A 57,671-nucleotide genomic window follows, 5' to 3' on the forward strand; every position below is an offset into this window, starting at 1 on the left:
CGAGATGACGGGCAACACGGCGAACTACGGCACCTCGACGCTCGAGGGGCTGAAGCTCGCGATCAAAGAGGCGAACGATGCCGGCGGCGTAAACGGCAAGAAGATTGTCCTCGTCGAGGCGGACAACAAATCCGAGGCGGCAGAGTCCGTGAACGCGGCGACGAAGCTGATCTCCGACGATCATGTCCGCGCGATCATCGGGCCCGCGACGACGGCAAACGTCATCGCCGAGTCGCAGGTCGCCTCGGACAACAAGGTTCCTGTCATCGCACCGGATGCAACGGCGGTTGACGTTACGGTCGAGAACGGCGCCGTCAAGCCGTGGATCTTCCGCAGCTGCTTCATCGACCCGCAGCAGGGCGACGTTATGGCAAAGTTCGCGCTCGACACGCTGAAGGCCAAGACGGCCGTCATCTATCTCGACAACTCCACGGACTACTCCAAGAGCCTCGCCGCGGTCTTTGAGAAGGTCTTTACCGCGGGCGGCGGCAAGGTTCTCATGACTGAGGCCTTCCTCTCGAAGGATCAGGACTTTAAGGCGACGCTGACGCGTCTGCGCGCGGCGAATGCGGACGTCATCTTCGTCCCCGCCTACTATGAGGAGGTCGGCAAGATCGTCAAGCAGGCGCGCGAGATCGGCATCACAGCGCCCATCATCGGCACGGACGGCTGGGATGATCCGAAGGTCGCCGAACTCGCTGGCGCAGCAGCGCTCAACAACACGTATTTCAGTACACACTACTCGGACAAGGACGCGTCGGTTCGTCCCTTCATCGACGCTTTCCAGAAGGAATACAACCATGCACCGAACGTCTTTGCCGCCCTCGGCTATGATGCGGGCAAGCTCCTCGTCGACGCTTTGAAGCGCGCGGGCTCGGATGATCCCGAGGCGCTGCGCAAGGCGATCGAGGAGACGAAGGATCTCGTTGTCGGCACGGGCACGATCACGATGGACGCCCAGCACAACCCGATCAAGCAGGCGGTCATTCTTGAGAATAAGGACGGCGATCGCGTCGTCGTCGCAAAGATTATGCCGAGCATGTAATTATTCGGCTGACAATGCATAAGAGCCGCAGATCTGCGGCTCTTTTTCATAGGAATTACCGCTACATTGATTCCATCATTCCCAAAGGGAGGTTCATCTATGGAGTTTATGCAAGAGATTCTGCAGCAGCTCATCAACGGGATCTCGCTCGGCAGCATCTACGCATTGATCGCTCTGGGCTACACGATGATCTACGGCATCATCAAGCTCATCAACTTCGCACACGGCGACATCTACATGGTCGGTGCCTATCTCGGGTTCTACGCGATCACGCTCGGCATCCCCGTCCTGCCGGCGATCCTCATATCCATGGCGGTTACATCGCTGCTCGGCGTTCTCGTCGAGCGGTTCGCCTATCGGCCGCTGCGCCACGCGCCGCGCATCTCGGTGCTCATCACGGCGATCGGCATGTCGTTCCTGCTCGAATATGTCACGATGGCCATCGTCTCGCCGACACCGCGCACCTTCCCCGCAACGATCAGCGACATCTCCTTTGATGTGGCGGGACTTATCATCAGCGGGCAGCAGCTGCTCATCATGGGCGTGACGCTCGTACTCATGCTGATTCTGACCTATATTGTGCGCTCGACGAAGATCGGCAAGGCGATGCGCGCGGCATCCTACGACACGGAGGCTGCGCAGCTCATGGGCATCAACGCGGACCGCATCATCTCGATCACGTTCGCCATCGGCTCGGCCCTCGCCGCAGTCGCCGGCGTCCTCATCGGCATCTACTACAACGCGATCGACCCGCTGATGGGACTCATGCCGGGGATCAAGGCGTTTGTTGCGGCGGTCTTCGGCGGCATCGGCATCCTGCCGGGGGCCGTCGTCGGCGGTCTTGTCCTCGGCATTGTTGAGGCGTTTATCTCCGGCTTCGGCTTCTCGATGTTCCGCGACGCGGCGGCATTCGCCATCCTGATTCTCGTGCTGCTCGTGCGGCCTGCGGGCATCTTCGGCAAGAATGTCAAGGAAAAGGTCTGAGGAGGGGTGCTCATGAACATATTGCAGAAAAATGACCTCAAGATGCTCATTGTCGCCCTCGTCATCTATGCCGTCATCATGGGATTGACCGAGGCGGGGATGCTCAGCGCCTTTTGGCAGCTGAACCTCATCTTTGCGGGTCTCAACATCATCCTCGCGGCGAGCCTCAACCTCATCAACGGGTATACGGGGCAGTTCTCGCTCGGGCATGCGGGCTTTATGGCAGTCGGCGCCTACGTCGGCGTCGTGCTCACGACGAATTTCCAAATGCCGTTCCCCGTCGCACTTCTCGCGGGCGGCGTATCGGCAGGGCTTCTCGGCGCGCTCATCGGTCTGCCGACCCTGCGGCTGCGCGGCGACTATCTCGCGATCGCAACGCTGGGTCTCGGCGAGATCGTCCGCATCGTCATCATCAACGTTCCCTACGTCGGCGGTGCAGCGGGATTCAAGGGCATCCAGCATCTGACGAATTTCACCTGGGTGTTCTTCATCATGCTCGCGGCGCTCTTCATCATCAAAAATTTCGTGAATTCGCGCCACGGCCGCGCCTGTCTCGCCATCCGCGAGAACGAGATCGCGGCGGAGTCGATGGGCATCTACACGACGAAGTACAAGGTGCTCGCCTTCACCATCGGCGCGTTCTTTGCCGGCGTCGCAGGTACGCTCTTCGGGCACAACATGTACATCCTCAGCCCCGCCTCGTTCACATTCATGCAGTCATTCAACATCCTCATCATGGTCGTCATGGGCGGCCTCGGCTCGATGACCGGTTCGATTGCAGGCGCACTCGTCGTCACCTTCCTCTCGGCTGCGCTCGCGAGCTTCCCGAACGCGCGCATGATCATCTATGCACTTGCGCTCATCCTGCTCATGTTCTACCGCCCGCAGGGTCTCTTCGGCTATGTTGAGGTCACGTCGATGCGTCCGCTGAACCGTTTCTTCCGGAAAGGAGGCGCAGCGTAATGGCAAAGGATCTTTTGACGGCGACGGATGTCTCGATGGTCTTCGGCGGCCTTAAGGCGGTTGTGGATTTCAACGTGCACATCAAATACGGCGAGCTGCTCGGGCTCATCGGTCCGAACGGCGCGGGCAAGACGACCGCGTTCAACCTCTTTACGGGCGTCTACCAGCCGACGACGGGCGAGATTCTCTTTAAGGACAAGAGCATCGTCGGCCTCGCCCCCTATCAGATCACGGAGCGCGGCATCGCGCGCACATTCCAGAACATCCGCCTCTTCGGCGAGCTCACGGTGCTCGACAACGTCAAGATTGCGTACCACTGCCACATGAACTACGGTTTCATCGAGGCGGTGCTGCGCGTCGGCCGCTACTGGGAGGAGGAACGAAAACTCGAGGAGGAGGCATATCGTCTGCTCGAGATCTTCCACCTCGCGGATGCGGCACAGGAGAAGGCAAAGAACCTCCCCTACGGCGCACAGCGGCGCCTCGAGATTGCACGTGCGCTCGCGGCGCAGCCGAGCCTCCTGCTCCTCGACGAGCCGGCAGCGGGCATGAACCCGCAGGAGACACTCGAGCTCATGGAGATGATCCGCTGGGTGAAAAAGGAATTCGGCATCACGATTCTCCTCATTGAGCACGATATGTCCCTCGTCATGGGCATCTGCGAGCGCATCTATGTGCTTGAATACGGTGCGATCATTGCGAACGGCAGCCCGGAAGACATTCGGACGAATCCCGAGGTCATCCGCGCGTATCTGGGTGCGGAGGAATAACTATGGCAGATGAAATGAATACGAACGCAGCCGCCGCGAACGCGCCCATGCTCCGCATCGCGGATCTGCACGTCTATTACGGCGCGATTCACGCGCTCAAGGGGCTCTCTCTCGAAGTCAAGGAGGGCGAAATCGTCACCCTCATTGGGGCGAACGGTGCAGGGAAATCCACGACGCTCCGCACGATCTCGGGGCTGATTGCCCCGAAGAGCGGCACGGTCGCGTTCGAGGGCAGGAACATCGCCGGTACGAGAGCGCATGAGATTGTGCGCCTGGGGCTCTCACAGGTGCCCGAGGGGCGGCGCATCTTTGCCGAGATGACCGTGCTCGAGAATCTCGAACTCGGCGCGTTCATCCGCAGTGACAAGGACGGCATCGCAGACGATATGGAGATGGTCTTCGAGCGCTTCCCGCGCCTCAAGGAGCGCCGCACACAGCAGGCGGGCACGCTCTCGGGCGGCGAGCAGCAGATGCTCGCCATGGGGCGCGCCCTCATGAGCCGCCCGCGGCTGCTGCTCCTCGACGAGCCGTCGATGGGCCTTGCGCCGCTCCTGATCAAAGAGATTTTCTCCATTATCGTGGACATCAACCGGGCAGGCACAACCATCCTGCTCGTCGAGCAGAACGCAAACATGGCGCTCTCGATCGCAAACCGCGCCTACGTCCTTGAGACCGGCCGCATTACCCTGTCCGGAGATGCAAAAGAGCTGGCGGCGAGCGAGGATGTGCGGAAAGCGTATTTAGGGGGATAAGAAAGCGCATCATGGTCCCGCTCCCCCGTTGCTGACCGCCGCGGGGGAGCGGGGCCATGATGCGCCGCCGTTCTCCTAGAAAAAGAAGGAAAGCGCACCCGAAAGCGCGAATATAGAAAAAGGTATCTTTACGTTGCCATTGGCAAGGAGGGGCACTTATGTTTGTTGCCGATTGTATGACCAAGAATCCTGTCACCACTTCGCCGGACACAGGCATTGACGAGGCGGCAAAGCTCATGGACAAGGGGCATTTCCGCCGTCTGCCCGTCATGGATCACGGAAAGCTCGTCGGGTTCTTCACGAACCGCGATCTCCTGCGCGCATCGCCCTCGGCGGCAACTACGCTCGACCGCTATGAGATGCGCACCCTGCTCTCGAGGATCAAGGTTGCCGATGTCATGCAGAAGGACGTCATCACCGTCACGGATACAATGACGATTGAGGAAGCCGCGCTCATCATGACGCGCGAGAAGATCGGCGCCCTGCCTGTCCTCTCCGAGCTCGGCAAGCTCGTCGGCATTATCTCCTCCACGGACATCTTCCGCGCCTTCATCGCCGTCATGGGCCTCGACAGCGGAAAGACGCGCCTCACAATCGACGTTGCCGACCGCAAGGGGGTTCTGCGCGACATCTCGACCATCCTCGCCGATCTCGACATCAACATCGACAGCATGGTGACCATCCCGCAGCCGAGCGGCGCCTATCAGATCATCATCCGCGCCGACATCGCGGATGTGGACACCGTCAAGGACCGCCTCATGGCAAAGGGCTTCACCGTCAGCCACGTCACACATCTCGGCTGAGCGCCTTCATCTACAAAAAAACTCTGCCGCAGCCAAAGCGGCAGAGTTTTTTGTATGAAACACCTTATTCTCCGATCGGCTTCCCATCCGTCCCGATCAGAACGACGAGCGCGGCGGGGAAATCTGCAAGAAGGGCTCTGCCCTTCTCCGGTCCGAGCACAAAGATCGCCGTCGAGAGCATGTCAGAGAGCATCCCCATATGCCCTTTCCACGTCGGCAGTGTTTCATTGTCCTCAAGCGGAAGCGTAACCGTTACGGAGGAAAGCCCCGTATCGGCAGGATAGCCCGTATGTGGGTCAATGAGATGATGATAGCGCCGTCCCTCGGAGATAAAGAAGTGCTCATCGTCTCCTGACGAAGAGAGCACCTCATCCGACAGCGGCAGCACCATCAAGAGATCGGTGCGGTCCTCGCCGCGCGGATTGCGGATGCCGATCTGCCACGGGTCCCCTGCCTCATTCACGCCCACGGCAAGAATCGAACTGGTGCCGAGATCCGCCAATGCATTTTTGATCCCGGTATCCTGCCAGCTGTGCGCGATGCCGTCCAGCGCAAGCCCCTTGATGAGCGCGCCGCGGTCAATCTTCATACCCGCCTTCCGCAGACGCGCTTCATATATTGTGCGACCATTCTCCTCCGCCGTGCGCAGCTCGAGCTGCGCATAGCCGACACGGTCGCGTGCCGCTGCGATCTCTTCGGGAGGCGGCGGCTGTTTCTCTGTCCGCGCACGCTCCCACAACTCTGTCAGCGCGCCCGCCGTCACGTCGAACGCGCCGTCCGAGCGGCGCGCGATCTCCTGCGCGAGCGTCAGCGTCTCATAGAGCGCGGGTGAAATCTCCCGCCACTCTCCCGTCCCTGCCGCAGCTTCAACGGCGGCGAGCGCAGCTCCGTCCGCATCGCGCTCCGTCTGTGCGAGCACCGCCATTCCGTCGCGCAGGCCCGCCTGTGCCGTGATCTCATCCGCGCGCACGGTCAGCCGCGCCAGGGTTCCCATGGCGATCTTCGTGTCCTCTGCAGTCACGGCAGAGTTTCGTCCGCAGCCGCCGAGGATCAGAACCGCAGCCAAAAGGAAGATGGCAGGAATTTCGCGTGCTGCGAAGAATTTTAACAACATATATGCTCCTTTCGATGATCTATGATACTGCGAGGTACATCCATGCCGCGTTCCAGACTCTATGAAATCGCGCGCTTCGTCCTGGTCGGCGGCGCTTGCTTCGTCCTCGACTACGGGCTGCTCTACGTCCTCACCGAGTACGTCGGGCTCTACTATCTTCTCTCGGCGGGCATCTCGTTCTCCGTCTCCGTCTTCGTCAACTACTGGCTCTGCCTCGCCTGCGTCTTTCGCGGGGCGGATGCTCAGACGCGCCGTGCGAAAATGCTCTTCTTCGGCTCGAGCATCGCGGGGCTCGGGCTCAATCAGCTGCTCATGTGGCTGCTCGTCGACTTCGCCCACATCTACTACATGATTGCAAAACTCATCGCCGCCGGCATCGTCATGATCTGGAACTATGTTCTCAAACGACGCGCCGTGCTCGGTCATTGAGACTATTCTATCATCCCCGGCACCTCTGTGCAAACAGAGACAAAGGTCTTTCCCCGCAGCACATGAGCCGATCCGCATCCGATTTCCCATGCTGCGGCGAGATTTCCCGTTTCGCAGAGCGATCGCCTTCCCCTGCAAATGCCCCAATTTCACACGTGTAAAGACGCAGTCATACAATCTTTTCAATTCGATCACCATATAATCGTATGCCAAAAAGGATGAATGGCCGCGATTGTCTATTATAATAGAATATAGAGAATGAACTCTCTCCTATAAATTTAATTCAATAGATAAAATTGTCTTGCTATTTTATCTATTTTGCGTTACACTGAAAAAAAGGATGAACGGCTCATTGACAGCAGATATGTGAGCGTTATTTTATTCTTATCTGCGCAAAGGGAGTGAATATCATGTTTCTGGAGGAGCGCCAAGAGCTCATTGTCCGCATGGTAGAGCGTGACGGCAAGGTAAAGGTCAAAGAGCTCAGCGCAAAGTTCAAGGTAACCGAGGATTGTATCCGCAAGGACCTGGGGTCGCTGGAGCGCCAGGGGCGTCTCAAACGCACCTATGGCGGCGCTGTGAAACTGACACAGAGCATTCACATGATCGAGGTCAGCCGCCATCGTCACATGGATGTCGAGGCAAAGCGCCGCATCGCCCAGGCCGCCGTCTCACTCATCCGTGACAAGGACATGGTCTTCCTCGACGTCTCGACGAGCAACCTCGCCATTGCGGAGCTGCTGATGAAGAGCGACCGCGATCTGACAGTTGTGACGAATATGGTCGACGTACTCGGCGTGCTTGCGCGCAATCCCCGCATCGAACTGATCTTTGCGGGCGGGCAGATCAACCGCGGACGCGACGGATTCTGGGGCGGCATGACGCAGGAGTTTATCCGCAGGCTGAAGCCCGACATCGCCTTCGTCGGCGCAGTCGGCGTCGATGTTAAGGCGAACAGTGTCTCCACGTATGACATCGACGACGGCATCAACAAGGCGACGATCATTGCGCGCAGCAAGCGCTCCTATGTGTTGGCCGAGGCGCGCAAGCTCTCGACAGACGGCAACTACGACTACGCGCCGCTGAATGCGCTCGCAGGATTCGTGACGGATACGGAGCCGCCTTCCGATATCCGTGCGGCAGCAGCGGAGCTCGGTGTGGACATCGTTCTTCCGTAAACGCCATCGCATATCCGATTGTTCGGAACGTGAAGCCGAGACGGTCTTGCCGTCTCGGCTTTCTTGTGCGAAAATGGAGGCGGATGCGGGGGAAGCAGGCTGTCGTCTCCCAAAGCGCCCCTGCCGAAGAGGAACCGCGTAAGCGGCAGCGGGGGCTTCCATGCGAAAATCCAATAAAAAGGAGGGATATGTTTGGAGGATCTGCTCGATCGCTGCACGCTCTGCCCGCGGCGCTGCGGCGCAAACCGCAGCGCAGGACAACGCGGCTTCTGCGGTGCCGGACAAACGGTCCGCATCGCGCGCACAATGCTGCACCGCTGGGAGGAACCGTGCCTTGTCGGCGCGCACGGCGCGGGCGCCGTGTTCTTTTCGCACTGCACGCTGCGCTGCATCTACTGTCAGAATGCGGCGATCAGCCACGAGGGCGACGGCAGCGACGTGACCGAAGAGGAGCTTGCCCGGCTCTTCCTCAGCCTTGCACGGCAGGGCGCGGCAACACTCGATCTGGTGACGCCGACGCATTATACACCGCAGATTCTCCGCGCGCTCTCCCTGGCACGAAAAAACGGCCTCACGCTGCCCGTCGTCTGGAACACGAGCGGCTATGAAACCGTGGAAAACGTCAGGCGGATCGCAGGGGCTGCAGACATCTTCCTGCCCGATCTGAAATATGCCGCAGAGGAAAGCGGCCGTCTTTATTCCGCTGCGCCGGATTATGCTGCAGCGGCGCAGGCAGCCGTCACGGCGATGGTAAAGCAGCTCGGGCCCGTACAGTTCTCCGCGGACGGACAGCTGCTGCGCGGGGTGCTCGTGCGCCACCTCGTTCTGCCGGGACACCGCCGCGAGAGTATTGCACTCGTACGCTGGCTGTGGGAGAATTTCGGCGATCGGGTTCAGCTCAGCCTGATGCGGCAGTATACGCCGCTCTTCCGCGCGGCAGAGTTCCCGCCCCTGCATCGGCAGCTGACGACCTTTGAATACGAATCCGTTGTCGACGCGGCACGCGCGCTCGGAATGACGCGGGTCTACGTGCAGGGAGCAGAGGCCGTCGGCGCGCAGTACGTTCCGGATTTCAGGTAAGCCGCCGTTCATCGCCCTCACGCCCGCAGGCGCATAAGCCCCATCCAGAGCGCCTTCCGCAGAAGATCGACGGGGATCATGGTCGCCGCGAGGAGGAATACCAGACCCCATCCCGCGGCATGGATTGGGGTGCAGCTGAACATCCCGCCGATCCATAGGCCGACAGAGTGCGGGATATAGGCGGCGTTGATGATCGCCGCCATGATGAGGACAATGCCCGCCCATACCTTGAGGAAGCCGATATTCTGCCCAAGCCCGCGGAATATCCCGAACCCGACGGAGCGCACGTTGAAGCCGTTCATCAGCGCGGCGAGGACAAAGAACAGGAAGTACGCCGTGCCGTGTTCTGCCCGTCCCTCAAAGAATGCGGCGATGCGCGGGTCTGTCAGGAAGACGAAGCTGAGGATGACGAGCCACGTCCCCATCCAAACGATCTGCGCGTTCATCTCCGGCGTGATGAGCCCCGCATCGCGCCGGCGCGGCTTCTCGCGCATATAGCTCTCATGCGCTGGCTCGTTGCCGAGCATGATGGCGCCGAGGCTGTCCATGACGAGATTGATGAAGAGGAGATGCGTCACGCGCAGCGGCTCGATGATGCCAAAGAACGGAGCGACGGCGCTGACGACGACCGCTGCGATGTTGATGACGAGCTGAAAGCGGCAGAATTTCAAAATATTGTTGTAGATCGTGCGTCCGTAGAGGATCGCGTCCTTGATCGAGCGGAAATTATCGTCGAGGATGACGATGTCCCCCGCGTCGCGCGCAGCCTCCGTGCCGCTGCCCATCGCAAAGCCGACATCTGCGCGCCGGAGCGCCGGAGAGTCGTTGACCCCGTCCCCCGTCATGCCGACGACGAGGTTCATCGTCTGCGAGAGGCGCACGATGCGCGACTTGTCCGTCGGAAGCGCACGCGCGATAACACGCAGCTGGGGCAGAACGCGCTGCACCTCGGCATCGTTCATCTGAGCGAGGTCGCTGCTCGTCAGCACGAGATCGCTGTCCGCGCGCAGGAGCCCCGCCTCGCGCGCAATGGCAACGGCGGTCTCGCGGCGATCACCCGTCACCATGACAACCTGAACGCCCGCTTCCTGCACCTCCGTGATCGCTTCGCGCGCCTCGGGGCGCACGTCATCGCGGATGGCCGCAAAGCCGATGAGGACGACATCCTCGTTGATCTCGCTCTTTTGAAAGGGCTGCGCCGAATACCCGAACGCCAGCACGCGCATCGCACGCGTTGCATAGGCGTTTATTTTTTCGTTGAGCGCATCCGCATCGAAAGCCGCAAGCTCTCCCTCCGGGCGGAACGCATATTTTGCGCGCGCAAGGAGCGCTTCGGGCGCGCCCTTGTAGACCACAACACCACGCGCGGGCAGCTCCGCCTGGCTGAATTTATTCGTCGAGTTAAAGGTCTGACGCTTCCCTGCGCGGCAGTTTTCATCCGCCTGCATTGCGCGATAGGTCTCCGCTCCCAGAAAGCGCATGACCGCCTGATCGGTCGGGTTGCCTCCGACAACGCTGCCCGTCTCGTCATACATGGCGGCACAGTTCGTGCCGATCGCCGTCTTCAGCTTCCCATACAGGAGCGGGTGCCGTTCCAGCTCCTCCGCAGAAAGCACGATCCCGTCCGCCGTGAAGAAGTCGACGACCTCGAGCTGCCCGCCCGTGATCGTCCCCGTCTTGTCGCTGAAGAGGATGTTCAGCGAGCCCGCCGTCTCGATGCCGACGGCACGGCGCACGAGCACGCCGCGCGCGAGCATGCGGCTCGTATTCTGCATGAGCACGAGGGAAATCATGAGCGGCAGCCCCTCGGGCACAGCGCAGACAATGATGAGGATGGCAAGGGATACCGCCTGAATGAGATCGACGAAGATCTGACTCCAGCCGAGCATGACATACGCCTCGAGCCCACCCGCACGCAGCGCAAAAAACATCATGTAGAGCGAGATGATGCCGACGCTCGAGATGTAGCCGAACGCCGCGATCTGATCAGCGAGCTTCGCGAGTTTCACCTGCAGAGGGGAGTCGGGCTCGCGCGCCTGCATCTCCGAGGCCATGCGGCCCATCATGGTCTCGGTCCCGACGCGCCGCACCTCCATCACGCCCTCGCCGTCAAAGACGACAGCGCCGCGAAAGAGTGTCGCATCGTCGACAAAGGCATCGCCCGTAATCTCCTCCGGGAATGCGTAGGAGCTGTCCGCCGGTGCCTTCGGGCATTCCTCCGTCTCGCCGTTCAGTGCCGTGTTGTTGACGCGGAGCTCCCCTGCGATGAGCATGCCGTCCGCGGGGATCTTGTTGCCGCCCTGCAGGATCACGTGATCGCCCACAACGATGTCGTCCACGGGAAGGACGATCAGCCCGCCGTCGCGGCAGACCTTCGCCGTGTCCTTTGCCGATCGCACACGCAGGGCACGGTACTCCGTATCGCTCGCGACATTCGTCCGTGCCGTCACCGTTGCCACGATGATAACGGTCACGATTGTGCCGACCGGTTCGTAGATCTCCGCGTGTCCCGCGAAATACATGGCAATCATGAGCGCGGCCATCACGAGCAGGATGCGGATCATCGGGTCGCGGAACGTCGCGCGGAACGCCTGCCCGAATGTCGTCCATGCAGGCTCCGGGATGGCATTCGTGCCGTATTTCGCGCGCGACGCCTCCGCCTCAGCCGTCGTAAGTCCCGTGAATTTCATAAAACGCCTTTTCTAAGCGCCGTCCGAACGCACGATCAGGCGCGCACGGCGCGGATGAAATAGAAGACCAGATAGGCACTGACAGCAAGGGCAAGCCCCTCTCCGGCGCTGCCGTACAGGGGCGCAATGAATACAACCATGCTCAGGACCGCAACGCGCACGGGTTCCTCCCACGTCTCAGTCGTCCTCTCCCGCGCAGCGGCTTCGGCGGCCGCAGAGACGATATTCCGCCAGCGCGTCAGCCAGAGCACGATCCCCGTAACGATCATCGCCGCCGTCATGAGGATGAGGAGTCCCCAGAAAATCTTTTCGGCAGGCACGTCATGATTGTGAATATGAATATTCAGGAAGAACGGCGCCATTGTCAGCCACGGAGACACGGGCACAAAGAGCGGCTCTCCGCCGCCCGCCGGAAGGTATGCATGCTCGCCGAGCGCAAAATCCGTCGCGCGCACACCGGGATCGGCAATCTGGAAGATGTAGTACCCATCCGCACCCGCAGGCAGCCGCATGGAGATGACATCCTTGTGCGGATAGCTCGCCTGTACCTGCGCCAGCGCATCCGCGGACGGGATCATCTCCGCGCGCTGCTCCTGCGCTGCGAAATGCTCCACGGCGATGCTGTGCGCCGTGCGGTGATAGTCGCGCATCCCGACGGAATAGAGCACGATAAAAATACCGCTCACGCACATGACAACCGCCCACGTGCCGGCAAAGACAGAGGTCAGCTTATGCCAGTCCGACCAGAACAGGCGGCTGCTCTTTCGCCTGCGCGCGCCGAATGCGAGGTTCTTCATCATCGGCAGGTAGAGATAGATGCCGGTCACAATGGAGACAACCGAGAGTGCGCACATCAGCGCAAGGAAATCGCGCCCGCCCTCGCCCATCCCCATGCGGACATGCAGGACATGCATCGTATGCATGAACTCCTGCACAGCCGCGAAGCGGTAAACGCGGTCCCTGCGGTTAAAGACGCTGCCTGTGCGCACATCATACATGATCTGTTCGCCGCCCATGCGCATATGGGAGCGCGCCGCCTTTCCGCCGCGGTCCTTGACGAGGAAGTAGAGCGTCCCGTCTGACGCGTCCGGCGTTACGCCGAGGATTTCCTTGTCCGGGAATGCGCGCGCAACCGCCGCAGTTCCCTCCGGCAGCCCCTGCCAGATCTCCTCCATCGGCATAGGGCCCCCGCTCTCGGGCATATTCAGCGTGTTCCACGCATTGATCTCGCCGCGAAAGAGCAGCGGCAGTCCCGTCAGCGCCAGAAGCAGCAGGAACAGCGCACAGACGAGGCTCACCCACTTGTGAACGGCATAGATTTTTTGCATCCGTCTCCCCCGATTCCACACAGATTTTTTCATTACGTTCTATTATACCACAAAATGAGAGAAAAAGGAGCGCAAAAAAAGACGGCTGCACGCATCGGCACAGCCGCCCCCATCTGCAGATCAGCCTTCCTCGACCTCGATCGAGGCGTATTTCCCGTCATGACGCCCGTAGACTACGTTGACCTCCCCCGTCTCCGCATTGCGGAAGACGAAGAAGTGGTGGTTCAGCAAATTCATCTGCATGATGGCCTCCTGTGCATCCATCGGCTGCAGGGCAAATCGTTTCGTCTTGACGATTGGATAGATATCGTCCTCCTCCGGCACGGCCTGGGCAAAGGTCTCGACCGCCTCGGCCTTGAATCCGCCGTGACGGAAGCGGCGCTCGAGCTTCGTCTTCTGCTTGCGGATCTGGCGCTCGAGCTTCTCGATCACGAGATCAATGGAACTGTACATATCCTCGGAGTGCTCTTCGCCACGCAGCAGGACGCCGCGGACAATGGGCGCAGTCACCTCTACCTTGTGGTGCTTGCCCTCCACTGAGAGCAGGACCGATATCTCTCCGATGTTTTCGAAATACTTCGTGATCTTGCCGACGCGCTTCTCCACGTAGTCGCGCAGCGCCGGCGTCACCTCGACATTCTTACCCCGAATCGTGAATGCAGCCATGAAACACAGCCCCTTTCTATCCACGGGAGCGCCGTTCTCTATATCGCTCCCCTTTTATCTATGTATTTCGACGCAAACGGGAAAACCCCTTCCAGATTCCCTAAATTCTGATTTTTCTTCATACGCGCATACGTTTTTCTGCAAATGAAAAAGCCCGCTGTGTAAGCCGGGCTTTTCAAACCTGAGTTGCTACTCTTTTTTGATGACGTTGTCCGCCTGCGGACCGCGCGCGCCTTCGACGATATCGAACTCCACTTCCTGTCCTTCGCTGAGGGTCTTGTAGCCCTCGCCCTGGATCGAGGAAAAGTGTACGAACACGTCGTCGCCGTCCTCGCGGGAGATGAACCCATATCCCTTATCCGCGCTGAACCATTTTACCTTGCCCGTCATTGTCGGCTCTCCTTTCACTCAGAGAGAAATCCTGCTGCTGTCAGTGTTTCTCCGGACTCGCACGTATGCTTCCCTTTATTATAAGAGCCCTATGTATTACTGTCAATGGTCTATCACGAAACGCGGCAAAGAACGAGTATTCATACTCTTTGACCGTTGTCTCAGTCCGCTGTATTCACTCATGATAGAGATGAAAGGCGCCGTCGCAAAGCATAGGCCGAGGAAAATACGGATAAACAATCGTTTGGGCGCAGATATTCCGTCCGTATTTTCCTATAAATTCGGGAAGAATTTCTCCACGCGCTGAAGCCGCTCCCGTTCGAGCTCCTCCCTGCGCTCGAACAGCTCGCGATAGACCGCGGCATATTCGTCGATGTGCTGCGCGAGCAGGCGGTGCTCCGCCACATAGCGGTAGGCGTTCTCCGCGAGCATGCGCCGCAGATCGGCGCGCTTGACGAGGAGTTCAAGCTTCTGTGCGAACTCCTGCGGACTCCGATAGATCAGCCCCGTTTCGCCATCCTTCACCGTGCGTTCGTAGACCGTCGGCGCGGCGAGCACCGCCGCGCCGTGTCCCGCCGCCTCGATGAATTTCAGATCGGACTTGGCCCGGTTGAACGCTGTGTCATTCAGCGGCAGGAGAGCAATGTCCGAGGCATGCAGCGCCGCCGTATAGCGCTCGTAGGGAGCGACGATGCCGCCGTCCCGCACGCCGCCGATATACTCCTTCGCCGCCGTCTCGAGCTCCTCATAGAAGCCGCGGTCCGAGACGACGCAAAAGTACAGACGATCGCCGCAGCGGCGGACTGCCTCATTGATCGCCGGCATCAGCGGCTCCCAGTCCGGGCGGCGGTTCAGCGCACCGAAGAAGATCGTCACGCGGCTTTGCTCTGCGTCATAGGAGCGCGGTTCCGGCAGCTGCACGAGCTGATTTTCAAAGAGATAGACGTATGGGTTGAACGCGCGCAGGACATCCGCAAGATACGGCGTCGAGGTCTGCACAGCAGAGACGGCGCGGAACGAGAAGTAATTGTCGCCGACGCTTTTCTTGGAAATCTGCGGGTGATCGTCGATCTCTTGGAGGAGGATATTGCCGGCCTTTCCATACGCTGTCAAGAGACGGCTGACCTCCGAAGAACAGGTGATGGAGGCTCGTTCAAACAGGATAAAGCTGTCGTGAAGGCCGCCGAGGCGATATAAATTGAGCGCCTCATCCCCGCGCTGCACAGCTCCGGTCAACGAGACGATCCCTTTTGAAACCAACTGTCCCAGAGGCTTATCCAGGCGAATCGGCGCGCATTCCTCTACGCGGTTCATCATGATAATATGGAGAGACGGAATCCCCGTCTCATACTCGCGCCGCAGCGCCGGCGCCACCAGGGGCAGCAGGGGCTCAACGGATTCTTTGCACTCTTCCTGCAGGAATTCCAGCGCTGCACGATAGTCCGCCTCCTCGGTCAGGAATATGCGGCGGCGCCAATATTCCCCGATCAGACGGCGCCACTCGATGCGGCTGAGGACCACGGCATCGGGCTGCTGCCCCTCCTGTCCGCCGTGCCGCCGATACAGGCTGAGCGGTCTGCTGAACACGGCCGCATCCCCGTGCTCAAGGAGTTCCAGCCACATCGCACAGTCCGATATGGTCTCATATCCGCGCGACTCTGCACGCCAATAATGATGCGTCAGATCGCGCCGCCGAAACAGGACCGCCGAGGGCTCCCCCAAGAAATTGATGCATTTCATCAACATGATGCGTCCGGCGGCAGCGCCGTCAAACTGATTGTAGAGGCCGTGCAGCGGCAGCCCGTATTCCCACAGCCCCATGAACGTCCCCGCGCCGTCGATGGCGCCACGTACGGACGTGACAAGTGCCGTCGACGGATGCCGCAGAAAGAGATCGACCATCAGCGTTATTTTATCCGGCAGGAGGATATCGTCGTCCATGCACCACTGCAGGAACTCCCCCTGCGCCAGATGCTCGAACGGCATAAAGTTCTCCGCCTTGGTCCGCGCGTCTTTGTTCCGCACATAGCGTACGCGCAGATCGTCCCGGTATTCCATCATCAGGGCCTGCGTCCGGTCGTCCGTACTGTTGTCGCAGACGATGATCTCGATGTTCGGATAGACCTGTGCACGCGCGCTCTCCAGCGTCTCGCGAAAATATTCCGGGCGGTTATAGGTCGGAATCATAATGCTGACGAGCGGCGTACGAAGGAGAGCGCTGCGGCAGGTAGCCTGCACGAGAGCGGCGCCCTGCGTCCAGTCGATCGCCTCCAGAGCCTCCTGCCAAAGGGTCTCCGGCACACCGATATCGAGTCCCCAGCGCTCCGCGAGCGGCGTGCGCATCTGTGTGCGCGTGAGATCATAGAGATCGCAGATCTCCGCGCCCCGATGCGCAAGATAGACCGACGCACGCAGGAGGTGAAGCCCGGCGCATTTCAGGCGGAACGAGAGATCGAGATCCGCGCCGCCGCGGCCCTCAAACGACGCATCAAATCCACCTGCCTGCCGAAAAGCAGAGCGGCGCATAAGCAGGGCAAAATGCTCGAGGAAGAGGCTCTCCGTCGGATTGCTCAGATGCTTCTGCACCCAGAGAGCCGCATCCTCTCCCTCCGCCGCCATGCGCTCCGCATTCAGATACTGCCACGAGAACGCGGTTCGATTCGAAAAAGGACCCACGGCAGCAATCTGCGGGTCCAGCAGGAGGGTCTCCGTCATTTTTTGCAGGCCGTCCTGCGTGAGCACAACGCCCTCCTGCAGGAACAGCAGCAGTTCAGCGGACGCGGCATCTGCGCTGCGGTTGTTCCACGCGGCAAGGCTCTCCCCGGCGCAGGAAAGAAAACGGCACGGCACATCATGCAGCTGCTGCCGTGCCGCGCTCTCCTCTGTCTCCGCCGAAACAACGATCAGCTCTGCATCCACGCCGCATCCGACGGCGGAGGCGAGCGCCGCCTCCGCCGTCTCGCGCAGGTGCGTTCCCTCCGCTGCCGCGAGGATGATGCTGAGCGCGCTCATGATTTCAATGCGCGCAGCAGGAGGAAATCGGTCTTGCGCATCTTTGCCGCCAGCGCAATCGCCTTCTCATGATCTCCCATCTCATGCAGGAGCAGTGCCATGTTCCGAAGCGCGTCGATGTTGCCCGGATCGAGGCGGATCGTCTCCATGAGCAGGAGCTTTGCGCCCGCATAGTCGCCGTCCATATAGGCGACGCCTGCAAATGCGTTGAGTGCGCGGCACTTCTCCTGCGGGCGGATCTGCTTGCCGAGGATCTCCGCCGCCGTCGCCGCCGCATCAAACGCAGCGCTCTTTCCCCGCTCCGTGCCGCTCGAAGCAGCCGTCTGCAGCCCTGCAGATGGGGCAGTCCCGCATGCAGAACCGCCAAGTCCCAACAGGGCTGCCAGATGCGGATACTCCGCACGCGTGCGATCCGGATGAAGGCGCGCATCGAGTCCCGCGCGGCGCTCTATTTCCGCACGCTGAGCGCTTGTGAGTGCCTTGCTGTGCACCGCCGCAATATTCTCATAGAGTTTCAGCGCATCGTCCGTGCGCTTCTCGCGCTGGCAGATACGCGCAAGCAGAATGCGCATGTCGATATCCCCCGGCACACGCGTGAGCCGGTTCGTGACCCAATTGGCTGCACGCGTATAGTCGCCGAGCTCGAAATAGGCATGTGCAACATCGCCGAAGCACTCCGCGGGCGGATCTCCCTGTTCCAGCAGGTCGGCAAAGGCATTGATCGCCTCCGCATACGCCCCCTTTTCCATATGTGCACGAATCTGCTCTGCCGTCACAATCTTCTGCTCTGCCATGGTCGTTGTTCCTTTCCCATTTCGTTTCTCTTCCCGCTCCGCACGTTTCTTTTGCATGCGGTCTGCGCGGTTTTTCTTACGTTTCTTCATCAAGGTATCGCTCCCATATTGTTTCATACGCCGCTTCCACGCTTCGGACATACCCCGCGCCGTCCATCAGCGGCGATGCCCGCATCATGCGCGGAACAGAGGCATGCAGCGCCGTCAGCAGCTCCCTGTCCTGCGCAAGGAGCGCGGCCCGCTCCGCATACGCCTGCACGCTGTCTGCAGCGAGTTCGCCCAGTCCCGCATTCTGCAGGAGGCTCACGCCGAAGCGCGCGCCGTGGCGCGTTCCGGCGAGAGTTACGACGGGCAGGCCCATGCAGAGGGCCTCGCACGTCGTACCTCCTCCCTGATAGGGGTATGTGTCGAGGATAATGTCCGCGTCCAGATAGTCGCGGAGATAGTCTTTCGAACCGGGGCGCAGCTCAAGCCGCACCGGGTCAATCCCTGCCCGCTCCGCGCGCCGCTGCATACGGCGAAGTGTCTCCCTCTGCGGATGCACATTCTTCAGCAGGAGGTGCGCTCCGGGTACGGCGCGCAGGATCCCGCCCCAGATCTGCAGCATCTCGTCCGTGATCTTCGCAAAGTTGTTGAAACTCGCGAAGACAGGAGAATCATGCGGCACGCGCCGCAGATTTTCATACGTCCGAAACCGCTCCGACGGCGTAAAGCAAAGATGCGTCCGGGGCAGGCGCAGAATCCGCTCGGTAAAGAGCGCGTCCGTCTCCGGCGGGTCGCAGATCGGATCGCCGAGGAAGTAATCCATCGCGGCGAGTCCCGTCGTATTGAAGTACCCGATCCCGCAGATTTGAACAGGAGCAGGCTTATATGCCGCGATCTGCAGCGTCTTCCCGCCCGCCGAGTGCCCCGCGAGGTCAAAGAGGATATCCGTGCCGTCCGCATGGATCCGCTCTGCCGCCTCCTGCGGCGAAAGCGCCGACAGATCGGCATAGCCGTCCGCCATATCCGCCGCCCAGCGCGTCACCTCGGAGCGCTGGCCGCCCGCATCGTAGAGTCTGACCTCAAAGCGCGCACGATCATACGCCGAGAACAGCTGCACGGCAAAGTTCAGCACGATGTGATCCGTGATGTTCGGCGAGAGATAGCCGATGCGCAGCTTCTCCCGCCCGTGCTTTTCGTGCGGGAACCGCGGCACGGAGCCGATCATCGCCGCATATGAGGCGTGCGCGTCCCGCAGTTCCTCATCAGAAATGCCGTCGGCATAGTGAAGATACATCAGATAGTTGCTCAGCGCCGCAAGGCGCTGCTCATGATTCCTGCGCGGGAGTTCCCATGCGAGGCGCAGATGCGGCAGCGCCTCCTTCAGATCTGCCAGCCAAAAGAGGATCTGCCCCATGAGTTCATGGAGTTCTGAGCCTCGCTCCGCGGGGAACAGCCCCTGCTGCTCCATCCGCCGCAGTCGGACAAGCGCCTGCTCCATCCGGCCTTCTGCAAGAGACTTCTTCACTGCAGAGAATTCACGTTCAAACGTCTGCCTGCTCTGCGTTCCACTGCGCCCAGATCGCACGGTAGCATTCCTCCATCTCACGAATATAACGCTCCTGATCCATGACCGGAGAGGCCTTCATACGGGGGCGCAGCTCCCGGTGCAGCGCATCCAGCAGATCGAGATTTCCCGCAAGCGCCGCAGCCGTCTCGATATAGTCCTCCAGCCGGTCGGAGGCAAGCTCCGCAAGCCCCATATTCGCAAGGAGACTGTATGTAAAGCGCGTGCTGTGCCGGTCCGTATAGTACGACACAACGGGCACGCCCATATAGAGCGCATCGCAGGTCGTTCCGCCGCCCGGCCATGGAAATGTATCGAGCGCAATATCCACATCGAGATAGCGCAGCATATAGTCCCGCGACGCCCCCTCGAACTGCACGCGGCTCATATCAAAGCCGAGCCGTTTCAGGCGGTCATGCGCCAATACCGCAATGCCGGGCCGTCCGTAGTCGCTGTTCTTCAACAGCAGGCGCGCCGTCGGCACGCGCTCCATAATCCCGCGCCATGCATGCAGCATAGCATCGTGCAGTTTCAGATACTGGTTGAACGAGGCGAACTGAACATATCCTTTCGTGCGCGCAGGGGTTCCCGCCGATGCAGGCAGATGCGTATACCCATTATAGCAGAATTGACTCGTCAGGCGCAGTAATTTTTCGACATAGACGCGTTCACTGCCGCTGCCCTCGGGATCGCAGAAATGATCCGTCACGAAGTAATCCACCGCGGGCAGCCCCGTCGTCGCCATATAGCCGAGTCCCGAGATCTGCACCGGCGCCGGCTTCCACGCGAGCGCGGCGAGTCCGGAGTCCGACGTGTGCCCCCCGAGGTCAAAGAGGATATCGACCTCATCCGCATGGATCTCGCGGGCGATCCGCTCCATGTCCCGTGTATGGTCCGAAAAATCGCGCCACTTTGTCACCAGCGTTTGAAAGAACTTCGAGTATTGGTCCGACTTCCCCAGACTGTAAACATAGACCTCAAACTGCGTGCGGTCAAATCCCGCAAGAAACGGCCAGACAAAGTACTGCATGACATGCTGACGGAAATCGCCCGAAATATAGCCGATGCGTATCTTCTCCTTGACGCGGTGGTTTCGATGGGAGAACTGCTGTATCCCCGGGAAAAGATCCGCATAGCCGAGGCTCTTTTGATACACCTCCTGCGCGGATACATCTGCCGCATTCAGTTTAAAAAGGCCGGCTCCGTAGTAGCAGCGCCGCATAAACACATCCGCTGTTTCCTGCGCATACGCCATCGCATACGCGGACGCCGCCGCAGAGCCGCAGACAAATACGCCGTGGTCTGCGCCCATCTTGAGCAGTATCGTGCGCACATCCGATACGGCGGGGAGTCCGTCTTCGATCAGCGCAAGTCCCTCCTGCGCCCGTGCAAAGATCTCCATGCTCGTCCCGGGCGGCGCGGCGCTGACGACGGAAAGGTAGAGCCGCGCGCCCTCGCGGCCGCGCGGGACACCCTCCGCCGCAAGTGCCCAGCGTCCCGCAAGCGTCGGCATATCGCGAAAGAAATACGCCCATGCGAGATCCAGCCGCTGTTCGGGCCGCAGCTGTTCCATCCCGTCCAATGCATGCGCCGCATGCAGAACCGTATCCCAATCCTCCCGCGCAGAGGCATCTGCGATCACCGCCGCCAGCTCCTCTGCGGGCTCTGCCGCGTCTTTCATGAGTGCCCGCTCATAGGCGCGCTCCACCGAGAACTGGATCGCTCCCGGATCAAAGGCGTCGTGCAGGCGCCAGTGCAGAAGCTCGTGCAGTTCCGAGAGGCGCTGTAGATCAGTGCACAGCGCGCATGCCTGTACGGCAGCTTCCCCGATCGTCTGTGCCGGCGGCACTTTCAGCCGATTCAAAAGATCTGCCGCACGGCGGCCGCGCACAAGAGGCATCGCTGTGAGAAGAGGAACGCCGTGATCTGCGGCACGGCAGACATCAATCAGATCGACGCCCGCACCGAGTGCCAGATCGATCGCATCATAGGACAGTTCGTCCACAAGGTCGAGGGAAGATTCCTCTGTTCCAGCCTCTGCCAAACGGTCAAAATCCTCCGAGGAAAACGCACCCGCGACGGCGGCAGGCAGGATCAGACGAACGCCGCGCATCTGCCGCAGCATCTCCGCGAGCAGCTGCAAAAGCCCCTCTGCCTCGCCCGCGTGCAGGGTTCCGCCGATCCCGATCGTCGGCATGCCCGCATCCAAGAGCGGCGTGCGGTACGCATAGCGCGAAACGAGCTCAAACGGCGCATAGCAATAGGGAAAGACCTCTTTCCCCTCAACGGCGGGAAGCTGTTCGGCAAGCTCTGCGGGGCACATCTCGGCAAGAGAGATTATATGCGGCGCGGGCCGCAGCTCCATAACGCGCCGAATAAGCTCCGTCGGCGTCCCAAGGGAGAGATCGACGAGGAGATCGACCGCATCCCGGCGAATGAGCGCTGCCGCCTCCTCGGCCGAATTCCGGCCGATCTCGCGGAATTCTACCTCCTTGGAAAAGGATTCAACATCTCCGCCGATTCCCGTATGGTAGGCATATACCTCATAGCGCAGCTGATCATATCCGGAAAAGAACGCGGGGAGCAGATCACGTGCCCGCCCCATGCCGAAATCAGCGGAGAGATATCCCAAACGGATCTTTCGGCACATATGATTTTGCGCGGCGTGTTTTTTCCGATGCCCGGCGTGCGCTCTCTTTTTCTTCATTGCCTCTTCCCTTCCGTACGGTCCGACACGCTGTGATATGCCTGTTCCAATGCGCGCATATACCCCTCTTGATCCATGACAGGCGACGTTTCCATCCGCCCGCGCAGGCCGCGGTGCAGTGCGTCCAGTGCCGCGAGATCCCCCGCAAGAGACACCGCGCGTTCGATATAGTCCGCAGGCGTCTGCACGGCAAGATCGGTCTGACCAATATGGGCGAGCAGGGCATAGGAGAACCGTGTGCTCCGCCGCGCTCCGTACATGGTCACCACGGGCACGCCCATGTAGAGCGCATCGCAGGTCGTGCCGCCGCCCGGCCACGGATAGGTGTCGAGCGCGATGTCCACATCGAGATAGCGCTGCATATAGTCCGTCGTCGCAGGCTCCAAAGCCACGCGCCGCAGGTCGAACCCGAGCCGCTTCATCCGCGCCCGCGCAGTCTCTGTCATTGCAGGGGAAAAGAACACCTGCGACTTTATAAGCAGGCGCGCCGTCGGCACACGCTCCATGATCTCCCGCCAAACGGTCAGCATCGCATCCGTATATTTACGGTACTGATTGAAGACGCCGAACGTAATATATCCCCGGCTGCGCGCGGGCGTCTCCGCCGCAGCCGGCAGACCTGCGCGCGGCACGTAGACAAACTGGCTCGGCAGCCGGATCAGTTTCTCGGTGAAATATCGCTCGCTCGTGCCGCCGACCGGATCGCAGACCGCATCCGTCAGGAAGTAATCCACGGCGCGCAGGCCTGACGTCGCCGTATAGCCGAGCCCCATCATCTGCACGGGCGCAGGCCTGCGGGCGAGAACGGGGAGCGCACCGCCCGCCGCATGACCGGCAAGATCGACGAGAATATCGATCTCGTCTTCCTGAATGCACGCGGCGATCTCCTCCGGCGCAGCGCCGCCCAGATCGCGCCATGCCGCCGCATGAGGCCGCAGCGCTGCCGTTGCCTCGTCCGGCTGCGCTGTCAGGCTGTAAGCGTATACATCAAAATGCGCGCGATCGTACATCGTCAGCATCGGCTGGATAAAATGCAGCATCACATTGCGGCGAAAATCCGGAGAAATATACCCAACGCGGATCTTCTTGTGCCGATAGGGCTCCCGTTTCGCGCAGCGCGGAACATCCTCAAAAATTTTCTCATACGCGCAGTGGGCGCGGAACAATTCATCCATATCCGCCTCCTGCGCATTCTGTGCGAGGAGGAACGAACTGTACAGCGACGGATCCGACGGCTCTTCCTCATACGCGCTGCGGTAAAACTCCGCCGCCCGCACATCACCCATACGATAGGCGACGGCGGCCCGCAGCCGCATAAACGCATGCCGCAGAGGCGTGCGCCGCGCTGCAAGATACGCTTCTGCGAGCGCCATTGCCCGCGGCAGATCTCCCTGCCGCTCTACGGCATAGGCATGGAGATAGCACAGCATATCGTCCTGCACGCCGGCAGCAAACGCCGCTTCTGCGCACTCCTGCGCCTCTGCGCATTGCCCCGCCTCGAGCGCCGCAAAGATGCGCGCTCTTATCTCCTGGATGTCTCCACTGATTCTATCGTCACGGACGGGCACCGACTTTAACCGCGCGGCATCTGCATATTCTGCCCAAACGCGCGCATACGCGGCGCCGAGATCCCGCCCGTAGCCCGCAGCGTCCATCACGGGCGACGTCTCCATCATCGCGCGCAGCCCTGCGTGAAGCGCATCCAGCGCGGCGGCATCCTGCGCGAGAGATACGGCGAGCGCGATATAGTCTTCCTCCGTGTGCGCGGCGAGTTCCTTCGCCCCGATATTTTCCAAAAGCGATGCGCCGAAACGGCTGCCGAGGCTCGCCCCCGCGAGCGTCACAACCGGCACACCCATGTAGAGTGCATCGCAGGTCGTGCCGCCGCCCGGATAGGGGAAGGGGTCGAGCGCAATATCCACCCGTGCATAGGCGGCAAGATAATCGGCCGACGCTCCCTCCGCATCGACGCGCACAAGGGGAATCCCTGCCGCCTCGATGCGTCTGAGCGCCTCCCTGCGGCTGTCCGCATAGGAGAACACATCCGTCTTGAGCAGGAGGCGGCTCTCCGGCACGCGCCGCAAAATCTCCGCCCATACGGAAAGCACGCGGTCATTCAGCTTCGTAAAGTTGTTGAAGCTCCCAAAGACAATGCTGCGCCCCGCTGCGGGCGCATGCGCGGGAACGGGAGCCGGATGCAGCGGCTGCCAGCAAAAATGTGAATGCGGCAGCACAAGCAGTTTCTCCGTGAAGCCCTCCGCCGCATTGCCCGCCGCCAGCACGGGATCGGCAAGGAAATAGTCCGCCGTGGGAAGCCCCGTCGAGGCGAAGTAGCCGATGCCCGAGATCTGTACGGGCGCGGGCCGATATGCGAGGATCGGAAGCGTCCTGCCCGCCGTGTGTCCGGCAAGATCGACGAGGATATCGATGCCGTCGCGATAGATCGAACGCGCCGCTTCCTCAGCGGAAAGCTGCGAGAGGTTTCGAAAAACATCCACTGCGTTCCGCACTTTTTCCGTAAACGAGTCCGCGCGGTTCATCGCGTAGACAAACACCTCAAAACGGGCGGGGTCAAGCGCCGTCATCAGCGCATGCGAAAAGGAGAGCACGACATGCTCCCGCACATCGGGCGAAAGATACCCGATGCGGAGCCGCCGCTCCCTTGACCTATTGTGTTTTTCGTGCGTAAACGGCCGCACATCTGCAAAGAGCGCGCCGTATTCCTCTGCCGCGCGGCGATCCTCCGCAAGGGATGCGGGGAGATAGTGCCGATTAAAGAGCACATTGCTCGCGTTGAGCGCACGCAGCGAAAGCTCCTCCGCGGCATCGCGCGCCTGCGCATAATAGTGCACAGCCTCTGCCGCACGTCCGAGAAAGCGCGCGCACTGCCCCGCCAGATTGTATGCCTTCTCCGCAACAGCCGCGGGCAGTCGCTGCTCCAGCAGCGGCGCGAGCAGCGTCAGCGCGCATATCCGCTCGTTTTCCATAACGTGAATCCGCGCCCGCAGGAAAATCGTATAGGGATCATCGGGCGCGAGCGCCGCACGCTGCTGCCACGCAGCAAACGCCTCGTCCGCACGCCCCGCCTCAATGTGAAGCGCCGTCCGAAGACCCGCCGCCTCTGCAGGCTCATATGCCTGCAGCTCCGCGATCCCGTTCTGCGCCTGTGCCTCATCTCCGTGTGCAAGCGCCGCAAAGATGCGCGCGCGCAACACTTCCAACACATCTCTTTTCATCCGCGCATCTCCGCAATCCGTCCGATGCGCCGCCGCATGCGCTGTGCCTCAGGCGCATGTGAGGTTCCTTTGCAGGAGTCCGGCAGGAGGAGCGCCATCGCTGCACGCTGTTCGGGCGAGAATACATCCCCATACGCCGCGGTCACAGCCGCCGCGCGCTCCATATCCTCAATGAGCGAAGCTGCAGCAGCGCAGGCGTCCCCCGCCAGCAGGAAACGGCGGCGCTGATCAAATTTCACGCTGCTGCGGCGATCATAGTAAAGCGACGCCAAGTGAAAAGGGGAACCCGCGAGCACGGATGCGAGAAGTGCCGCATCCGAATCCCGGCGGTAGATCCCGCCGAGCGTCTCGATCACTGCCGCATCGTCTGCTCCGATGCGGTGCAGCATCCGAACGAATCCGGCAAGGAACGGAGCGAAGTGCGGATTGAGGCGCAGCCCCTGCTCATAGAGCAGCACCGCCTCCTCCATATTCCCGCGCAGAGCCGCGGCCTCGCCCATCCGCACATATGCGGACGGCACAAGAATCCCCGAGAAATCCCCCGCGCGGTAATACGCCTCATGCAGGCGAATGCCCTCTCCATACGCATCACATGCCGTTGCAAACCAGCCCTGATCCCACGCATACGTACCGTAGATCAGCGGGAAATCCGCCTTTTCCGGAAATGCTTTCCGCGCCTTATCATATGCCTCCGCAATCTCCGCATCCTCTGCGCCCATCAGGATGAGCGATTGGAGCAGAACCGCATGCGGACGATCCTCCGATCCCACCGGACGGTCCGCGCTGTCCCGCGCCGCGCGCGCGTACTGCGCCGCATGCAGATAGTCCTCCAGCGAATAGTAGCAGTCCATCAGGTGGTATTCGTCCAGTTTATTCCGCTCGCCCTTCGCGCGGCGGGCGAGCAGCAGCTCCAAATCACGCCGCGACTTCTGCTTGATGATGCGCGGCGAATAGCCCGTATGATAGAGCGTCAGCCCGGGCGCCATCATCATCTCCCGCCCGAGATCGCCGCTGAGGTTCTCCACGTGCTCGTGGATGCTGCCCACAAACCGTATGTGCGGCGCGCGGCGGAAGATGCGCTGCACCTTTGCCGTCGTCCCGAGCAGCGCCCCCGTATCCATATCGATGTTGACGAGATGCACGATGAACCCGTCGATCTTCGCGCGCCGATCGTACTCCTCGATCAGAGGACGCACGCGCGGTGCACTCTCCTCCGTAAAGTACTCGTCCGCGTCGGTAAAGACCACCCAGTCGCCCGACGCCGCATCGAGCGCAAAATTCTTTGCCGCAGAAAAATCATTGACCCAGTCGAAGCGCAGCACCTGCGCACCGCCCGCGCGCGCGATCTGCACGGTCGCGTCCGTCGATCCCGTATCGACCACGATCATCTCATCGGCAAAGACGCGCATCGATGCGAGCCAGCGCGGCAGATTTTCCGCCTCATTCTTTGCAATAACGCAGGCAGAGATCTTCATCGTATCAGCTCCAGTAATTCCTTCGACTTTCGGTGCGCCGCGTCCGCAGCGAGCGCCTGCGCCAGATATTCCCGCGCCTTCTCGCGCCCTCCGAGGTGCAGGGAGGCGAGCCCCATCCCATAGAGATCGTCCGCCCCGGATTTCTCCAAACCGGTGCAGCACTCAAATGCCGCAAATGCCGCGCGCCAGCGCTGCGCCGCCGCAAACGACTCCGCCGCCGACCGGAGCGCATCTGCGCCGTATTCTGCAGCGATCTCCAAAAATCGTGCCGCCTGCGCATCATCCGCATGATGAACAAATGCTTCCCGCACGAGTTCATAGCCCTCCATGTTCCCAGGGAGCTCCGCTGCATCCGGCTCATCGTAATGCCGCCAAAACGCCTGCATCGATCCGGGCAGGAGCCCGCGCAGGCGATGGCGAAGATGCATGCTCTCCGCGTGCGCATCGCGCTCCAGATCCAGAAGAATCTCCGGAATCTCGCGCGCATATCCCGCCAGAACAGACACCAGCCGCTGACCGAGAGCCTCCAGCGCAGAGGCGTGCAGTTCCTCATAGAGCGAGGGCTCCGGCACGCGATGCCCCGTCTCCTGTGCGAGCGCCGCACGCGCCTGTTCGGCAAGGCGCAGCCATCCGTAGCTGTCTGCAAAGCGCGCGAGATAGGACAGCGTCTCGGCATCCGTCCCGAGCATCCTGCGCAGTTGCGCCAGAAGCTGCGGCGCGCCGTCTGCCGCATGAAGCTCCGCATAGACATCCAGAGCCTCCTCGCGCGCCGTACCGAGAGAGAGCGCACGCGCCGCTTCCTCCTCTGCCGCAGGAGTATCCCCCGCCTCCATCAACACGCGTGCGCGCGCCGCAGAAACAGCGCCTGCCCATGCGGAGAACTCCGACGCCTCGCCGCTCTCGTCCATCGGATTCTCCCAAAGTGTCAGCGCCCGCGTCAGTTCGCCGCGTGCCGCCGCGTCGCCCGCCGCCGCAAGCAGCAGCCCGAGCCTCCCGTGGAAATCCGGCAGGAGGGGATATGCCTCGCATCCTGCGCGCGCGGCGGCGGTCTGTTCTGCCAGAGATATATTTTCCTTTTCCATCGCATCCAGCAGAAGATGATGGAGATGACTCTGCGCCCCGACGGATCTCACATCCTCGTCCAGCGCCGCACGCGCATAGATGAGTGCTGCCGCATATTGCCCGAGGCCGTAATACGTATCCGCAAGATAACGGCAGTCTCCGGGCTGCAGTCCCGTCTCTTCGATGCGGCGCTCCATCAGCGCGAGATTGCGCTCGTGTTTGGCGCGCATGCGCCCCGCAGAGTAGCCCACGTGACGGATGGAGAGCGCAGCAGGTTCATGATAGAGCACAGGCTCTCCGCCGGCCTTCGTCAGCGCCTCATGCACCCGCCCCTCATAGGAGAGGCCTCGTCCGAGACGCAGGAGGCGGACATGCGGCGCGCGCCCCGTCTCACGATCCCCCGCGTCCTCATCCACGTGCACGATCGGCACCAGCACGGCATCCACATGCGGCATGATCACATCCATCATCGCAAGATACGCACGCACCTCGGTCGGATCGAAGAAGCTCTCGTCCGCGTCCAAAACAGCCGCCCAGTCCCCATTCGCCTCTGCAAGAGAGGCATTGCGCGCGGCCGCAAAATCGTCCTGCCATGCAAAATCAAAAACGCGTGCGCCGGCGGCCTCTGCCATGGAGCGCGTGCCGTCGGTCGATCCCGTATCGACGACGACCCGCTCGTCCGCATAGGCAGCGGCATTCGAGAGCCACGTCTTCATATCCTTCGCATCATTGCGCACAAATACACAGGCAGAGACGCGGAGATTCTCCGCACGCGCAGCGATGCGCCGCCAGATCTCCATCCGCCGCCGCAGCTCCGCCGCCATATCCTCCGTGAAGAGAGAGACTTCCAATCCGCTCTCCTGCGCGGGAGACGAAACTGCCTTCTCCGCCGCCGCAGCCGCCTCAGAATAGCGATGGAGCGCGGCCAGCGCCTCGGCCAGCTCCGCGCACATCTCAGGCAGCTCCGGGAACTCCTGCGCGGCCTGCTCCGCGATCGTCAGACGTTTTTCCCGCAGCTGCGGATGCGTGCCGTAAAGACGCAGCAGAATCCGATACGAACGGGCCGCATAGACGACGGATCTCCGTCCGCGTGCAACATCGAGGAGAGCGTAATGCTCCGCCATTCGTTCATTGCCGAGATTGTCATAGGTCTCCGCGAGATAGCGCCAGCAGCGCTCCGGTGCATCGGTCTGCCGCAGTTCCTCGAGAAGGAGCCGCAGATTGCGCTCTCCCTTTTCCCGAGTCAGCGCGGCGGAGTAGCCCGTATGCACGAGCGTCAGCAGCTCCGGCGCGATAATGCGCGCCGGCGGCACACTGCCGTCCGCGTCGCGCAGCTCCTCATGGATACGCCCCTCATAGCGGCGCCCCTCCCGCCGGCGAAAGATCCGCGGCGCATAGGAGTCGAGCAGCGTTTCCCCCGTCGCCTCGTCGATGTTATGCCAGGGCACCAGAAGGACCTCGCTGCGCTCCGCCTCCGCCTGCTCAACAGCGCAGCGAAGGTTCTCCCGCGTCTCGGCAGAAAAATATTCGTCCGCATCAATAAAGACAATCCAATCGCCTGTCGCATGCGAGAGCGCCGCGTTGCGCGCGGAAGAAAAATCATCTTGCCACACGAAATCATGGACCGCCGCGTGAAAATCCACCGCCGTCTCTGCAACACCTCTGTCTCCTGCTGTCGAGACGACAATGATCTCGTCTGCCGCATCCCGGAGAGACGCGAGAGAGCGGCGAAGCTCATGCGCTTCGTCTTTTGCGATATAACATGCAGAGATCTTCATGCCGCATGACCTTCCTTTCATATAGAAATATTATAAGCGATCTGCTGAAATTTGGCAAAGAAAAAGAACCCCTCCCCGAAGGGAGAGGTTCTTTTTTCCGTAATATTGAGCCGAAGCTGAATTACTGGAGAAGCGAGAGAACTGCCGAGCTATTCTGGTTCGCCTGCGCGAGCATGGACTGCGCAGCCTGGAGCAGCACGTTGTTCTTCGTGTAGTTCGTCATCTCCTTCGCCATGTCCGCATCACGGATCACAGACTCGGAGTTCTGAACGTTCTCGGAAGCCGTCGTGAGGTTCGAGCTCGTGTAAGCGAGGCGGGTCTGGACAGCGCCGATGTTCGCCTGCTCGTCAAGAGCCTTCTGGAGCGCAGTCTCGATCGCGTTGATCGCTGCGTTTGCCTTATCCTGCGTCTGGACGCTGATCACCGAACCGTCGCGGCCCTTCATGCCGAGTGCGAGCGAACGCATATCGGACATGCTGACCTTGATCGCCTGGTTTGCACGCGTGCCAGTCTGGAGGGTAAGAGCATTGTCCTCAGACTTGTTCTCTGCACGAACGCGCTCCGTGAACGCATCGAGTGCATTGTTTGCCGTCTTGCGGAGCGCACCCGTGTTGTCCTTGATCGCGATCGTGAACGAGGAGATCTGGTAGGTTGTACCTGTGCCGGCAGCGCTGATCGAGAGCGCCGACTTGTTGTCTGCCGTGTAGACGCTGTTCTTCGCCTTGTCGAGGCCAATGAAGGCCGAGTTCTGCGTAGAACCGGAAGCAACAGCGGCCGTGCCTGCGAGAGACTCAGCACCGTTGAACGCCGTGCTCTTGATGATATCAGCGAGCGTGTTGGTGCTGCCGACCGAGAACGTCGTCGTGTAGGTGCGGCCCTCACGGACGTAGGAGACCGAGATGCTGTCCGTCGACTGAATGTTGAGGCTCTCATCCGTGCGGCTCTTGAGGTCCGTCAGTGCATCCGTCCAAGAAGCGGACGTGCTCAGCGAAGAGTTCGTGAGAATCGTGCAGGTTGCGGTACCGATGCTGTTGCGCGAACCGTCGACGAGGTACTTGCCGTTGTACGTAGCAAGCGCGTTGTCGTCGATCTGGTCAACCATCTGGTTGATCTCTTTCTGGATCGTACGACGATCCTCATCGGTGTTCGTGTCGTTCGCTGCGTTGATCGCCTTTTCCTTCAGGGTCTTGAGGATCTCAACCGTGCTCGCGACAGCGCCCTCAGCGGTCTTCATCATGCTGTTGCCGTTCTGGGTGTTCTGGTTGTCCTGATCGAGCGAACGGATCTGGACGCGCATACGCTCAGAGATGGCGTAGCCGGAAGCATCATCGCCTGCATCGTTGATCTTCATCCCCGAGGAGACCTTCTGGAGGCTCTTCGCGAGTGCTGACTGATTCTTGTTCAGGATGTTGAGCGTGTTGACCGCCGACATGTTGTTCTTAACTACCATTGCCATGTGTAAATTCCTCCCTGGTGTGGTTCCGGTTGCCCGGAATGAAATGTATGTGCGGACATCCGTGCCCGCTTTCATAATAAGCAAGTGACGCGTCTATCCTTGTTGGCTGCTAGCTAGCCGTCCATGGCAGCCGCACCGCTTGCATATTATCATCTTACACTAAGTATATCGTCAGGAAGAGGACATACTTAAGTACTTGATTGGAAATATTTTACTTTTTTTATGACGGCTTGTCAAGTATTCGCCTCCTATTTATGAGAGACAAATTTGCAAGCCTTAACGTCAATAACGCCGATTGAGATTGCCACCGAGCGGGTTCGCCTCCGTGAGGTCATAGCTGTGCACGGCAGCGTTCTGGCGGCGCGAGCGGTTCAGCCACGCGCGCGCCTTGTACTGGATCTGCATCTCGAGCGGACGGATCTCCGCATCGAGCGCGCCCCATTCCTCCGAGCCGCGGTAGGGATCCGCCGGCAGCTCTTTGAGCATGTCCACGATGCGCTCGCGCTGGTCGACCAGATCAATGAAGGTATCAATCTCTTCTTCGTCAATGAACTTCATCAGCTCATGCGTGAGCACGCGGTATTTTTCCCAAAGGGACTGCGCCGCCTCATATGCTTTATCCGGCATAGACGCCGCTCCCCTCCATCCCCTGCGCTCCCTTCTCTTCGCGCGCCGTCTTCATCGCCTGCACCCATGCATCGCGCAGCTCCGTGATGATGTCGGTCGCTTCCTGGATGATCGCGGGGTCGCTCTTCATATTGCCCTCGACCAGACGATCGTACGCATAATTGTAGAGGGGGAGCAGCTGATGGGAGATCTCGTAGTCCATATTGAGCGTGACACGAAACTCGGAGATGATGTTCTGCGCCTTCTGAAGACAGATGTTTGCGTTCTCGTACTTCTTTTCCGCAAGTGCGTCGACGCCTTCTTTGATAAACTTCAGGCACCCGTTGTAGAGCATGAGGGTCAGCGCCTCAGGCGTCGCCGTCAGCACCTGCTGCTTCTTATATGCTTCCGCAGCACTGTTTACCATATGGGAATCCCCCTTGCATCATTGTGCAGCAAAGAAATTGAACTGCGTCGACAGACGCGAGATCGCAGTCTCCATCGCGTTGTACTTTTTGTAGAGGCTGTCTTCAAACGAGGTCATGAGCTTCTTGAAGTCGCTCATCTGCTTCTCGTAATTCTGAATGAGTCTGCCCAGCTCGCTCATATCGGTCTTGTCCGCTGATATGCCCGCATGGGATTCCAGCGATTTGAGCCGCCCGTTCAGCCGGTTGTAGATACGGGATGCAACGCCGTTGTTGCCGTAGTCGTCGTTCTCGTCATCGAAGGAAATGAGACGGTAAACTGCATCCGGCTCCGCTGCGATCGCGTTCTTGAGCTTTGCCTCATCCAGCTGCAGATGCCCCGTCTGGTCCTTCGCCGTGATGCCGATGGACGAGAGTGTGCTGTAACGCCCCGGAGCGGACTGCACGCGGTTGATGACCGCATCGCGCAGATCGCCGATAATGGAGCGTACATAGCTGTCGCGGAAAAGCAGTCCGGACTTTGCCTTCTCGTTCCACTTGTCGACCTGGTCCTTCGTCATTCCCTCTTCCTGGGATTTCGTGAGGACGCCGTAGTCTCTGTACTTATTCTCGCCGTAGCGCTTCACGAGATCGTCGAGCAGCGCGTTGTACTCCTCGACGAACTTCTTGACGTTCTCGACGGCCTTGTCCTGGTCCTGCGCGATGTTGATCTGCGCCGCAGTCCCCCCTGTCGTCTTCTTGAATGTATACGTAACGCCGTTTACCGTGAGCGTGTTATCCTGCAGGTTGTTGTAGTCGCGTCCGTCGATCTTTACGCGCGCGTTCGTTCCCTGCGTCTCCATGGAGGAGGTTGTCCCGCTTGTCGACAGCGATACCGCCGGGCCGACCGTTCCGCCTGCGACCACACCCATGTTCAGATTATTGAGCAGCGTCGTCGTGTGTGCGGCCGAGGAGGCCGTTGTCTCCACGGACAGATTGATCTTATTCCCGTCGCCGGTCTTGCCGTTAAAGAGCGAGAAACCGTCCGATACGGAGTCATAGCTCGCACGGATGTCGAGCGAGGTCTTCTTGCCCTCCGAATCCGTGTAGCGCGCGTTGTTGATGCGCGCCGCGAGATCGTTGAGCGTCAGATTTTTGGTGAATACCTCTTCTGCCGTAAAGCTCACCGTCGCACTGCCCGTGCCGTTCGAGATCTTAAAGCTGAGCGCCGTATCCCCGGCCGCCATGCCCGCCGGCATTGTCCCGCCCGCAAAGGCGATGTCCCTGAGCTGGATGCCCGTCGATCCCGTATTGGCATGCGTTATCTTCTGCCCCGTAGTCGTCATCAGATAGGCGTTCGTCGCCGCCTGCGTGACCTCGACCGAATGCGCCATGAGGCCTGCGCTCGCATTTGCCGTCGCCGTCACGGCGTCCGCATTCGAGCTCGTCGCGGTCATGGGCTTGGTCGTCGAGCTCAGCCGGTAGTCCGACATCCTGCTGCGGAACGTGTTTACCTTATCGTAAACGTTCGCGTAGGCTTCCTTGCGCCACTCGGTCTCGACTTCCTTCTTATAGATGCGGTCGTATCTTTTCTGCTGGGAGATCATGCCGACCTTGACCAGCGACTCGACGTCAAGACCGGAGCCGGAAAGCCCGTAGATTCCTTTTGTCGATGCCATAATGTTCCTCCTTCCCCTTCCTTAGGCCGTCTTGTCCAAGAATGCGCCGATCCAGTCATGCACCTTGATCATATGCTCGACCATTGCCTCGGGCGGAACTTCGCGCAAAACCTCGCCGGTTTTTTTGTCAAGCATGCGCACAGACATAAAGTTCACTTCTTTATGATACTGGAACTGCAGATTCACGTCGATATTCCGCATGATCTCGTTGAGCTGTTCCGTGATAAACGAGGTCTGCTCCTCTGTGAGCGGCTCGTGCTGCGCTTGTGCGCGCGCATCCTGTTCCTGTTTCTGTGCGGCATCTGCGGCGGACATCTCATTCATCGCCGTCTGCTGCGGCGAATCCTGCACCGACGATTCAGCCGCATTCGGCTGCGGCGCATCGTATCCGTCCATGCTGCTGACGGCAACCGCCGCCAGCATAACATCCTGAACACTTCCTACGGTCATAAGGCACTCCTCCATGTGTACGGGGAACGCATCCGGCGTTCCCGCTCAGTTCTTCCTTGACTCCTCTATATCATTAACTCTTGGGCAATGTGCTGAGGTCAACGTTCGCGGACGCAGCCGCGGCCTTTTGATTTTCCTCTTGAATTGCCCGGTAGATTTCACCGCGGTAGATCTTGACGCTCCGCGGCGCATCAATGGCGATGCGCACATTGTCGCCCTGAACTTCCACGATATTGACGACGACATTGTCGCCGATCATGATCTGCTGTCTGGGTTTGCGTGTGAGTACGAGCATTACTTGTCCTCCTCATCCGCAGGGAACAGGCGGTGCTTCGTCGTATATGGGCTGTGGTCAAGTACGATCTGTTTCGCCTTGCGCGTCTTCGCATTGATCACAATCGGGGCCATCAGATTCGCCGTGAGATCCCGGATCTCCTTTCCGTCGAGCGTGAGAATGGCATAGATCAGCACGTCCTCGGGCGAGGTCAGTTCGAGTTCCTTTTCCACATCGTCGTCGATGGTGAACTCATAGTCCGGAAAGAAGATGAGCGGCATCGTCATCAGAAACGCCAGCTCCGGCGTCTTGACCGACTGGAGGAAGACATACGGACTGCCCTCCTCGTAGGGAATGATGAGGAACTCCCGCTCCTCTTCAAATGCGGGAATCCCTGTCCCGAAATGGATGATTGCATCTTCTGCCGCTTCGATTTCGCCAAAACGGCTCGTGGTAATTTTCTTCATCAAAGACTCCTATTATGCACGTATATCGTATTTGCCTTCGCTGACCCAGCGGTGAATATCGCCCTTCTGCTGCAGATAGGTCTCGATGCTGCCGCGGTTGTAATGGATGCGTGCCTGCGCATCCGTATGCCACTGCGGCGTCGTACGCCCTATGGTCGGCGTGCCGACCGCCTCGCCCACATCAAAACGGATCTCAGGATCCGGAATCGCCTGCGCGACGATGTAGCGGTTCTGATCGGCGATGCTTTTCACATCGTTCCGGATGAATTCGAGCGCCACCTGCCGTCCGGGCTTCGGCCCGTCCTCGGCGAGCGCCCACGCCATCTGCGTATGCTTCGAGGTCCCTCGGCTCACATCGACAAAGCCCTGCTGTCCGTGCTCGCGGGCAAAGTCTGTGTGATTCGTAAAGCCGTAGCTGTGCCGGCTCGGGTAGCTGTCAATGAAGAGCTTCGGCTGCGTTGCGCCCCGGTTGGAGCGGGCCTGCTGCGTCTGCTGCGCATAGCGCGGCTGATTGATACTGCTGTCCAGCGTATTCTTCTGCGCCCGTATCCCGATCATCGGGAGCGTGTGGCGCACATTGAGATAAAGCATGGGCATAATGGGCGTCCTTTCCCGTTATGATAATGCTGAATGCATCAGTGCTTCCGTAATTTACCGCAGATAATCCACGAGCGAGAGCGGCAGGATGCGTGCCCCCATCGAGAGCGACATGCTCATGATCGTCTGCTGCTGCATCATCTTCGTTGCAAGCTCCGCAACGTCCGTCGCGGAGACGTTCGTAATGTCGCGCGTGATGTTCTCGGCATGGTCCGTGAGAATGCTCGTCATATCCGTGTAGAGGCGGCTGCGCGACCCCGTCTCGGTATGGGCCTGCAGCGTGACCTGGTTCGCCACGTCGGCAAGCGTGACGCCGTCGGAACTGAGCCAGCGGGCATCGGCGGACTTTGTCCTCTCGTAGACCGTCAGCATGTTGTTGACCATCGCCGTTCCCGAGGGCTCGTTGCCGGAGTTCTTGTCGTCAAAGAGATCGCGGCCGAAGACATCCACGCCTGTCTTGTTGACTGTATCGGCCGTGGGTTCCGTCGAGCCGTTCTGCTTGACCATCGAGATATAGCGCATGTCGCCGCTGTACGTGACGATCTGCTGGCGAACCGTGGAGAACTTCAGCGTTACGCCGGGGACCGCCGTCGTGTCGCTCCAGTTCGCTCCCATGCCCGGAGCGCCCACCGGATCGTTGACGATCTCTCCCGTGTTTTTGAAGTTGTTCTTGATAAAGTTCGCACCGGTCGTAATGTTGCCGACCCGATCAGCGGTGGAAACTGTGGAACGCCCGCTCGCGACGACATCCTTATAGCCTTCCTGCACGAATTCCTTCGTATAGATATCGCCCGTCAGCGTGTTGAGGTAGTATGTATTGCCGTCGCTGCCGTCGAGGGAAAGCATCTGGTGCAGGAAGTCCGCGCTGTCGTTGTTGCTCGCGTTGTTAAAGAATGCCGCCTGTCGGTCATCCAGGGTCTTTGCAAGGCCGCGCCGGCGCATATCCGCCTCGCTCGTCATCGTGAACGGCTGCTTGAGATCGGCCTGCCCGGAGAAGATATAGCGGTCGCCGAGCTGCGTGTTGCCGAGTGAGATGATCTGCTGCACCCCGGCCTTCATCTCGCGCGCAATGGCGGGCCAGTCGCCGCTTTTTTCATCCTTATCGTCGTTCGCGCCCTGGATCGTCTTTGCCTTGAACGTCTTCTGGATGTCCTCCATGCCGGAGAGTGCCGTCTGTGTCGAATTCATCCACGAGATCCCGGCCTTTACGCTGCTCTGATAGCGATCATTCTCGCTCTCGGAGATATCATACCGCAGATAGCGGGAATAGTCCACCGAATTATCTGAGGGACGATGCAGCTTGCTGCCGTCGCCCTGCTCCATGAGTTTGCTCTTCGTATAGTCCAGTTCGTTCAGATCTTTCTGATACCGCTGCACCATATAGTTGCTGCTGATGCGGATTGCCATGCTGTCACCTCTTACCTTCCGACAACGCCGGTGCTGTTGATCAGCCGGTCAAGCATCTCGTCCATCGACGTGAGCACGCGTGAGCATGCGCCGTAGCCCGTCTGGAACTTGAGCATATTCGTCAGTTCCTCGTTCCAGTCGACCCCGGATGTGGACTGCCGCCACTGTTCGATCTGCGTGATGAGATCGTCCTGCTGCTTGAGTTTCTTGTCCACATTCTCCGCATTTGCGCCGAGATGGCTCATGATGCCGTTGTAGTACTGATTGATCGAAACATTGTTGATCGGGCGCTCCGTTCCCAGCGGGTTCTTTGCGCCCGACGGGTTCGTCACGGCGTCGTACTGTTCAACGTTGAAGAGTTTGCTCAGCTCGACCGCATTCGTACCGTCGCCCGTTCCGTTGACGTTGGCTGTGGCATAGGTGTACCCCATGCCCGCACCGGTAATCGTTCCATTCTCGATCTGACGGGCGGCAACGAGATTCTGCCCGCCCTGTGCCGTCAGCTCATCGCTGACCTTGAGTGCGTTGATGATCTGCATCGAACGCATCTCGTGGATATCGGCAGCGTTGGACGTATCGACCGTCGTGACGGTCGTCGTGCCGGCGGCCGTCGTGCGCGTCACCTGCTGCCCCGTCGCCGTCATCCACCGGTCACCCGTGGTCGGGTCTACGTGCCATGTATAGCGCTCACCCGTATAGTTGCTGCCGGTCGCATTGCTGTGGAACGAGTTCCGGCCGAAGAAATTCATCCATGATGTCGCGTTGTTGTCAATTCCCGCGCCGAGTTTGTGCACATCGTTGAATGTCGTGAGGAGCGTCGCTGCGATGTCGGCAACGTTGTCAATATAGCCCTTGTCCTGCACGATCGTATCCTGCAGGGCTTTGAGGATCCCGCCCTGCGGCACATAGCCGAGGCCGCCCGCCTCCTTGATGCGGATGGTATAGTCCGTAATCCCGTAGCGGTCGTTGTTGATCGGCTCGCTCATCTCGAGGGTGAGACGGTTGTCGCGCTGAACGAGCGTCATGCCGTTCGAGACGACTGTATACTGTCCGTTGGCCTCTTCGTAAACGTTGACATTCGTGATTTCCGAGAGCTTATCCACGAGAAGGTCGCGCTGGTCGCGCAGATCGTTTGCCTTCGCACCGTTCGTCTCGGCAAGCATGATATTCTTGTTGAGCCGCGCTATTTCCTCTGTAATGCCGTTGACCTTGCCGACCTGGATGCGCATCTCATCATACTGTGCCGTGATCTGATCCTGCAGCTGCTTCGCCCCCGTCTTGATGCGGTCGACGAGGTTGTTCCCCTTCGTCAGGACTGCCGTCCGCGACGCCGCATCGCTCGCATAGTCGGAGAGGTTGACCCACGCGCTGTAAAACTGCTGCATCGCATTGAGAATGCCGGTCTTCTTGGCATCATTGAAGATGCTCTCCACTTTATCGTAGTTCGTCTTATAGGTCTTATAGAGATTCTGCGACGAGGTCTCGGACCAATACTGCTTATCGGCGTAGACATTGCGCGCGCGGTTCAGCGCGACCACATCAACGCCGCCGCCGACGTAGACATTCCCATAGAGGGACGGGCGCTCCTGATAGTTCGTCGCCGCGGAGTCAACGCGCTGGCGCGAGTACCCCTCCGTCGAGGCATTCGTGATATTGTGGCCGACGGTATCGAGCGAGAGCTGATTGTTCTGGATGCCCCGCACCATTGTATTGAGTCCGGCAAAAGTTGACCGCATAGATCCCTCACTCTTTCCCTTTATGATTTCGCTTATACGCCTGCATCAAATATTGCAGTCTCGCGCCGCACGCCTGCCGCGGGCCCCGCGATGGGCTGCGAGCGTCCGTAGACATCATCGGCGGCCGTGCCGGAGATGACGTTCAGCTGATAATTGACAAAGTCTGCGCTCTGCTGGAGGAGCTCTCCGCAGACCTGCACCGCGGCGCGCAGTTCGTCATGCCGCAGGGCAGCAGCGTGAAGAACGCGCCCCACAGCGAGCCGCTCGCGCAGATTCGGCTCGCGGTCGATGATATCGGCAAGATTTGCGGCCTGTGCCTGCACAAGCAGGTCCTCCTGCTGCCGAGCCAGCGACCGCACTGCCGCGAGACTGCGCTCCGCCTCTGCCGTAGACTCTGTCATAGCGCCGCCGGACGCGCTCTGCTGGAGCGTGTCCTTGAGCGCGGCAAAGCGGCGCGCGGCCTCCTCGCAGGCGGCAAGCTGCGCCTTTAGAAGCACAAGCGTCTTGCGGGTCTCATTCGTCATCGCCGTTCACGCCTTATAATCCAGATTCTTCTTGAGATGCCGCACCTGCTCGCCGCCGCCGCTCCCGTACACGGGATCGACTACGGCGCCGCCGATTCTGCCGAGCTGCCGGTTCACGGCGAGCAGCGCCCCCTCGATCAGGAGGGCGTTCGCCTCGCTGAGCTCCTTCGTCTCCTTGACGATGCGGCTCAGCCGACGGCTAGCGTCAAGCACCGTGCGATGTTCGGCGTCCGTCGGCGCGAGCAGCGCCAGCTCCTCCATATTCGTCTCGGCCGTTACGCCCGGCGTCACCTGCGCAATGTGCGCCAGCTGGGAGATCCTCTGCTTCTCGAGCTGCTCGACCGCGCGCGCAAGGAAGTCCTCCTCGGCGACGAGCTTTTCGAGCCCCTCCATGTCAAGCGCAACAAGAAACCCGCGCTTTCTCTCCTGCACCGCGCGAATCTTCTCATACTGCGCATACAGCTGAGCAAGCGTTTCCGTGAACGTACTCCACATAAAAGAGTCCCTGTATCAGTAGCGCATCGCGAGCATCTTGGCCGCGATGTCCGCCGACGCGGGTTCATGCGTACGTGCGGAAAGCGCTTCCACGCGCTCAGCACGCACATCGTCCATGCCGCGCAGCTTTTGCAGGATGTCGCCGAAGCTCTGGGCCTCGCCGGAGAGTTCGAGCGCATCCGGAGGCTGCACGGTCCCCGCCGCATTCACGCGGCGCGTGCCCGATGTCTGGCTGCCTGCATACAGACGGCTCACTGCCGAAATTGCATGATTGCTGATCAACATATTTTTCACCACCTATGTATTTCAGAAGCGCCGCTGCTGCCGACGGCCGCATCCGCGTTTCTGTCCCTCCGGGGAGGTCCCCGGAGTCCTTTTACATTTTTTATCGAAAAAAAAAGACGCGTACTTAAGAAATTTTTCCTAAGCGCGCGTCTTTCCTCTTTATTACTTTTTGCCGAGCGTCACATAACCGCGGTGACCCTGTCCGCCGTCACCGCTCTTGCTTTTCCCTGCGGGACGCTGCTTCGCCATGTGCGCAGCCAGATCGTCGCGGAGCTCTTTCTGGCACTTTTCGCAGTACTGCCCTCTCTGAATGGGCGAACCGCATTTTTCACACGGATAGAAAAGCTCTGCACCCGTCGATACGAAGCGTCCCTCGCGAATCATGCGGCGGATAATCGGCTCCTGCACGCCGGTTGCCTCGACGATCTCGGAAATCTGGCTCTTTGGATGATCGCGCACATACGTGACGACCTCCTTCTCCCACTGCTCTTCCTTTTCGCGGCAATCCATACAGATGCGGGAATTATTGATCGAGATGAACACCTTCCCGCAGCTTGAGCAGTTCTTCATCTTTCCTGCCATTGATAAAACGCCCCCTCAAAGATCGGATCGGCGGTGCGCAGCGATCCGAAACGATCTCTCCATTTGATTTCTATCGTATTCTACAACAGGATAAAAGAAAAAGCAATACTGCCCCGATTCGGATGCGGGACTCCCTCAGCGGGTCTTCCCCCGCGCAAACACGCCTCCCTCCGGCGCCAGTACGCGGCAGCTGTTCAGCACCACGCCGAGCGTTGCCGTGTTGTGGATTGCCGCTGCCGCGAGCGGGCTGATCGCCCCGAGTGCGCCGAGCAGCATCGCCGAGGAATTGATGAGCAGGGTCGCCTTAAAGTTCTGATGCACGAGGTGCATGGTCCGCTGTCCGAGACGCAGTGCCTCCACAAGACGAGCGGGATCCTCCGAGTGAATCGTCACCGCCGAGGACTCCGCCGCAATATCCGTCTGCCGCCCGCCGAGCGAGACGCCCACATCCGCAAATGCGAGCGCCGGCGCATCGTTGATGCCGTCGCCGACCATCATGACCGTCCCGCGCTGCTTGAGCTGATTGACATAGCGCGACTTATCCTCGGGCAGGATCTCCGCGTGATAGGAGTCCACATCCATTGCGCGCGCCACCTCTGCAGCAACTGCTTTCGCATCGCCTGTGAGCATGACGATCTCGTCCACGCCGCAGCGGCGCATCTGGTTCAGCGTCTTCTTCATCTTTGGCCGAATGGGGTCCTCGATGCCGATGATGCCGATGAGCTTTTTATCGCGCGCGACGTAAAGGAGATTCTTGCCCCGCACGGCAGCGCTGAGGTCCTCCTCGTCCGCAACGCCGTTCTCCTGCAGGAAGCGGCGGCTGCCGACCCGAACCGTACCGCCCGCAAATCCCTCGAAATCCGGCACCTCGGCCAACATGCCGCGCGCCACGACCGTCTCGGACGAGCGGTGCTGCGGAGCCTTCCACGCATGCTCTTCCACATATTTTTGAATCGCGACCGCGAGCGGATGCACAGAGTGCTCCTCTGCCGACGCCGCGAGCAGGACGACTTCCTTCTCCTCCACGCCTGCCGCCGTGCGGATGAACGTAATCTCCGGCACGCCGACCGTCAGCGTCCCTGTCTTGTCCAGCACAACCGTATCCGTGCGGGCCAGCGCCTCGATGTAGTTGCCCCCCTTGACGAGGATGCCGCGCTTGGCCGCAGCTGCAATCGACGCCGACATCGCCGTCGCCGTCGAGAGCTTCAGCCCGCAGGAAAAATCGATAAAGAGCAGGTTCAGCACCCGCCCCCAGTCGCGCGTTGCCCCGTAGACAATCGCTGCGCCGAGGAAGGACACGGGCACGAGGTAGTTGGCCATCTGATCGGCGAAGTTCTGCACGGGCGCGCGGCGCGTCTGCGCCTCCTCGACGAGATGGACAATGTGCGCGAGCGAGGTATCGCCGCCCACCTTCTCCACCGCAACGACGAGCTCGCCCGCCTCAACTACGCTGCCCGCATAGACAGGTGCGCCCTCGCTCTTCATCGCAGGCGCGGATTCGCCCGTGATGGATGCCTGCGTCACCGCCGCATCACCGCGCAGGACGCGCCCGTCGATGACAATCTTTTCCCCTGCGTGCACGGCAATCGTGTCGCCGGGGCGGACCTCCTCCACGGGCACCTTCCGCTCAACCTCGCCGTCGGGCGTCTCTTCGACAAGCCAGACATCGCGCTGTCCGAGCGAAAGCAGCCCCGAAATATGCGTGCGGGCTTTCTCCGCTGCATAGCTTGTCAGCATCTCCGCACCGTTGCTGAGTGCGAGGAGCATGAGGCTCGACTCAGGTTTTCCCGCGAGCACCGAGGCAACGACCGCCGTCGTTGTCAGTGTGTCGGCATTCGGCTGGCGGTCGCGGATCAGCCCGCCGATCCCTGTCTTGATGAAATTGCGCGCGATGCCGAGCACGAGCAGGGAGCGCAGGATCTTAACCGCGGCAAAGACCTCCGGCGCGCCGCGCCGCAGGAGCTCCATCGCCGCAAAGCCCGCAAGCGAGATCACGGCATCGCGGCGGAACTCCGCCATCTGCTCCGTCGGTGTCACCGCCTTCTCCGCCGCCTCGCGCACCGCACGCGCCGCCGCCGCACAAATGCGTGCCGACGGAATCGCGCCCTCATGCCAGAGATCGATACGCCCCTCCCGCACGGATGCCGCCGCCACCGCAGGAAAACGGCGCATGCGTGCCGCAAGGCGCAGCGCATCTGCGCGCGGCAGATCTGCATACAGACGGAGCCGCGTATGCGTCAGCTTCATACCCTCCATCCTCTCATCAGCGTCAGTGCCCACCAGAGCATCTGCGAGCCAGGCGGCGTATTATTCGACAGGACGAGCTGACGAATCCCGCGCAGGACAAAGATCGCGGCAACCGTGGAACTCAGATCGAGCGCTCCGCCCGTATGCCGCTGGATCCAACCGCTGAAATCATGCACGGACCGGCGTATGCTCTGCGCGAGCGTCGCCGGCGGCGGCGCTGTCCGCCCCTCTGCAAAGATCGCCTCCAGCCCCTCCGCGAGCACGAGAATGTGCGCCTCGTCCTCCGGCGGATAGATCAGCAGAATGCTCCCGGAGGCAGCGTTTGCACGCACCGTGCGCACAAACGGCAGGCGCATCAGGCACACTTCGAGCACATTTGCAAATTCTTCCGTCAGATACGGTGTTCGATAGCGGCGCCGCCCGGAGGACGCGTGGACACACGTGAACGCCGCCTCTGCCGTATTGTTTGCCCGATACCGCGGCGGCGAGACAGTCTCTGCCGTCCCTGCAGGAACTCCTGCCGCACCGCCCGTTCGCCCGGGCAGGCCGAAAAGACTCGTCGGCAGGCCGCCCGTCAGAGCGCCCGAAAGAGACGGGAACATCCCGCTCTGTGCCGTGCGTACACGGCCGCCGCGCGTTCCCTGGGCCGCAAAGGCTCCCGCATCGCGCGCACCGAGCGTCTGGCGCAGCATATTCGCAAGCGATGCGCCGAGCATCAGCCCCGAAAGATACGTCATGATGACCGCCTCCTCGCATGTGCGCGCATATACTCCTCCACACGCCGCAGCTCTGCATTCGCACGCAGACGCTCCGGCTCATAGGTGATGAGAATCGAGCCCGTCGCGATATTCGTATCCACACGCTCGATCTCTGCGAACGTGCCAAGATGTGCCTGCACCTGCTTCTCCAGCGCCGCATTGTTCACCAGCTGCTTGCTGTAAAGGCGCACGCGCCCCGGCATATAGGAGGCGATGTCGGTGGAGCGGACGAAGAGATCCGCCGCCGACTGCGGAACCGCGTTCTTAATCACATCGAAAATATTCATAGGAAGTATCCTTTCAAAAAAGGGCTGCACGCGATACCGCGCGGCAGCCCCGGATCCCTGAGAACTCTTACTGCTCCGCCGCGGACTGTGCCGCGATCAGATCCTCAAGCTCTTCCTTCTGACGCTGGAGCTCCGCCAGCGACAGCTCCGCCTGGCCGGCCTCCAGTGCAGCCATCTGCTGCGTGCGCTCCTGCATGAAGCGATAGCCGAAAATACCCGCTACCGCGCCGACCGCAAGGCCGATCCAAAAATCTGTCTTTGAGAACATGATGGTTCCTCCTTTGTCATACCGTCCCCTTTGGGGGCACCTTCGCTCCTTGGCGCTTTGCCTCACCAGTGAGTGAACGTCTCGTCAAAATCCCGTCCCAGAAAATACTTCTGAACAAAAAAGGCCGCCCATATGGCAGCCTTGACGGATCTCTCCGTGAGACGATGACAATTCCTGCGCCGTGAGAATCCCGGCAGTGTGCCGCCGCAATTCTCTCTGGAATCATCTCGTTGTTCTCAGTATAGTTGAGAATAATCGACATGTCAATGCTTTCGGCGTAATCAAGAATAAGTATTGGCATCATTCTCATATAAATATCATTATCAGCGTATATGATAATTTTGATCATTCCCGCACGCAACGAAAGGGGCCCCTCATGAAAATACATCCGCAGCGCTTTGCCCGCTTCCTCGCCGTCTGCTTCTCCATCTCGGCCCTCTGCTATATCCTCTTTCACCTGCCCGGCGGAGAGGACGGCGATCCGCCGACCTATAAGGCGGAGGTTCTGAGCGTCCAGGAGCTCGAGGGCGGCGCGACCGCATTCGCGCCGGGCAGCGCGCAGTATGAGGTGCGCATTCGTCTCGACTCCGGCCCCGCGGAGGGAACCGAGGCGACGATCACGCATCAGACGATGAACAATCCCGCCTTCGACATTCATCCGAAGGCAGATGAAAACATCATCGTGCGCGCCGAGGGGGAGGGCTACGCCATCGTCGACTACGACCGTCTGCCCGCAATGCTCTTTCTCTTGATCGGCTTCGCTGCGCTCCTCATTCTCTTCGGCGGGATGACAGGACTCAAAGCGCTCCTGGTCCTTCTCTTTGCCGTTCTCCTCATCGCAAAGGGGCTCATCGGCTTTATCCTCTTCTCTCCGACGCATATCCTGCTCTGGACCTTCCTCATCGGCTCCGCCATTACGCTTGCCACGCAGCTCCTCGTCAACGGATGCAACGTAAAATCCGCGGGCGCCATCATCGGCACCATCGGCGGCATCCTGATCGCCGGGATTCTCGCCATCCTCGCCATCCACTTTACCTACCTCACGGGCGTCGCCGAGGAACAGGCCGGCATGCTCAAGGTACTTTATCTGCAGGACGTGGACTTTCGTGAGCTCCTCTTCTCCGGCATCGTACTCGGCGCGCTCGGCGCCGTCATGGATGTCGCCGTCTCCATCGCCTCTGCCCAGTACGAGATGAAGGCACTCGCGCCCAACACCAAATTCCGTGCGCTCGTCGCCTCCGGCATGAACGTCGGCCGCGACGTCATGGGCACGATGGCGAATACGCTCGTCCTCGCCTACATCGGCGGCGCGCTCCCGCTCATCCTGCTCATCTCCGCACAGCCCGACATCTCGCTCCTGCACGTCATGAACCTCAACATGATCGCAACGGAAATCGTGCGCTCCCTCATCGGCAGCATCGGCCTCCTCTGTGCCATCCCCATCACCGCCTACGCCACCGCATTTCTCATCTGTCTGCCCCCGCGCAGCAAAAAGAAAAAGGCGAAGGACGAACCTCCGCCGTATGATTTCGTGCGCTGCTGATTCCCCTACCTTTTTCGTACGGATTCTCTCACGGTACGCGCCATATAGTCAATCATCTCATCGGTAAGGCCCGGATACACGCCGAGCCAGAACGTGTCGTTCATAATGCGGTCGGTCGTGTCGAGGCAACCGACGATTCGGTATCCTTCCCCCGATGCGCGCATCTGATCAAAGCACGGATGCTTTGTCAGATTCCCCGCAAAGAGCATCCGCGTCTGAATCCCCTTCGCCTCGATGTTGCGGACAACTGCCGTCCGATCAATCCCCGCACGGCATGTCAGGAGGAATCCGAACCAGCTGGGATCCGCATGCGGCGTCGCCTCCGGCAGGATGAATGCGTCCTCCATTTCTGCGAGCGCCGCGCGAAGACGCGCGAAATTATGCCGGCGCCGCTGCACAAAGCCCGGCAGCTTCTTCAGCTGCGCGGTGCCGATGGCTGCCTGCATATCCGTTGCCTTGAGATTGTAACCGAAATGTGAATAGACATATTTGTGGTCATAGCCGCGCGGTAGTTCTCCATCCTGCCGATCAAAGCGGTGCCCGCACAGATTATCCTGCCCTGATGCACAGACACAGTCGCGCCCCCAGTCCCTGAGGGAGCGCACGATGCGGTGCAGCAGGGCATTATTCGTATAGACTGCACCGCCCTCACCCATCGTCATGTGGTGCGGCGGATAGAAACTCGACGTGCCGATGTCGCCGATTGTCCCCGTATAGTGTACCGCGCCGTCCAGCGTATACGCGGACCCGAGCGCATCGCAGTTATCCTCGACGAGCCAGAGATCATGCGCATCGCAGAACGATTTGACCGCTGCCAGGTCAAACGGATTGCCGAGCGTGTGCGCGATCATCACCGCCTTTGTCCGCGGCGAAAGCGCACTCTCAAGCATGGACACATCCGCATTGTACGTCGGCAGGGTCACATCGATAAAGACGGGCACGGCGCCGTGCTGGATGATCGGGGCAACCGTCGTCGGGAATCCCGCCGCCACCGTGATCACCTCGTCGCCGCGCCCGACGGCACGCGCTCCGAGGAGCGGTGAGGTGAGCGCCATAAAGGCGAGCAGATTCGCCGATGAGCCCGAGTTGACGAGAGAACAGTGCCGGACGCCGAGGAAATCGGCAAAGCCGCGCTCAAATGCATCCGTATAATGCCCCGCCGTCAGCCAGAACTCCAGTGCACTCTGGACGAGGTTCTCCATCTCCTCGTGGTCGTAGACACGCGCCGCATAGGGCAGGCGATCGCCGGGAGCAAAGTCCGCCTTCGGCGCATGATATTTCGCGCAGTATTCCCGCACCAGCGCAAGGATCTCCCCGCGCATCTCGCGCTCACTCATCACATTCTCTCCCTAAAACACATAAGATTTATCCTGCGAAAGAAACATATCGATCTGCTTCTCCGTAAAAGCGCGCATATCTGCGCCGGCTTCCCACGCCTTGGCCCATTCTGTCGTTTTCTCCACGGCGTCTGCAATATGCCAGCGCGGGTTCCACCCGAGCGTGCTCCTCAGCTTCGAGCAGTCAAGCTTCAAAAAATGTGCCTCATGCGGACCGTCGCTCTCGACCGCCTGCCACCGTGCGCCGCCGCCCCATGCCGTGCAGAAAATATCGGCGAGCTCTCCTGTCGTCACGCAGTCCGCATCGTCGGGGCCGACGTTCCACGCGCCGACAAGGGAAGCATCCTCTGTCTGCCGCGCCGCAAGCATCAGATAGGCCGAGAGCGGTTCGAGCACATGCTGATAGGGGCGCGTCGAATGGGGGCTGCGGATGTGGATCACCTGCCCGCGCACGACGGCACGGATGCAGTCGGGGATGACGCGGTCAGGCGCAAAATCCCCGCCGCCGATCACATTGCCCGCACGCGCACTCGAGAGGCGTACGCCGCCGTCGGCAAAAAAACTCTGCCGATAGCTGTAAACGGCAAGTTCCGCACAGCTTTTGCTCGCCGCATACGGATCATAGCCCATCAGCGGCTCGTTCTCACGGTATCCCCATACCCACTCTCTGTTCTCATAGACCTTGTCCGTCGTCACGACGAGGACAGCATGTGCAGTACTCGATGTGCGGACGCATTCGAGCAGGTTGACCGTGCCCATTACATTCGCCGCGAACGTATCCACAGGCTGACGGTAACTCTCGCGCACGATGGGCTGCGCCGCGAGATGGAACACGACCTCCGGCCGCGCTTCGTCAAACGCGCGGGAGAGTGCGGAGAGATCCCGCACATCACCGCGCACATCGCGCATCTCCTTCAAGACGCCGAGGCGTTCGAGCGCTTTTCTGCCGCCCTGCGTCGGCGCGTCCAGCGCGAAGCCCGTTACCTCCGCCCCCGCACGCAGGAGCAGGAGCGCGAGCCACATGCCCTTAAAGCCCGTATGCCCCGTGAGGAAAACGCGTTTCCCGCGATAGAAATCGATCTCCATCCTCTCACCGCCTCCCGCTGTCTCATAAATCCGAAGGGTCCTTGATACGGGTCCTCCCCGCTCAGCGCGCTCATTCATCCCACGTCCGCCACGGCGCTTTATTCTCCTGCCACATCTTTTCCAAAAGCATCTTTTCCCGCAGCGTATCCATGCACTGCCAGAACCCTTCGTGCTTATAGCTCATCAGCTGTCCCTCGGAGGCAATGCGCTCAAGCGGGGCGCCCTCGAACACCTCTTGATCCCCCTCTCCGATGTAGGAGAACACCTCCGGCTCAAGGACCATATAGCCCGCATTGATCGGCGCGGCGTCCTCCATCGCCTTCTCACGGAAGGAACGCACGGAATTATCCACCTCAATCGAGAGGATCCCTTTTTGCTGCTTCTGCATCACAGTCGTCAGCGTAGCGATCTTCCCATGCGCGCGATGAAACTCAACCAGCTTTGCGATATCGACATCGCAGACGCCGTCGCCGTAGGTCATCATGAAGGGTTCATCGCCGATGTATTTCCGGATCCGCCGAATACGCGAGCCGGTCATCGTATGGAGGCCGGTGTCCACGACCGTAACCCTCCACGGCTCCGTATGCTGATTGTGAACGATGGTGCGGCTGCCCTGCGTAAAGTCAAATGTGATATCCGACGTGTAGAGGAAGTAGTCGGCAAACCACTCCTTGATCATGTGCTGCTTATAACCTGCACAGATGATGAACTCATAGAAACCATAATGGCTGTATTCCTTCATGATGTGCCAAAGAATCGGCATGCCCCCGATCTCGACCATCGGCTTCGGGCGCAGCTCGGACTCCTCCGCAATGCGCGTGCCCCATCCCCCGGCGAGCAGTACCACTTTCATAGGATGTCCTCCCGTCAAACAGTTTCTCTCATAATGATGCGCCGCGTAGATTCCCTTCTCCGCGCAGCCTCAGCCGGCAATCTCAGGCCAGCGATGTCCTTCGTGGTCGATCGCGCCCCTTGTAAACTCCGCTGCAATGCGGTAAAAGTACTGAAAGACCTCCTCATCATCGACATTCTCATGTGCGGGCGTTCTCTTCCACACAGCCATCTTCGCATCCGCAAGGTCAACGGTGCCGTCCATGCCGACGATATCCTCCGAGGCAAGCCGGAACTCATAATCCGATGTACGAATCCCAAGTTCGTAGCGTTTGCCGGGATAGATGGAATTGGAGATGACATAGGCGCGCTCTTTCCCGCCGAGCACCGCGGGGAGGCTGCCGTCGGTATTCTCTCCGACCGGGAAGCCGACATTATGCGCCACGATATGATAGATATCGACGCCGCTCGTCAGTTCCTGCACAATTCCGCGCGTAGGAATATCCCCGCCGCGCATCATCAGCGCTGCCCCCGCCTGCTTCTCGCTCGTGAGATAGGGCTCTGCCTCATAGACAGGCACGCCGTGATCCGAGTACAGATGCACAATGTATTCATCGTCGCTGAAATGGTTTTCCAAATACTCAAAGAGCACGCCGAGCACACGATCCGCGTGGCGGATGTTGTCCCGGTTCGCGGCGATATAGATAGGGCGGCTCGGCAGGTTCACACTGGTCTCCTGATCGGCACTCCCCTCCATGCGCTGCCCGAGCGGCAAATGCGTCTGAACGGAGGTCGGCGGCGCCTGCGCGCCTGCAGAATAGACATGCGGATCGGCAAAATGCATCCATAGGAACTGATCGCATTCGTCAAATGCCTCGATGTGGCGAATCGTACGCTCCACCGCCTCATACCCCGGCAGGTAGGTTGCATCCACAATGATGCGGTCAAACCCGCGCGTCACGCCGTTGTATATCCCGTCCCCCTCGCCCATGACATTGACGCAGAGATAGCCGCGTTCCTTCATGCGCTCAGAGATGGTCACATAGGACGGGTCGATCTCCTGTCCGAACATCTCGTTGAACACTTGGTTGTGATGCAGATACATCCCCGTCTCAATCGACGCAAGTGACGGATAGGTATACTCCGCCGCCGAAAAATGATTGTTGAAAATAATGCCTTTGGAAAAGAAGCGCATGAGATTGGGCACGTCCGCATACTGGAATTCTTTGACCGCGCCCCAGCTCAGCGCGTCCACGAGGATATTGAGCACAAGCTTCCTTCGTTTCGGACTGTGCCCGAGACGAATGGGGCACGCTGCCGCAAAGGGCTGCGCGGAGCAAATCTTGACGGGGTTCTCCACACGATAAAACAGATAGCGGTACTGCCCGCCGCGGTCAAAGAAACGCTGCTCCCCAACGGAAAAATCAATCTTTTGCGACGGCTCTGTCCCGGCGACGGGCAGCAGATAGGTCTCTCCGGGCGCGCACGGGACCTCCAGCGCGGTCTGCACCGTCGAGCGCCAAATGTCAAAGGTGAAATCCGCGCCGTAGTGATCTGCGAATTCGGAATCCTCCCGGCTGCGCGCGAGCAGCCATCCGTGCGAGTTCAGCTCCCCGCGCTCGAGGTAGGCGCCCACCCAATACGGATACGCCTCCGGCAATACATGAGGGATGCATTCTCCCGCATAGACGCCCTGCTTCCATTCGATCCTTCCGCACACAAATCTTGCCCGAGAAATATACGGCGCATAGGGGCCCATGCGGGCAGCGCACGTGAAGAGATCGAGGTACCTCTGCTCCTCTCCCGCCGATACGGATACGCGCAGCGGCCGTCGGCAGTGCACGCGCAGATAGGCACGGTAAAGAGCGCTCTCACAGCGTATTCCGAGGCGTTCATAGCATTCTGCCAAGAGTTCCCAGAGAACAGGACTCACCCTGCGCTTGCGCTCTCCGTCCTGCGCGATCGCAAGCGCAAGCGCTGCATTGCCCTGTGCCAGTGCATATTTTGCGTAGAACACTTCGAACTTCTCGGACGCCGGATAGAGTTTTTGATATTCGATCAAAAGGAGCAGATATTCGTCGTCCCACTCCTCATTGCCGGCCTTTTCCAACAGCCGGTCAAACAGCCGGCGTCCCGCCGGATTCCCCTGATTCCATCGGTAGATTTTCATTCGTCCGCTCTTTTCCGACATACAAGCCCATTTGTATGTCCGACATTCCCCTATATGCCCATCACAGTTGTGCTGCTTCTCTGTCATTATAGCAAAGATCCGCGTAAAATCATACCTCCTGCAAAAATCTGCCGCAGGAGGTATTTTTCATACAAAAAGAGCTGCGCCGACACCGGCGCAGCCGCGCAGATTTTTCAGTGAATCGCTTTCTTCTTGAACCGTCCGCCCACGATGTCGTGCACGGCGTTGATGGTGACGAAGGCGTTCTCATCCTTATCGAGAACAATCTCCTTGAGCTTATCGATCTCGAGGCGTGTGACGACGCAGTAGAGGACCTCCTTCGCCTCACCCGTATAGCCGCCCGCGCCGTGCAGCAGGGTTACGCCGCGCCCGAGCCGCTCGTTCAGTGCAGCCGTCATCTCCTCGTGCTCGTTCGTGACGATCATCACCGCATAGGACTCGTCCAGACCTTTGAGCACGACATCGATCATCTTTGCGATGACGAAGTAGGCAAACAGCGAGTACATCGCCTTGTCCCAACCATAGAGGAGGCCCGCCGAGGAGAGGATGAAGAGGTTGATGAACATAACAACTTCACCGACGGAGAACTGCGTCCGTGCATCGAGAATGATGGCGACAATCTCCGTCCCGTCGAAGCATCCGCCCGTGCGCATGACGATGCCGACGCCGAGCCCCGTCACCACGCCGCCGAAGATCGCAGCGAGGAAAGGGTCATTCGTCACCTGGGAGACGTTGTGCAGCAGACTCGACCAGATCGAGAGCATGATGATCGCGAACACCGTAGAGAGCGCAAAGTTCTTGCCGATCTGCTTGTACCCCATGTAGACGAACGGGATGTTGTAGAGCACGAGAAAAACGCCGAGCCCCATGCCTGTGATCGTCTGCGACATGATCGAGAGGCCGACCACGCCGCCGTCAATGACGTTGTTCGGGATGAGGAAGAGCTCGAGGCCCGCAGCGGTGATGAGTGCACCGAGAATGAGCCACAGGCATTTCTTGAGATAAAAAAGCGGCCCCTTGGGGTGGGGCGTTTTCTTCGGCTTCACCGCCGCAGGCGTTCCCCCCTCAGCCGGCATCTCAACGTGCGGCTCCGCTGCCGTAACTGTTTCCGTCATATATACTCCCCTGTTCCTGTGCAGATTCCTGTTTGTTTATTATAAAGGAAAGAAAAAGCACTGACAAGTCCGCCCGTACAGAAAGGGATTCCTTGACTTTAGCCGCCCCGCCATATATGATATTTTCAATGGGAATAGGGTCATTCCATCGGGTAATTTTTAAGGGAGGGATACTTGCATGATCTATACCGTCACCTTCAATCCGTCGATCGACTACATCGTCCGATTGGAGCAGTTCACCACGGGCGAGATCAACCGCGTGAACTACGAGCAGATCCTGCCGGGGGGCAAGGGGATCAACGTCTCCATCGTGCTGAGGAATCTCGGACACGACTCAACGGCGCTGGGCTTTCTCGCAGGCTTTACGGGGATCGCAATGCAGCAGCAGCTCTGCTCGTTCGGCGTCACGGATGACTTTGTCCGCCTGGACGAGGGATTCTCACGCATCAATGTGAAGATCAAGGCCGAAAGCGAAACTGAGATCAACGGACAGGGGCCCGTCATTACAGAGGAGGCGCAGCGCGCACTCTTTGAAAAACTGGATCGGCTCACGCACGGCGACACACTCGTCCTCGCAGGTTCGATCCCGAACACGCTGCCGGATGACATCTACGAGCGCATCATGGAGCGTCTCGACGGGCGCGGCATCCGCATCGTCGTCGACGCGACGAAGAATCTCCTGCGGCGTGTCCTAAAGTACCGTCCCTTCCTCATCAAGCCGAACAATCATGAGCTCGGCGAGATGTTCGGCGCAGAGCTGAAAACAGACGATGAGATCGTCTTCCATGCGAAAAAACTGCAGGAGGAAGGCGCGACAAACGTGCTCATCTCGATGGCAAGCGACGGTGCAATTCTCCTCACGGCCGAGGGCGTATTCTACCGCTCCGCCGCACCGAAGGGGACCCTCGTCAACTCCGTGGGCGCAGGCGATTCGATGGTCGCGGGCTTCCTCGCGGGCTTCATGGAGTCGGGCGGCAGCTATGAGCGCGCCTTTTACATGGGCGTTGCGGCCGGCTCCGCCTCCGCGTTCTCGCCGAACCTCGCCACGCGCGCGGAGACGCTCGCACTGCTCAAGACGATTGTTTGATTTTCTTCTTGTTCTGTGCGCCGCACGAAGTCTCTTGATACGTTTTGCGAATGAACTTGTGCGCGCTCGTATGGCGCAGCAAGTCAAAACACAAATAAAAGGAGGGATTTCCCCTTGCATATCAACGATCTTTTAAAACCCGAAAGCATTGCCCTCGGTATTTCTGCCCCCGCCTCGAAGGAAGAAGCCATCCGCCTGCTCGCTGATTTCATGGAAAAGGGCGGCAATCTCAGCGATAAAGAGCAGTACGTCAAGGATGTCCTCATCCGCGAGGAGAGCGGCACAACAGGCCTCGGCGACGGCATTGCGACGCCGCACGCCAAGAGCGACGGCGTAAAAGCGCCGGGGCTTGCCGCCATGACCGTCCCGGACGGGATGGATTTTGCCGCAATGGACGGCAATCCGAGCCGCCTCTTCTTCATGATCGCAGCGCCGAACGGCGCGAACGACGAACACCTCGCCATTCTCTCGAAGCTCGCGACCATGATCATGGACCCCGACTTCAAGGAGGCGCTCATCGCCGCCAAGACCGTCGCGGAGTTCCGCCGGCTGATCGACGATAAGGAAAACGACCGATTCGCACCGCCGCGCGCAGAGGAAGCAGCCGAGGAGGAAGCCCCCGCCGCCGATCACATCCAGATTCTCGCCGTTACCGCCTGCCCCACGGGCATCGCGCACACCTTCATGGCTGCCGAGAGCATCGAACAGCACGCGAAGAAGCGCGGTCTCACGGTCAAGGTCGAGACAAACGGCTCGGCGGGCGTGAAGAATGTCCTCACACCGGAGGAAATCGCCGCTGCCGACGGCATCATCGTCGCTGCGGACAAGAACGTCCCGATGGCGCGCTTTGACGGCCGCCGCGTCGTCATCACAAAGGTCGCGGACGGCATCAACAAGGCAGACGAGCTCATCGACCGCGCGCTCGGGGGGGACGCTCCCGTCTACCATTCCGCTGGTGCGGACACGGCGGAGGGTGCAGACAATGCCGAGGAGGAAAGTCTCGCGCGCCAGATCTACAAGCATCTCATGAACGGTGTCTCGCACATGCTGCCGTTCGTTGTCGGCGGCGGCATTCTCATCGCGCTCGCCTTCCTCTTCGACGACTACACGATTGACCCGTCGAAGTTCGGCTCGAATACCCCACTCGCACAGTTCTTCATGCAGGTCGGCGGCGCATCGTTCGGCTTTATGCTCCCCGTTCTCGCAGGATTCATCGGCATGTCCATTGCCGACCGGCCGGGTCTTGCCGTCGGCTTCGTCGGCGGGGCACTCGCAGGCACGACAGGCACCGGCTTCCTCGGGGCGCTCCTCGCAGGGTTCGTCTCAGGCTATGCCGTCAACGCACTCAAGAAGGTCTTTGCGGGGCTCCCGGCATCGCTTGACGGCATCAAGCCCATCCTGCTCTATCCGTTCTTCGGCATTCTCATCATGGGCTTTATCTCGCTCTTCATCATCGCCCCGCCGGTCTCCGCCATCAACACATGGATGGTCTCAACCCTCGGCGGCATGGATCCCTCGGCACGCATCCTCATGGGCATCATCGTCGGCGGCATGATGGCGATCGATATGGGCGGCCCGATCAACAAGGCGGCCTACGTCACGGGCACGGGACTGCTCGCCTCGGGCGAGTATCATGTCATGGCCGCGGTTATGGCAGGAGGCATGGTTCCGCCTCTTGCGATCGCGCTCGCGACCACGTTCTTTAAGAACCGCTTCACCGAGAGCCAGCGCAAGGCAGGCGTCACGAACTACGTCATGGGTCTCTCCTTCATCACCGAGGGCGCGATCCCGTTCGCGGCCGCGGATCCCGTCCGTGTCATCCCCTCGATGGTCGTCGGCTCCGCGCTTGCGGGCGCGCTCACGATGCTCTTTGACTGCACCCTGCGCGCACCGCACGGCGGCATCTTCGTCGTCCCGACCATCGGCAATCCGCTCATGTACCTCGTGAGCATCTTCGCCGGCGCTGTCGTCGGCGCTGTGATCCTGTCGCTGCTCAAAAAGCCGATCAAGGAATAAAATTACTGCAAAAAATCCCGCTGCGCCGGATGAACCGGTGCAGCGGGATTTTTGCGTCCGTATTTTAGAACAATTCGCCCGCGGCAATGCGCCCGAGGAGATCCTTCGACGGGATGAAGAAGAGCTGCCCCTTCTCCGCCGTCGAGTACTCGAGCAGGCGATCGTCCTGCGTGAACATATTGTTGATCATTGTGCGCGTCACATCCCAATGGCGCGCGTAGCCGATGAAATAGGTGCCGCGCACCCCCTCGCCGGGATTTGCAAAGACAACGTTCATGCGCACGATCTTGTGCTCCTCGCCGCCGCGGTTGTCCTGCGAGATGATGTTGTGCGCGCGCGGGTCCTTCTCCTCATCGGAGAGTTCGAGATCGCTGTACTTCCTGCGGCCGATGTATTTCTCCTGCACCTCGGTCGGCAGCGCCCGCCATGCGTCGAGATCGTGTACGTATTTCTGCGCGAACGCATAGGAGCCGTTGATGAAGTCGGGATCCTCCGCGCCGATGATCGCCCACTCCTTTGCCTCCTCGCCGACGGGGTTCTCCGTGCCGTCGATGAAGTCGATGATCGCGCGCCCTTCATGGTAGTGAAAGCCGTGCGTCTCGTCCACCACGTCCACGACGGAGCGCAGGAAGCCCATGATCTGATCGACGACGAGATAGGTGGTCGCCGCCTGCGCTGCGCGCACATGGAGAAAGAGATCGGCGGGCGTTGCGGGCGCTGTGTGATGCGCTCCGCTCACGCCCTGAAAGTCCTCGAGTTCCTTTGGCCTCTTCGCTTTTGGAAAAAGATATTCCCACGCGCGGTTGCTGAACCCCAGCGTGAGCTTCACCGTCTCCGGCGCGACGCGGATGTTCATCGACCGCTGGATCGCCGCGATGCGGTCCGCCATATCGGCGATGATCTCCCGCTCCTTCGCCGCGTCCGCGCGTTTCAGCGAGAGCATGAGGAAGATGACGCTCTCCCCCGCATCCTTGAACACATCCTGCGCCAGATTTGCATTGACCTCCATAGGGCTCCCCTCTCCTTTACATACACAGCATTTGCTCCTTTATTGTACGCTGTTTCAGCGTGCGGCGCAAGAAAAAACCGCCGATTTTCTCGGCGGTCCGATGTCATCGCTTGCTATACCTTGAACCGTCCGACGAGACGATCCAGCTTTGCGGCAAGGCCCTTGAGCTGTTCTGCCGTCGCGGCGAACGCCTCGAGCGATGCGGTCTGCTGCTCGATCGCCGCCGCCGAATCCTGCGTCAGTTCTGCAATCTCCTGCGCTGTCTTTGCCGTCTCCCCGGATGCGTCCGCAGCCGTCTGCGCATCTCTGCGTGCCGCCTCAATAGAGGCAGCGAGCGCGGCCCGATCCGGTTCATCTGCCTGCGCATATGCCTGCATCTCATTCATGCGCTTCGAAAGTCCCGCGATGCTTGCGGCAAGCTGCTGTATATCATTGTTCTGCTCATTCGTATGGCCGGCGAGACTGGTGACCGCAACGGCATTGTACTCGACGGCCTTGCTGTTCTCGATACTCGCCTGCCAGACGGTATCCGAGAGTCCCGAGACCTCCGTCGAATACTCCCGCGCACGCTGCACCAGATGACGCAGATCACTGACAAAGCTGTTAAAGGAGTGCACGATCCGGCCGATCTCATCATAGCGCTCCGCCTGGAGCTGCTGCGTAAGATCCGCCTCCTTGCCCGCGACTTCACGGAAGGATGCCGTGATCGCCGCGAGCGGATGCAGAATCTGCGTAATCATGAGATAGGAGGACCCGGCAAAAATGAGAAATGCCACTACGATCACTGCGATTTCGATCTTTTTCGATACAGCAATTTTCGCCTGGCTCGCGTTGTCAAATGCCATGACGAGCTTGTCGACATTATTCACGTAGGCATCAACTGCGGCCGCCACCTCAGCGTTCGCTGCGCTCCTCGCGCCCTCATCGCCAGCTTCCGTAACCGCGCGCACATCATCGCGATAGGTCTGCCAGAGCGGCTGCAGGGTATGGAGCTGCGTCAGAACTTCCTCATCGGATGCGGCACCGAGGCCGAGCTCCGCGTCGCCCTTCTCGAGACCTTTTAGAATACGGTCATATTCCTCGATCCGCGTGAGCATCGCAGTGCGAATATGCGGCGCCTCGGCTTCGT

Annotated in this window: 49 protein-coding genes (1 of these 49 cut by a window edge); 12 read left to right on the forward strand and 37 right to left on the reverse strand. The window is 60.1% G+C overall.

Translation table 11 applies throughout. The annotated features are described in order from the left end of the window. The 6 genes from HMPREF7545_RS06200 to HMPREF7545_RS06225 all read left to right on the forward strand — a co-directional run. Window positions 1-1,045, forward strand: a 1,045-nt coding sequence (locus tag HMPREF7545_RS06200) for an ABC transporter substrate-binding protein (RefSeq protein WP_006694846.1), incomplete at its 5' end; no start/stop codon positions are given. A gap of 99 nt (window positions 1,046-1,144) precedes the next feature. Beyond that, on the forward strand, window positions 1,145-2,029 hold the full coding sequence (locus tag HMPREF7545_RS06205) for a branched-chain amino acid ABC transporter permease (RefSeq protein WP_006694847.1): 885 nt from the start codon (window positions 1,145-1,147) through the stop codon (window positions 2,027-2,029). A gap of 12 nt (window positions 2,030-2,041) precedes the next feature. Next, window positions 2,042-2,992, forward strand: a complete 951-nt coding sequence (locus HMPREF7545_RS06210; protein ID WP_006694848.1) for a branched-chain amino acid ABC transporter permease — start codon at window positions 2,042-2,044, stop codon at window positions 2,990-2,992. Beyond that, window positions 2,992-3,762 carry an ABC transporter ATP-binding protein gene (locus tag HMPREF7545_RS06215; protein ID WP_006694849.1) on the forward strand — a complete coding sequence of 257 codons (771 nt, stop codon included), beginning with the start codon at window positions 2,992-2,994 and terminating at the stop codon, window positions 3,760-3,762. Before HMPREF7545_RS06210 ends, HMPREF7545_RS06215 begins: the two co-directional genes overlap by 1 nt. 2 nt (window positions 3,763-3,764) lie before the next feature. Beyond that, window positions 3,765-4,514: an ABC transporter ATP-binding protein gene (locus HMPREF7545_RS06220; RefSeq protein ID WP_006694850.1), complete on the forward strand. Its 750-nt coding sequence runs from the start codon at window positions 3,765-3,767 to the stop codon at window positions 4,512-4,514. Between the two features lie 158 nt (window positions 4,515-4,672). Beyond that, entirely contained in the window at window positions 4,673-5,317 is a 645-nt protein-coding gene (locus tag HMPREF7545_RS06225) for a CBS domain-containing protein (RefSeq protein WP_006694851.1), read from the forward strand. 64 nt (window positions 5,318-5,381) lie between these two features. Here the strand turns inward: HMPREF7545_RS06225 and HMPREF7545_RS06230 are convergent, their stop codons facing one another. Further along, on the reverse strand, window positions 5,382-6,431 hold the full coding sequence (locus HMPREF7545_RS06230) for an FAD:protein FMN transferase (protein ID WP_006694852.1): 1,050 nt from the start codon (window positions 6,429-6,431) through the stop codon (window positions 5,382-5,384). Between the two features lie 42 nt (window positions 6,432-6,473). Between HMPREF7545_RS06230 and HMPREF7545_RS06235 the strand changes: the two genes are divergently transcribed. The 3 genes from HMPREF7545_RS06235 (at window position 6,474) to HMPREF7545_RS06245 (ending at window position 9,118) form a co-directional block, all read left to right on the forward strand. Next, the gene (locus tag HMPREF7545_RS06235) at window positions 6,474-6,860 is read left to right on the forward strand and encodes a GtrA family protein (protein WP_006694853.1); all 387 of its coding nucleotides are present in this window, start codon (window positions 6,474-6,476) and stop codon (window positions 6,858-6,860) included. 410 nt (window positions 6,861-7,270) lie between these two features. Beyond that, the gene (locus HMPREF7545_RS06240) at window positions 7,271-8,038 is read left to right on the forward strand and encodes a DeoR/GlpR family DNA-binding transcription regulator (RefSeq protein WP_006694854.1); all 768 of its coding nucleotides are present in this window, start codon (window positions 7,271-7,273) and stop codon (window positions 8,036-8,038) included. A gap of 192 nt (window positions 8,039-8,230) precedes the next feature. Further along, the gene (locus HMPREF7545_RS06245) at window positions 8,231-9,118 is read left to right on the forward strand and encodes a radical SAM protein (RefSeq protein WP_040571246.1); all 888 of its coding nucleotides are present in this window, start codon (window positions 8,231-8,233) and stop codon (window positions 9,116-9,118) included. Between the two features lie 17 nt (window positions 9,119-9,135). Here the strand turns inward: HMPREF7545_RS06245 and HMPREF7545_RS06250 are convergent, their stop codons facing one another. The 29 genes from HMPREF7545_RS06250 to HMPREF7545_RS06390 form a co-directional block, all read right to left on the reverse strand. Continuing rightward, window positions 9,136-11,808: a cation-translocating P-type ATPase gene (locus HMPREF7545_RS06250; RefSeq protein WP_006694856.1), complete on the reverse strand. Its 2,673-nt coding sequence runs from the start codon at window positions 11,806-11,808 to the stop codon at window positions 9,136-9,138. A gap of 35 nt (window positions 11,809-11,843) precedes the next feature. Beyond that, window positions 11,844-13,136: a PepSY-associated TM helix domain-containing protein gene (locus HMPREF7545_RS06255; RefSeq protein WP_006694857.1), complete on the reverse strand. Its 1,293-nt coding sequence runs from the start codon at window positions 13,134-13,136 to the stop codon at window positions 11,844-11,846. 120 nt (window positions 13,137-13,256) lie between these two features. Beyond that, window positions 13,257-13,802 (reverse strand): ribosome hibernation-promoting factor, HPF/YfiA family, encoded by a 546-nt coding sequence (hpf, locus tag HMPREF7545_RS06260; protein WP_006694858.1) that lies wholly within the window; start codon window positions 13,800-13,802, stop codon window positions 13,257-13,259. A gap of 189 nt (window positions 13,803-13,991) precedes the next feature. Next, window positions 13,992-14,192: a cold shock domain-containing protein gene (locus HMPREF7545_RS06265; protein ID WP_006694859.1), complete on the reverse strand. Its 201-nt coding sequence runs from the start codon at window positions 14,190-14,192 to the stop codon at window positions 13,992-13,994. A 273-nt stretch (window positions 14,193-14,465) separates the two neighbouring features. Next, a complete protein-coding gene (locus tag HMPREF7545_RS06270) occupies window positions 14,466-17,204 on the reverse strand; it encodes a glycosyltransferase (RefSeq protein WP_006694860.1) in 2,739 nt (912 codons plus the stop codon). After that, window positions 17,201-18,088, reverse strand: a complete 888-nt coding sequence (locus HMPREF7545_RS06275) for a tetratricopeptide repeat protein (protein ID WP_006694861.1) — start codon at window positions 18,086-18,088, stop codon at window positions 17,201-17,203. Before HMPREF7545_RS06275 ends, HMPREF7545_RS06270 begins: the two co-directional genes overlap by 4 nt. Next, the gene (locus HMPREF7545_RS06280) at window positions 18,075-19,481 is read right to left on the reverse strand and encodes an O-linked N-acetylglucosamine transferase, SPINDLY family protein (protein WP_006694862.1); all 1,407 of its coding nucleotides are present in this window, start codon (window positions 19,479-19,481) and stop codon (window positions 18,075-18,077) included. The genes HMPREF7545_RS06275 and HMPREF7545_RS06280 overlap by 14 nt, the downstream gene beginning before the upstream one ends. A gap of 43 nt (window positions 19,482-19,524) precedes the next feature. Next, a complete protein-coding gene (locus tag HMPREF7545_RS06285) occupies window positions 19,525-22,254 on the reverse strand; it encodes an O-linked N-acetylglucosamine transferase, SPINDLY family protein (protein ID WP_006694863.1) in 2,730 nt (909 codons plus the stop codon). Further along, window positions 22,251-25,490, reverse strand: coding sequence for an O-linked N-acetylglucosamine transferase, SPINDLY family protein (locus HMPREF7545_RS06290; RefSeq protein ID WP_006694864.1), 3,240 nt, complete (start codon window positions 25,488-25,490; stop codon window positions 22,251-22,253). The genes HMPREF7545_RS06285 and HMPREF7545_RS06290 overlap by 4 nt, the downstream gene beginning before the upstream one ends. Beyond that, on the reverse strand, window positions 25,487-26,965 hold the full coding sequence (locus tag HMPREF7545_RS06295; RefSeq protein ID WP_006694865.1) for a glycosyltransferase: 1,479 nt from the start codon (window positions 26,963-26,965) through the stop codon (window positions 25,487-25,489). Before HMPREF7545_RS06295 ends, HMPREF7545_RS06290 begins: the two co-directional genes overlap by 4 nt. After that, entirely contained in the window at window positions 26,962-29,805 is a 2,844-nt protein-coding gene (locus HMPREF7545_RS06300; protein ID WP_006694866.1) for a glycosyltransferase, read from the reverse strand. The genes HMPREF7545_RS06295 and HMPREF7545_RS06300 overlap by 4 nt, the downstream gene beginning before the upstream one ends. Window positions 29,806-29,926: 121 nt before the next feature. Further along, window positions 29,927-31,261, reverse strand: coding sequence for a flagellin N-terminal helical domain-containing protein (locus HMPREF7545_RS06305; protein WP_006694867.1), 1,335 nt, complete (start codon window positions 31,259-31,261; stop codon window positions 29,927-29,929). Between the two features lie 282 nt (window positions 31,262-31,543). Next, window positions 31,544-31,888, reverse strand: a complete 345-nt coding sequence (fliT, locus tag HMPREF7545_RS06310) for a flagellar protein FliT (RefSeq protein WP_006694868.1) — start codon at window positions 31,886-31,888, stop codon at window positions 31,544-31,546. Beyond that, entirely contained in the window at window positions 31,878-32,294 is a 417-nt protein-coding gene (fliS, locus tag HMPREF7545_RS06315; protein ID WP_006694869.1) for a flagellar export chaperone FliS, read from the reverse strand. The genes fliT and fliS overlap by 11 nt, the downstream gene beginning before the upstream one ends. Window positions 32,295-32,312: 18 nt before the next feature. Next, the gene (fliD, locus tag HMPREF7545_RS06320; protein WP_006694870.1) at window positions 32,313-33,950 is read right to left on the reverse strand and encodes a flagellar filament capping protein FliD; all 1,638 of its coding nucleotides are present in this window, start codon (window positions 33,948-33,950) and stop codon (window positions 32,313-32,315) included. A 21-nt stretch (window positions 33,951-33,971) separates the two neighbouring features. Next, window positions 33,972-34,400, reverse strand: coding sequence for a flagellar protein FlaG (locus HMPREF7545_RS06325; RefSeq protein ID WP_040571247.1), 429 nt, complete (start codon window positions 34,398-34,400; stop codon window positions 33,972-33,974). Window positions 34,401-34,473: 73 nt separating this feature from the next. Then, window positions 34,474-34,695: a carbon storage regulator CsrA gene (gene csrA, locus HMPREF7545_RS06330; RefSeq protein WP_006694872.1), complete on the reverse strand. Its 222-nt coding sequence runs from the start codon at window positions 34,693-34,695 to the stop codon at window positions 34,474-34,476. Then, window positions 34,695-35,141, reverse strand: coding sequence for a flagellar assembly protein FliW (gene fliW, locus HMPREF7545_RS06335; RefSeq protein WP_006694873.1), 447 nt, complete (start codon window positions 35,139-35,141; stop codon window positions 34,695-34,697). The genes csrA and fliW overlap by 1 nt, the downstream gene beginning before the upstream one ends. Window positions 35,142-35,153: 12 nt before the next feature. After that, window positions 35,154-35,738, reverse strand: a complete 585-nt coding sequence (locus HMPREF7545_RS06340) for a DUF6470 family protein (RefSeq protein WP_006694874.1) — start codon at window positions 35,736-35,738, stop codon at window positions 35,154-35,156. A 54-nt stretch (window positions 35,739-35,792) separates the two neighbouring features. After that, entirely contained in the window at window positions 35,793-37,145 is a 1,353-nt protein-coding gene (locus HMPREF7545_RS06345; protein ID WP_006694875.1) for a flagellin N-terminal helical domain-containing protein, read from the reverse strand. 11 nt (window positions 37,146-37,156) lie between these two features. After that, window positions 37,157-38,881, reverse strand: a complete 1,725-nt coding sequence (gene flgK / locus HMPREF7545_RS06350; protein ID WP_006695948.1) for a flagellar hook-associated protein FlgK — start codon at window positions 38,879-38,881, stop codon at window positions 37,157-37,159. Window positions 38,882-38,913: 32 nt separating this feature from the next. Then, complete coding sequence (locus tag HMPREF7545_RS06355; protein WP_006694877.1) at window positions 38,914-39,405, reverse strand: hypothetical protein; 492 nt, start codon at window positions 39,403-39,405, stop codon at window positions 38,914-38,916. 6 nt (window positions 39,406-39,411) lie between these two features. Then, window positions 39,412-39,900, reverse strand: coding sequence for a flagellar protein FlgN (locus HMPREF7545_RS06360; RefSeq protein ID WP_006694878.1), 489 nt, complete (start codon window positions 39,898-39,900; stop codon window positions 39,412-39,414). Between the two features lie 15 nt (window positions 39,901-39,915). Then, window positions 39,916-40,185 carry a flagellar biosynthesis anti-sigma factor FlgM gene (locus HMPREF7545_RS06365; RefSeq protein WP_006694879.1) on the reverse strand — a complete coding sequence of 90 codons (270 nt, stop codon included), beginning with the start codon at window positions 40,183-40,185 and terminating at the stop codon, window positions 39,916-39,918. A 162-nt stretch (window positions 40,186-40,347) separates the two neighbouring features. Further along, window positions 40,348-40,767, reverse strand: coding sequence for a hypothetical protein (locus HMPREF7545_RS06370; protein ID WP_006694880.1), 420 nt, complete (start codon window positions 40,765-40,767; stop codon window positions 40,348-40,350). Window positions 40,768-40,902: 135 nt separating this feature from the next. Beyond that, complete coding sequence (locus HMPREF7545_RS06375) at window positions 40,903-43,023, reverse strand: heavy metal translocating P-type ATPase (RefSeq protein WP_006694881.1); 2,121 nt, start codon at window positions 43,021-43,023, stop codon at window positions 40,903-40,905. Then, the gene (locus HMPREF7545_RS06380) at window positions 43,011-43,751 is read right to left on the reverse strand and encodes an HMA2 domain-containing protein (RefSeq protein ID WP_006694882.1); all 741 of its coding nucleotides are present in this window, start codon (window positions 43,749-43,751) and stop codon (window positions 43,011-43,013) included. Before HMPREF7545_RS06380 ends, HMPREF7545_RS06375 begins: the two co-directional genes overlap by 13 nt. Next, window positions 43,748-44,059 carry an HMA2 domain-containing protein gene (locus tag HMPREF7545_RS06385; RefSeq protein ID WP_006694883.1) on the reverse strand — a complete coding sequence of 104 codons (312 nt, stop codon included), beginning with the start codon at window positions 44,057-44,059 and terminating at the stop codon, window positions 43,748-43,750. The genes HMPREF7545_RS06380 and HMPREF7545_RS06385 overlap by 4 nt, the downstream gene beginning before the upstream one ends. A 67-nt stretch (window positions 44,060-44,126) precedes the next feature. Beyond that, window positions 44,127-44,327 (reverse strand): Z-ring associated ZapG family protein, encoded by a 201-nt coding sequence (locus HMPREF7545_RS06390; protein ID WP_006694884.1) that lies wholly within the window; start codon window positions 44,325-44,327, stop codon window positions 44,127-44,129. A gap of 376 nt (window positions 44,328-44,703) precedes the next feature. Here HMPREF7545_RS06390 and HMPREF7545_RS06400 point away from each other — a divergent pair, with 376 nt between their 5' ends. Next, window positions 44,704-45,870: a YibE/F family protein gene (locus HMPREF7545_RS06400; RefSeq protein ID WP_006694886.1), complete on the forward strand. Its 1,167-nt coding sequence runs from the start codon at window positions 44,704-44,706 to the stop codon at window positions 45,868-45,870. 5 nt (window positions 45,871-45,875) lie between these two features. On the opposite strand, the gene rfbH is transcribed toward HMPREF7545_RS06400, so the two are convergent. The 5 genes from rfbH to HMPREF7545_RS06425 form a co-directional block, all read right to left on the reverse strand. After that, window positions 45,876-47,207 (reverse strand): lipopolysaccharide biosynthesis protein RfbH, encoded by a 1,332-nt coding sequence (gene rfbH / locus HMPREF7545_RS06405; protein WP_006694887.1) that lies wholly within the window; start codon window positions 47,205-47,207, stop codon window positions 45,876-45,878. 12 nt (window positions 47,208-47,219) lie between these two features. Beyond that, the gene (gene rfbG / locus HMPREF7545_RS06410; RefSeq protein WP_040571248.1) at window positions 47,220-48,293 is read right to left on the reverse strand and encodes a CDP-glucose 4,6-dehydratase; all 1,074 of its coding nucleotides are present in this window, start codon (window positions 48,291-48,293) and stop codon (window positions 47,220-47,222) included. 70 nt (window positions 48,294-48,363) lie between these two features. Further along, entirely contained in the window at window positions 48,364-49,146 is a 783-nt protein-coding gene (gene rfbF / locus HMPREF7545_RS06415; protein WP_006694889.1) for a glucose-1-phosphate cytidylyltransferase, read from the reverse strand. A gap of 69 nt (window positions 49,147-49,215) precedes the next feature. Next, on the reverse strand, window positions 49,216-51,294 hold the full coding sequence (locus HMPREF7545_RS06420) for a sulfatase-like hydrolase/transferase (RefSeq protein WP_040571275.1): 2,079 nt from the start codon (window positions 51,292-51,294) through the stop codon (window positions 49,216-49,218). Window positions 51,295-51,488: 194 nt separating this feature from the next. Beyond that, window positions 51,489-52,391 carry a YitT family protein gene (locus tag HMPREF7545_RS06425; RefSeq protein ID WP_248681282.1) on the reverse strand — a complete coding sequence of 301 codons (903 nt, stop codon included), beginning with the start codon at window positions 52,389-52,391 and terminating at the stop codon, window positions 51,489-51,491. A gap of 217 nt (window positions 52,392-52,608) precedes the next feature. Between HMPREF7545_RS06425 and pfkB the strand changes: the two genes are divergently transcribed. Further along, window positions 52,609-53,517 carry a 1-phosphofructokinase gene (pfkB, locus tag HMPREF7545_RS06430; RefSeq protein WP_006694893.1) on the forward strand — a complete coding sequence of 303 codons (909 nt, stop codon included), beginning with the start codon at window positions 52,609-52,611 and terminating at the stop codon, window positions 53,515-53,517. A 114-nt stretch (window positions 53,518-53,631) separates the two neighbouring features. Further along, entirely contained in the window at window positions 53,632-55,533 is a 1,902-nt protein-coding gene (locus HMPREF7545_RS06435; RefSeq protein WP_006694894.1) for a PTS fructose transporter subunit IIABC, read from the forward strand. A 64-nt stretch (window positions 55,534-55,597) separates the two neighbouring features. Here the strand turns inward: HMPREF7545_RS06435 and HMPREF7545_RS06440 are convergent, their stop codons facing one another. After that, window positions 55,598-56,542, reverse strand: coding sequence for a Dyp-type peroxidase (locus HMPREF7545_RS06440; protein ID WP_006694895.1), 945 nt, complete (start codon window positions 56,540-56,542; stop codon window positions 55,598-55,600). 113 nt (window positions 56,543-56,655) lie between these two features. Continuing rightward, window positions 56,656-57,671: the 3' portion of a type IV pili methyl-accepting chemotaxis transducer N-terminal domain-containing protein gene (locus HMPREF7545_RS06445; RefSeq protein ID WP_006694896.1), read on the reverse strand. 187 nt of this gene lie beyond the right edge of the window; only the last 1,016 of its 1,203 coding nucleotides appear in the window; its start codon lies beyond the right edge, outside the window; it ends in the stop codon at window positions 56,656-56,658.

Source organism: Centipeda noxia ATCC 43541, assembly GCF_000160555.1.
Classification (GTDB): Bacteria; Bacillota; Negativicutes; order Selenomonadales; family Selenomonadaceae; genus Centipeda; species Centipeda noxia.

Bases quoted from the DNA above. Each gene is read 5' to 3' on its own strand.
- HMPREF7545_RS06205 (WP_006694847.1), top strand. From the start codon at position 1,145: ATGGAGTTTATGCAAGAGATTCTGCAGCAGCTCATCAACGGGATCTCG.
- HMPREF7545_RS06210 (WP_006694848.1), top strand. From the start codon at position 2,042: ATGAACATATTGCAGAAAAATGACCTCAAGATGCTCATTGTCGCCCTC.
- HMPREF7545_RS06215 (WP_006694849.1), top strand. From the start codon at position 2,992: ATGGCAAAGGATCTTTTGACGGCGACGGATGTCTCGATGGTCTTCGGC.
- HMPREF7545_RS06220 (WP_006694850.1), top strand. From the start codon at position 3,765: ATGGCAGATGAAATGAATACGAACGCAGCCGCCGCGAACGCGCCCATG.
- HMPREF7545_RS06225 (WP_006694851.1), top strand. From the start codon at position 4,673: ATGTTTGTTGCCGATTGTATGACCAAGAATCCTGTCACCACTTCGCCG.
- HMPREF7545_RS06230 (WP_006694852.1), bottom strand. From the start codon at position 6,431: ATGTTGTTAAAATTCTTCGCAGCACGCGAAATTCCTGCCATCTTCCTT.
- HMPREF7545_RS06235 (WP_006694853.1), top strand. From the start codon at position 6,474: ATGCCGCGTTCCAGACTCTATGAAATCGCGCGCTTCGTCCTGGTCGGC.
- HMPREF7545_RS06240 (WP_006694854.1), top strand. From the start codon at position 7,271: ATGTTTCTGGAGGAGCGCCAAGAGCTCATTGTCCGCATGGTAGAGCGT.
- HMPREF7545_RS06250 (WP_006694856.1), bottom strand. From the start codon at position 11,808: ATGAAATTCACGGGACTTACGACGGCTGAGGCGGAGGCGTCGCGCGCG.
- HMPREF7545_RS06255 (WP_006694857.1), bottom strand. From the start codon at position 13,136: ATGCAAAAAATCTATGCCGTTCACAAGTGGGTGAGCCTCGTCTGTGCG.
- hpf (WP_006694858.1), bottom strand. From the start codon at position 13,802: ATGGCTGCATTCACGATTCGGGGTAAGAATGTCGAGGTGACGCCGGCG.
- HMPREF7545_RS06265 (WP_006694859.1), bottom strand. From the start codon at position 14,192: ATGACGGGCAAGGTAAAATGGTTCAGCGCGGATAAGGGATATGGGTTC.
- HMPREF7545_RS06270 (WP_006694860.1), bottom strand. From the start codon at position 17,204: ATGAGCGCGCTCAGCATCATCCTCGCGGCAGCGGAGGGAACGCACCTG.
- HMPREF7545_RS06275 (WP_006694861.1), bottom strand. From the start codon at position 18,088: ATGAAGAAACGTAAGAAAAACCGCGCAGACCGCATGCAAAAGAAACGT.
- HMPREF7545_RS06280 (WP_006694862.1), bottom strand. From the start codon at position 19,481: ATGGAGCAGGCGCTTGTCCGACTGCGGCGGATGGAGCAGCAGGGGCTG.
- HMPREF7545_RS06285 (WP_006694863.1), bottom strand. From the start codon at position 22,254: ATGAAGAAAAAGAGAGCGCACGCCGGGCATCGGAAAAAACACGCCGCG.
- HMPREF7545_RS06290 (WP_006694864.1), bottom strand. From the start codon at position 25,490: ATGAAAAGAGATGTGTTGGAAGTGTTGCGCGCGCGCATCTTTGCGGCG.
- HMPREF7545_RS06295 (WP_006694865.1), bottom strand. From the start codon at position 26,965: ATGAAGATCTCTGCCTGCGTTATTGCAAAGAATGAGGCGGAAAATCTG.
- HMPREF7545_RS06300 (WP_006694866.1), bottom strand. From the start codon at position 29,805: ATGAAGATCTCTGCATGTTATATCGCAAAAGACGAAGCGCATGAGCTT.
- HMPREF7545_RS06305 (WP_006694867.1), bottom strand. From the start codon at position 31,261: ATGGCAATGGTAGTTAAGAACAACATGTCGGCGGTCAACACGCTCAAC.
- fliT (WP_006694868.1), bottom strand. From the start codon at position 31,888: ATGCCGGATAAAGCATATGAGGCGGCGCAGTCCCTTTGGGAAAAATAC.
- fliS (WP_006694869.1), bottom strand. From the start codon at position 32,294: ATGGTAAACAGTGCTGCGGAAGCATATAAGAAGCAGCAGGTGCTGACG.
- fliD (WP_006694870.1), bottom strand. From the start codon at position 33,950: ATGGCATCGACAAAAGGAATCTACGGGCTTTCCGGCTCCGGTCTTGAC.
- HMPREF7545_RS06325 (WP_040571247.1), bottom strand. From the start codon at position 34,400: ATGACCGTAGGAAGTGTTCAGGATGTTATGCTGGCGGCGGTTGCCGTC.
- csrA (WP_006694872.1), bottom strand. From the start codon at position 34,695: ATGCTCGTACTCACACGCAAACCCAGACAGCAGATCATGATCGGCGAC.
- fliW (WP_006694873.1), bottom strand. From the start codon at position 35,141: ATGAAGAAAATTACCACGAGCCGTTTTGGCGAAATCGAAGCGGCAGAA.
- HMPREF7545_RS06340 (WP_006694874.1), bottom strand. From the start codon at position 35,738: ATGCCCATGCTTTATCTCAATGTGCGCCACACGCTCCCGATGATCGGG.
- HMPREF7545_RS06345 (WP_006694875.1), bottom strand. From the start codon at position 37,145: ATGGCAATCCGCATCAGCAGCAACTATATGGTGCAGCGGTATCAGAAA.
- flgK (WP_006695948.1), bottom strand. From the start codon at position 38,881: ATGCGGTCAACTTTTGCCGGACTCAATACAATGGTGCGGGGCATCCAG.
- HMPREF7545_RS06355 (WP_006694877.1), bottom strand. From the start codon at position 39,405: ATGACGAATGAGACCCGCAAGACGCTTGTGCTTCTAAAGGCGCAGCTT.
- HMPREF7545_RS06360 (WP_006694878.1), bottom strand. From the start codon at position 39,900: ATGTGGAGTACGTTCACGGAAACGCTTGCTCAGCTGTATGCGCAGTAT.
- HMPREF7545_RS06365 (WP_006694879.1), bottom strand. From the start codon at position 40,185: ATGTTGATCAGCAATCATGCAATTTCGGCAGTGAGCCGTCTGTATGCA.
- HMPREF7545_RS06370 (WP_006694880.1), bottom strand. From the start codon at position 40,767: ATGGCAGGAAAGATGAAGAACTGCTCAAGCTGCGGGAAGGTGTTCATC.
- HMPREF7545_RS06375 (WP_006694881.1), bottom strand. From the start codon at position 43,023: ATGGAGGGTATGAAGCTGACGCATACGCGGCTCCGTCTGTATGCAGAT.
- HMPREF7545_RS06380 (WP_006694882.1), bottom strand. From the start codon at position 43,751: ATGACGTATCTTTCGGGGCTGATGCTCGGCGCATCGCTTGCGAATATG.
- HMPREF7545_RS06385 (WP_006694883.1), bottom strand. From the start codon at position 44,059: ATGAATATTTTCGATGTGATTAAGAACGCGGTTCCGCAGTCGGCGGCG.
- HMPREF7545_RS06390 (WP_006694884.1), bottom strand. From the start codon at position 44,327: ATGTTCTCAAAGACAGATTTTTGGATCGGCCTTGCGGTCGGCGCGGTA.
- HMPREF7545_RS06400 (WP_006694886.1), top strand. From the start codon at position 44,704: ATGAAAATACATCCGCAGCGCTTTGCCCGCTTCCTCGCCGTCTGCTTC.
- rfbH (WP_006694887.1), bottom strand. From the start codon at position 47,207: ATGAGTGAGCGCGAGATGCGCGGGGAGATCCTTGCGCTGGTGCGGGAA.
- rfbG (WP_040571248.1), bottom strand. From the start codon at position 48,293: ATGGAGATCGATTTCTATCGCGGGAAACGCGTTTTCCTCACGGGGCAT.
- rfbF (WP_006694889.1), bottom strand. From the start codon at position 49,146: ATGAAAGTGGTACTGCTCGCCGGGGGATGGGGCACGCGCATTGCGGAG.
- HMPREF7545_RS06420 (WP_040571275.1), bottom strand. From the start codon at position 51,294: ATGAAAATCTACCGATGGAATCAGGGGAATCCGGCGGGACGCCGGCTG.
- HMPREF7545_RS06425 (WP_248681282.1), bottom strand. From the start codon at position 52,391: ATGCCGGCTGAGGGGGGAACGCCTGCGGCGGTGAAGCCGAAGAAAACG.
- pfkB (WP_006694893.1), top strand. From the start codon at position 52,609: ATGATCTATACCGTCACCTTCAATCCGTCGATCGACTACATCGTCCGA.
- HMPREF7545_RS06440 (WP_006694895.1), bottom strand. From the start codon at position 56,542: ATGGAGGTCAATGCAAATCTGGCGCAGGATGTGTTCAAGGATGCGGGG.